67 protein-coding genes and 2 pseudogenes (2 of these 69 cut by a window edge) are annotated in these 54,400 nt (G+C 50.9%); 38 read left to right on the top strand and 31 right to left on the bottom strand.

What is annotated here, in order from left to right; translation table 11 throughout:
• Together D5E69_RS05605 and D5E69_RS05610 are read left to right on the top strand one after the other, a co-directional pair.
• Nucleotides 1–1,305: pseudogene (locus tag D5E69_RS05605) on the top strand (glycoside hydrolase family 43 protein); it begins 302 nt to the left of the window's first position.
• 48 nt (nt 1,306–1,353) lie between these two features.
• Nucleotides 1,354–1,668, top strand: a complete 315-nt coding sequence (locus tag D5E69_RS05610; protein ID WP_048005281.1) for a hypothetical protein — start codon at nt 1,354–1,356, stop codon at nt 1,666–1,668.
• A 44-nt stretch (nt 1,669–1,712) separates the two neighbouring features.
• Here the strand turns inward: D5E69_RS05610 and D5E69_RS05615 are convergent, their stop codons facing one another.
• A complete protein-coding gene (locus D5E69_RS05615) occupies nt 1,713–1,943 on the bottom strand; it encodes a DUF3953 domain-containing protein (RefSeq protein WP_048005280.1) in 231 nt (76 codons plus the stop codon).
• A 108-nt stretch (nt 1,944–2,051) separates the two neighbouring features.
• Between D5E69_RS05615 and D5E69_RS05620 the strand changes: the two genes are divergently transcribed.
• The 3 genes from D5E69_RS05620 (at nt 2,052) to D5E69_RS05630 (ending at nt 7,157) form a co-directional block, all read left to right on the top strand.
• Nucleotides 2,052–2,501, top strand: a complete 450-nt coding sequence (locus D5E69_RS05620) for an AraC family transcriptional regulator (protein WP_048005654.1) — start codon at nt 2,052–2,054, stop codon at nt 2,499–2,501.
• A gap of 243 nt (nt 2,502–2,744) precedes the next feature.
• Nucleotides 2,745–4,658 (top strand): S9 family peptidase, encoded by a 1,914-nt coding sequence (locus tag D5E69_RS05625; protein ID WP_159129387.1) that lies wholly within the window; start codon nt 2,745–2,747, stop codon nt 4,656–4,658.
• A 384-nt stretch (nt 4,659–5,042) separates the two neighbouring features.
• Nucleotides 5,043–7,157, top strand: coding sequence for an MMPL family transporter (locus tag D5E69_RS05630; RefSeq protein WP_063190813.1), 2,115 nt, complete (start codon nt 5,043–5,045; stop codon nt 7,155–7,157).
• Nucleotides 7,158–7,195: 38 nt separating this feature from the next.
• On the opposite strand, the gene D5E69_RS05635 is transcribed toward D5E69_RS05630, so the two are convergent.
• Nucleotides 7,196–7,798 carry a LysE/ArgO family amino acid transporter gene (locus D5E69_RS05635; RefSeq protein WP_048005277.1) on the bottom strand — a complete coding sequence of 201 codons (603 nt, stop codon included), beginning with the start codon at nt 7,796–7,798 and terminating at the stop codon, nt 7,196–7,198.
• Between the two features lie 100 nt (nt 7,799–7,898).
• Here D5E69_RS05635 and D5E69_RS05640 point away from each other — a divergent pair, with 100 nt between their 5' ends.
• Genes D5E69_RS05640 through D5E69_RS05670 form a run of 7 tightly spaced genes read left to right on the top strand, consistent with a single transcriptional unit; the run spans nt 7,899 to nt 13,422 of the window.
• A complete protein-coding gene (locus tag D5E69_RS05640; RefSeq protein ID WP_159129388.1) occupies nt 7,899–9,329 on the top strand; it encodes an aminotransferase-like domain-containing protein in 1,431 nt (476 codons plus the stop codon).
• The gene (locus tag D5E69_RS05645) at nt 9,326–9,997 is read left to right on the top strand and encodes a response regulator transcription factor (RefSeq protein WP_159129389.1); all 672 of its coding nucleotides are present in this window, start codon (nt 9,326–9,328) and stop codon (nt 9,995–9,997) included. Before D5E69_RS05640 ends, D5E69_RS05645 begins: the two co-directional genes overlap by 4 nt.
• A complete protein-coding gene (locus D5E69_RS05650; RefSeq protein WP_048005274.1) occupies nt 9,994–11,373 on the top strand; it encodes a sensor histidine kinase in 1,380 nt (459 codons plus the stop codon). Before D5E69_RS05645 ends, D5E69_RS05650 begins: the two co-directional genes overlap by 4 nt.
• A gap of 1 nt (nt 11,374) precedes the next feature.
• Nucleotides 11,375–12,181: a helix-turn-helix domain-containing protein gene (locus D5E69_RS05655; protein WP_159129390.1), complete on the top strand. Its 807-nt coding sequence runs from the start codon at nt 11,375–11,377 to the stop codon at nt 12,179–12,181.
• Nucleotides 12,182–12,196: 15 nt separating this feature from the next.
• On the top strand, nt 12,197–12,652 hold the full coding sequence (locus D5E69_RS05660; protein ID WP_249931566.1) for a VOC family protein: 456 nt from the start codon (nt 12,197–12,199) through the stop codon (nt 12,650–12,652).
• 33 nt (nt 12,653–12,685) lie between these two features.
• Nucleotides 12,686–13,042 carry an immunity protein CdiI family protein gene (locus D5E69_RS05665; protein ID WP_159129391.1) on the top strand — a complete coding sequence of 119 codons (357 nt, stop codon included), beginning with the start codon at nt 12,686–12,688 and terminating at the stop codon, nt 13,040–13,042.
• Complete coding sequence (locus D5E69_RS05670; RefSeq protein ID WP_159129392.1) at nt 13,042–13,422, top strand: VOC family protein; 381 nt, start codon at nt 13,042–13,044, stop codon at nt 13,420–13,422. Before D5E69_RS05665 ends, D5E69_RS05670 begins: the two co-directional genes overlap by 1 nt.
• 30 nt (nt 13,423–13,452) lie before the next feature.
• Here the strand turns inward: D5E69_RS05670 and D5E69_RS05675 are convergent, their stop codons facing one another.
• Nucleotides 13,453–14,040, bottom strand: coding sequence for a TetR/AcrR family transcriptional regulator (locus tag D5E69_RS05675; RefSeq protein WP_159129393.1), 588 nt, complete (start codon nt 14,038–14,040; stop codon nt 13,453–13,455).
• A 144-nt stretch (nt 14,041–14,184) separates the two neighbouring features.
• Between D5E69_RS05675 and D5E69_RS05680 the strand changes: the two genes are divergently transcribed.
• The 3 genes from D5E69_RS05680 to D5E69_RS05685 are packed head-to-tail and all read left to right on the top strand — an operon-like array spanning nt 14,185 to nt 16,672.
• Complete coding sequence (locus D5E69_RS05680) at nt 14,185–15,072, top strand: ABC transporter ATP-binding protein (protein WP_048005270.1); 888 nt, start codon at nt 14,185–14,187, stop codon at nt 15,070–15,072.
• Nucleotides 15,072–15,422: a hypothetical protein gene (locus tag D5E69_RS23590; protein ID WP_249931567.1), complete on the top strand. Its 351-nt coding sequence runs from the start codon at nt 15,072–15,074 to the stop codon at nt 15,420–15,422. The genes D5E69_RS05680 and D5E69_RS23590 overlap by 1 nt, the downstream gene beginning before the upstream one ends.
• Nucleotides 15,413–16,672 carry an ABC transporter permease gene (locus tag D5E69_RS05685; protein ID WP_249931568.1) on the top strand — a complete coding sequence of 420 codons (1,260 nt, stop codon included), beginning with the start codon at nt 15,413–15,415 and terminating at the stop codon, nt 16,670–16,672. Before D5E69_RS23590 ends, D5E69_RS05685 begins: the two co-directional genes overlap by 10 nt.
• Before the next feature lie 52 nt (nt 16,673–16,724).
• Here the strand turns inward: D5E69_RS05685 and D5E69_RS05690 are convergent, their stop codons facing one another.
• Entirely contained in the window at nt 16,725–17,963 is a 1,239-nt protein-coding gene (locus D5E69_RS05690; RefSeq protein ID WP_048005268.1) for an MFS transporter, read from the bottom strand.
• A 159-nt stretch (nt 17,964–18,122) separates the two neighbouring features.
• Here D5E69_RS05690 and D5E69_RS05695 point away from each other — a divergent pair, with 159 nt between their 5' ends.
• Nucleotides 18,123–19,415: a helix-turn-helix domain-containing protein gene (locus D5E69_RS05695; protein ID WP_159129394.1), complete on the top strand. Its 1,293-nt coding sequence runs from the start codon at nt 18,123–18,125 to the stop codon at nt 19,413–19,415.
• A 37-nt stretch (nt 19,416–19,452) separates the two neighbouring features.
• Here D5E69_RS05695 and D5E69_RS05700 read toward each other — a convergent pair whose 3' ends face one another.
• From D5E69_RS05700 to D5E69_RS05715, 4 genes are read right to left on the bottom strand one after another with little or no spacing between them, the layout of a single operon-like run.
• Nucleotides 19,453–19,953 (bottom strand): VanZ family protein, encoded by a 501-nt coding sequence (locus D5E69_RS05700; RefSeq protein ID WP_048005266.1) that lies wholly within the window; start codon nt 19,951–19,953, stop codon nt 19,453–19,455.
• 60 nt (nt 19,954–20,013) lie between these two features.
• On the bottom strand, nt 20,014–21,465 hold the full coding sequence (locus tag D5E69_RS05705; RefSeq protein ID WP_159129395.1) for a DUF7305 domain-containing protein: 1,452 nt from the start codon (nt 21,463–21,465) through the stop codon (nt 20,014–20,016).
• A 6-nt stretch (nt 21,466–21,471) separates the two neighbouring features.
• Nucleotides 21,472–21,894, bottom strand: coding sequence for a PilW family protein (locus D5E69_RS05710; protein ID WP_159129396.1), 423 nt, complete (start codon nt 21,892–21,894; stop codon nt 21,472–21,474).
• On the bottom strand, nt 21,891–22,325 hold the full coding sequence (locus tag D5E69_RS05715) for a type IV pilus modification PilV family protein (protein WP_148796042.1): 435 nt from the start codon (nt 22,323–22,325) through the stop codon (nt 21,891–21,893). The genes D5E69_RS05710 and D5E69_RS05715 overlap by 4 nt, the downstream gene beginning before the upstream one ends.
• A 292-nt stretch (nt 22,326–22,617) precedes the next feature.
• Between D5E69_RS05715 and D5E69_RS05720 the strand changes: the two genes are divergently transcribed.
• Nucleotides 22,618–22,890 (top strand): hypothetical protein, encoded by a 273-nt coding sequence (locus D5E69_RS05720; protein WP_187427112.1) that lies wholly within the window; start codon nt 22,618–22,620, stop codon nt 22,888–22,890.
• 32 nt (nt 22,891–22,922) lie between these two features.
• On the opposite strand, the gene D5E69_RS05725 is transcribed toward D5E69_RS05720, so the two are convergent.
• A complete protein-coding gene (locus D5E69_RS05725; protein ID WP_148796040.1) occupies nt 22,923–23,447 on the bottom strand; it encodes a histidine phosphatase family protein in 525 nt (174 codons plus the stop codon).
• Nucleotides 23,448–23,580: 133 nt separating this feature from the next.
• Here D5E69_RS05725 and D5E69_RS05730 point away from each other — a divergent pair, with 133 nt between their 5' ends.
• From D5E69_RS05730 to D5E69_RS05765, 8 genes are all read left to right on the top strand, one after another.
• Nucleotides 23,581–23,847, top strand: coding sequence for a SunI/YnzG family protein (locus D5E69_RS05730; RefSeq protein ID WP_148796038.1), 267 nt, complete (start codon nt 23,581–23,583; stop codon nt 23,845–23,847).
• Between the two features lie 126 nt (nt 23,848–23,973).
• Complete coding sequence (dnaN, locus tag D5E69_RS05735) at nt 23,974–25,092, top strand: DNA polymerase III subunit beta (protein WP_159129397.1); 1,119 nt, start codon at nt 23,974–23,976, stop codon at nt 25,090–25,092.
• A gap of 12 nt (nt 25,093–25,104) precedes the next feature.
• Nucleotides 25,105–25,572, top strand: a complete 468-nt coding sequence (locus D5E69_RS05740) for an NUDIX hydrolase (RefSeq protein WP_048005259.1) — start codon at nt 25,105–25,107, stop codon at nt 25,570–25,572.
• Nucleotides 25,573–25,584: 12 nt separating this feature from the next.
• Nucleotides 25,585–26,559, top strand: a complete 975-nt coding sequence (locus D5E69_RS05745; protein ID WP_148796032.1) for a serine hydrolase domain-containing protein — start codon at nt 25,585–25,587, stop codon at nt 26,557–26,559.
• A gap of 1 nt (nt 26,560) precedes the next feature.
• Nucleotides 26,561–27,550, top strand: a complete 990-nt coding sequence (locus tag D5E69_RS05750; RefSeq protein ID WP_048005257.1) for a serine hydrolase domain-containing protein — start codon at nt 26,561–26,563, stop codon at nt 27,548–27,550.
• Between the two features lie 24 nt (nt 27,551–27,574).
• Nucleotides 27,575–28,129 (top strand): 2'-5' RNA ligase family protein, encoded by a 555-nt coding sequence (locus D5E69_RS05755; RefSeq protein WP_048005256.1) that lies wholly within the window; start codon nt 27,575–27,577, stop codon nt 28,127–28,129.
• Nucleotides 28,130–28,148: 19 nt separating this feature from the next.
• On the top strand, nt 28,149–28,832 hold the full coding sequence (locus D5E69_RS05760; RefSeq protein WP_148796030.1) for an alpha/beta fold hydrolase: 684 nt from the start codon (nt 28,149–28,151) through the stop codon (nt 28,830–28,832).
• A 170-nt stretch (nt 28,833–29,002) separates the two neighbouring features.
• Entirely contained in the window at nt 29,003–29,983 is a 981-nt protein-coding gene (locus tag D5E69_RS05765; RefSeq protein WP_148796028.1) for a quinone oxidoreductase family protein, read from the top strand.
• A gap of 62 nt (nt 29,984–30,045) precedes the next feature.
• On the opposite strand, the gene D5E69_RS05770 is transcribed toward D5E69_RS05765, so the two are convergent.
• Together D5E69_RS05770 and D5E69_RS05775 are read right to left on the bottom strand one after the other, a co-directional pair.
• Nucleotides 30,046–30,531 (bottom strand): GNAT family N-acetyltransferase, encoded by a 486-nt coding sequence (locus tag D5E69_RS05770; protein ID WP_148796026.1) that lies wholly within the window; start codon nt 30,529–30,531, stop codon nt 30,046–30,048.
• On the bottom strand, nt 30,528–31,349 hold the full coding sequence (locus D5E69_RS05775) for a nucleotidyltransferase domain-containing protein (RefSeq protein ID WP_159129398.1): 822 nt from the start codon (nt 31,347–31,349) through the stop codon (nt 30,528–30,530). Before D5E69_RS05775 ends, D5E69_RS05770 begins: the two co-directional genes overlap by 4 nt.
• Before the next feature lie 88 nt (nt 31,350–31,437).
• Between D5E69_RS05775 and D5E69_RS05780 the strand changes: the two genes are divergently transcribed.
• Genes D5E69_RS05780 through D5E69_RS05790 form a run of 3 tightly spaced genes read left to right on the top strand, consistent with a single transcriptional unit; the run spans nt 31,438 to nt 34,080 of the window.
• The gene (locus D5E69_RS05780) at nt 31,438–31,776 is read left to right on the top strand and encodes a YunG family protein (RefSeq protein WP_048013650.1); all 339 of its coding nucleotides are present in this window, start codon (nt 31,438–31,440) and stop codon (nt 31,774–31,776) included.
• A complete protein-coding gene (locus tag D5E69_RS05785; RefSeq protein WP_159129399.1) occupies nt 31,773–32,576 on the top strand; it encodes a metallophosphoesterase in 804 nt (267 codons plus the stop codon). Before D5E69_RS05780 ends, D5E69_RS05785 begins: the two co-directional genes overlap by 4 nt.
• Before the next feature lie 19 nt (nt 32,577–32,595).
• Nucleotides 32,596–34,080 carry a HEAT repeat domain-containing protein gene (locus D5E69_RS05790; protein WP_159129400.1) on the top strand — a complete coding sequence of 495 codons (1,485 nt, stop codon included), beginning with the start codon at nt 32,596–32,598 and terminating at the stop codon, nt 34,078–34,080.
• On the opposite strand, the gene D5E69_RS05795 is transcribed toward D5E69_RS05790, so the two are convergent.
• Nucleotides 34,050–34,355, bottom strand: coding sequence for a hypothetical protein (locus D5E69_RS05795; RefSeq protein WP_048005248.1), 306 nt, complete (start codon nt 34,353–34,355; stop codon nt 34,050–34,052). The genes D5E69_RS05790 and D5E69_RS05795 overlap by 31 nt on opposite strands.
• A gap of 167 nt (nt 34,356–34,522) precedes the next feature.
• On the opposite strand from D5E69_RS05795, the gene D5E69_RS05800 reads away from it, so the two are divergent.
• Nucleotides 34,523–34,933: a YjdF family protein gene (locus D5E69_RS05800; RefSeq protein ID WP_159129401.1), complete on the top strand. Its 411-nt coding sequence runs from the start codon at nt 34,523–34,525 to the stop codon at nt 34,931–34,933.
• Nucleotides 34,934–34,995: 62 nt separating this feature from the next.
• On the opposite strand, the gene D5E69_RS05805 is transcribed toward D5E69_RS05800, so the two are convergent.
• The 4 genes from D5E69_RS05805 to D5E69_RS05820 form a co-directional block, all read right to left on the bottom strand.
• Nucleotides 34,996–35,253 (bottom strand): hypothetical protein, encoded by a 258-nt coding sequence (locus tag D5E69_RS05805; RefSeq protein ID WP_159129402.1) that lies wholly within the window; start codon nt 35,251–35,253, stop codon nt 34,996–34,998.
• Between the two features lie 39 nt (nt 35,254–35,292).
• Complete coding sequence (locus tag D5E69_RS05810) at nt 35,293–35,634, bottom strand: hypothetical protein (RefSeq protein WP_159129403.1); 342 nt, start codon at nt 35,632–35,634, stop codon at nt 35,293–35,295.
• A 101-nt stretch (nt 35,635–35,735) separates the two neighbouring features.
• Nucleotides 35,736–35,900, bottom strand: a complete 165-nt coding sequence (locus D5E69_RS05815; RefSeq protein WP_159129404.1) for a hypothetical protein — start codon at nt 35,898–35,900, stop codon at nt 35,736–35,738.
• An 86-nt stretch (nt 35,901–35,986) separates the two neighbouring features.
• Complete coding sequence (locus D5E69_RS05820; RefSeq protein WP_249931569.1) at nt 35,987–36,388, bottom strand: YybH family protein; 402 nt, start codon at nt 36,386–36,388, stop codon at nt 35,987–35,989.
• 135 nt (nt 36,389–36,523) lie between these two features.
• Between D5E69_RS05820 and D5E69_RS05825 the strand changes: the two genes are divergently transcribed.
• Nucleotides 36,524–37,432, top strand: a complete 909-nt coding sequence (locus tag D5E69_RS05825; RefSeq protein ID WP_159129405.1) for an alpha/beta fold hydrolase — start codon at nt 36,524–36,526, stop codon at nt 37,430–37,432.
• Between the two features lie 36 nt (nt 37,433–37,468).
• On the opposite strand, the gene D5E69_RS05830 is transcribed toward D5E69_RS05825, so the two are convergent.
• Together D5E69_RS05830 and D5E69_RS05835 are read right to left on the bottom strand one after the other, a co-directional pair.
• Entirely contained in the window at nt 37,469–37,978 is a 510-nt protein-coding gene (locus D5E69_RS05830) for an NUDIX hydrolase (protein ID WP_159129406.1), read from the bottom strand.
• Entirely contained in the window at nt 37,971–38,504 is a 534-nt protein-coding gene (locus D5E69_RS05835; protein ID WP_159129407.1) for a P-loop NTPase family protein, read from the bottom strand. Before D5E69_RS05835 ends, D5E69_RS05830 begins: the two co-directional genes overlap by 8 nt.
• 97 nt (nt 38,505–38,601) lie before the next feature.
• Here D5E69_RS05835 and D5E69_RS05840 point away from each other — a divergent pair, with 97 nt between their 5' ends.
• The gene (locus tag D5E69_RS05840) at nt 38,602–39,261 is read left to right on the top strand and encodes an O-methyltransferase (protein WP_079515139.1); all 660 of its coding nucleotides are present in this window, start codon (nt 38,602–38,604) and stop codon (nt 39,259–39,261) included.
• Between the two features lie 17 nt (nt 39,262–39,278).
• Here the strand turns inward: D5E69_RS05840 and D5E69_RS05845 are convergent, their stop codons facing one another.
• Nucleotides 39,279–39,836: a GNAT family N-acetyltransferase gene (locus D5E69_RS05845; RefSeq protein WP_159129408.1), complete on the bottom strand. Its 558-nt coding sequence runs from the start codon at nt 39,834–39,836 to the stop codon at nt 39,279–39,281.
• On the bottom strand, nt 39,833–40,486 hold the full coding sequence (locus D5E69_RS05850) for a DUF3885 domain-containing protein (RefSeq protein ID WP_048005239.1): 654 nt from the start codon (nt 40,484–40,486) through the stop codon (nt 39,833–39,835). Before D5E69_RS05850 ends, D5E69_RS05845 begins: the two co-directional genes overlap by 4 nt.
• A gap of 183 nt (nt 40,487–40,669) precedes the next feature.
• Between D5E69_RS05850 and D5E69_RS05855 the strand changes: the two genes are divergently transcribed.
• Nucleotides 40,670–41,506, top strand: a complete 837-nt coding sequence (locus D5E69_RS05855) for an aldo/keto reductase (protein ID WP_159129409.1) — start codon at nt 40,670–40,672, stop codon at nt 41,504–41,506.
• A 65-nt stretch (nt 41,507–41,571) separates the two neighbouring features.
• On the opposite strand, the gene D5E69_RS05860 is transcribed toward D5E69_RS05855, so the two are convergent.
• A complete protein-coding gene (locus tag D5E69_RS05860; RefSeq protein ID WP_159129410.1) occupies nt 41,572–41,979 on the bottom strand; it encodes a DUF4362 domain-containing protein in 408 nt (135 codons plus the stop codon).
• Between the two features lie 203 nt (nt 41,980–42,182).
• On the opposite strand from D5E69_RS05860, the gene D5E69_RS05865 reads away from it, so the two are divergent.
• On the top strand, nt 42,183–42,800 hold the full coding sequence (locus D5E69_RS05865) for a class I SAM-dependent methyltransferase (RefSeq protein ID WP_048015066.1): 618 nt from the start codon (nt 42,183–42,185) through the stop codon (nt 42,798–42,800).
• A 35-nt stretch (nt 42,801–42,835) separates the two neighbouring features.
• Here the strand turns inward: D5E69_RS05865 and D5E69_RS05870 are convergent, their stop codons facing one another.
• Both D5E69_RS05870 and D5E69_RS05875 read right to left on the bottom strand, forming a co-directional pair.
• A complete protein-coding gene (locus D5E69_RS05870; RefSeq protein ID WP_159129411.1) occupies nt 42,836–43,678 on the bottom strand; it encodes a CPBP family intramembrane glutamic endopeptidase in 843 nt (280 codons plus the stop codon).
• A gap of 75 nt (nt 43,679–43,753) precedes the next feature.
• Complete coding sequence (locus D5E69_RS05875; RefSeq protein WP_249931570.1) at nt 43,754–44,608, bottom strand: PhzF family phenazine biosynthesis protein; 855 nt, start codon at nt 44,606–44,608, stop codon at nt 43,754–43,756.
• 154 nt (nt 44,609–44,762) lie between these two features.
• Between D5E69_RS05875 and D5E69_RS05880 the strand changes: the two genes are divergently transcribed.
• Genes D5E69_RS05880 through D5E69_RS05895 form a run of 4 tightly spaced genes read left to right on the top strand, consistent with a single transcriptional unit; the run spans nt 44,763 to nt 47,295 of the window.
• Entirely contained in the window at nt 44,763–45,143 is a 381-nt protein-coding gene (locus D5E69_RS05880) for a VOC family protein (protein WP_159129412.1), read from the top strand.
• Nucleotides 45,144–45,203: 60 nt separating this feature from the next.
• Complete coding sequence (locus D5E69_RS05885) at nt 45,204–45,833, top strand: HAD family hydrolase (RefSeq protein WP_048005233.1); 630 nt, start codon at nt 45,204–45,206, stop codon at nt 45,831–45,833.
• Nucleotides 45,830–46,585, top strand: coding sequence for a phosphotransferase family protein (locus tag D5E69_RS05890; protein WP_249931571.1), 756 nt, complete (start codon nt 45,830–45,832; stop codon nt 46,583–46,585). The genes D5E69_RS05885 and D5E69_RS05890 overlap by 4 nt, the downstream gene beginning before the upstream one ends.
• Nucleotides 46,582–47,295 (top strand): aspartate/glutamate racemase family protein, encoded by a 714-nt coding sequence (locus D5E69_RS05895; RefSeq protein ID WP_048015069.1) that lies wholly within the window; start codon nt 46,582–46,584, stop codon nt 47,293–47,295. Before D5E69_RS05890 ends, D5E69_RS05895 begins: the two co-directional genes overlap by 4 nt.
• Nucleotides 47,296–47,336: 41 nt before the next feature.
• Here the strand turns inward: D5E69_RS05895 and D5E69_RS05900 are convergent, their stop codons facing one another.
• From D5E69_RS05900 to D5E69_RS05910, 3 genes and pseudogenes are all read right to left on the bottom strand, one after another.
• Nucleotides 47,337–48,644 (bottom strand): aldehyde dehydrogenase, encoded by a 1,308-nt coding sequence (locus D5E69_RS05900; protein ID WP_249931572.1) that lies wholly within the window; start codon nt 48,642–48,644, stop codon nt 47,337–47,339.
• Between the two features lie 435 nt (nt 48,645–49,079).
• A pseudogene (locus D5E69_RS05905) lies at nt 49,080–49,825 on the bottom strand (class I SAM-dependent methyltransferase).
• 91 nt (nt 49,826–49,916) lie between these two features.
• Entirely contained in the window at nt 49,917–50,099 is a 183-nt protein-coding gene (locus D5E69_RS05910) for a hypothetical protein (RefSeq protein WP_148795991.1), read from the bottom strand.
• A 75-nt stretch (nt 50,100–50,174) separates the two neighbouring features.
• Here D5E69_RS05910 and D5E69_RS05915 point away from each other — a divergent pair, with 75 nt between their 5' ends.
• Nucleotides 50,175–51,254, top strand: coding sequence for a serine hydrolase domain-containing protein (locus D5E69_RS05915; protein WP_159129414.1), 1,080 nt, complete (start codon nt 50,175–50,177; stop codon nt 51,252–51,254).
• Nucleotides 51,255–51,275: 21 nt separating this feature from the next.
• Here D5E69_RS05915 and D5E69_RS05920 read toward each other — a convergent pair whose 3' ends face one another.
• The 5 genes from D5E69_RS05920 to D5E69_RS05940 form a co-directional block, all read right to left on the bottom strand.
• Nucleotides 51,276–51,557 (bottom strand): RNA polymerase alpha subunit C-terminal domain-containing protein, encoded by a 282-nt coding sequence (locus tag D5E69_RS05920; protein ID WP_048005225.1) that lies wholly within the window; start codon nt 51,555–51,557, stop codon nt 51,276–51,278.
• 17 nt (nt 51,558–51,574) lie between these two features.
• Nucleotides 51,575–51,928 (bottom strand): YrdB family protein, encoded by a 354-nt coding sequence (locus tag D5E69_RS05925; protein ID WP_159129415.1) that lies wholly within the window; start codon nt 51,926–51,928, stop codon nt 51,575–51,577.
• Nucleotides 51,921–52,502 (bottom strand): TetR/AcrR family transcriptional regulator, encoded by a 582-nt coding sequence (locus D5E69_RS05930; protein ID WP_159129416.1) that lies wholly within the window; start codon nt 52,500–52,502, stop codon nt 51,921–51,923. The genes D5E69_RS05925 and D5E69_RS05930 overlap by 8 nt, the downstream gene beginning before the upstream one ends.
• 6 nt (nt 52,503–52,508) lie before the next feature.
• The gene (locus D5E69_RS05935; RefSeq protein ID WP_159129417.1) at nt 52,509–53,213 is read right to left on the bottom strand and encodes an MBL fold metallo-hydrolase; all 705 of its coding nucleotides are present in this window, start codon (nt 53,211–53,213) and stop codon (nt 52,509–52,511) included.
• Nucleotides 53,214–53,389: 176 nt separating this feature from the next.
• On the bottom strand, nt 53,390–54,400 hold the 3' portion of the coding sequence (locus D5E69_RS05940; RefSeq protein WP_159129418.1) for a PTS transporter subunit IIC. Its footprint extends 402 nt past the window's final position; the window shows 1,011 of its 1,413 coding nt (coding positions 403–1,413); its start codon lies off the right edge, out of view; its stop codon occupies nt 53,390–53,392.

The raw sequence follows: 54,400 nt of genomic DNA on the forward strand, positions 1-54,400 counted from the left end.
AGCCATAATTATGTCATCACGGCACCTGATCTCAGCGGCCCGTGGTCGGAGCCCGTCTACCTCAACAGCAGCGGCTTCGACCCATCGCTCTTCCATGATGAAGACGGGAAAACATGGCTCCTCAATGAAATCTGGGATTACCGGATGACGACGGGGAACAAGTCGGCAGGAATCGTTTTACAAGAATACGATCGTACGAGGCAAGCGCTCACAGGTCCAGTCCATAAGATCTTCGACGGCACCGAGCTTGCCAAAACGGAAGCGCCCCATCTGTATCGCCATAACGGCTATTACTATCTGATCACGGCAGAAGGAGGGACGGGAGCGGGCCACGCCATCACGGTCTGCCGTTCCCGCTCCATCACGGGCCCCTATGAAGTGGACCTGGAATACCCGATGCTCACGGCCCGGGATAAGCCGGAGTCACCCCTTCAATGCGCCGGCCACGGCAGCATCATCCAGTCACCCGAGGGCAAATGGTATATGGCCTATCTATGCACCCGACCCCTCGGTGGTAGAGGGGCGATCCTCGGTCGCGAGACGGCGATCCAGGAAGTGACATGGAGCGAAGACGGGTGGCTAAGGCTTGCAGACGGGGGAAATGGTCCGAGTCTGCAGACGGCCATTGAGACGAAAGAACCTGTCCGTCAGGTCAAGCCCACCGATTTCCACGATGATTTCCAAGGAAATCTTCACAGGGAATGGAACACCCTGCGCATTCCACAGGACCCCTCATGGTGCGACCTGACAAGCCGTGAGGGAATTCTCCGCCTATGGTCCGGCGGCTCGCCGCACTCCCTGTTTGATCATCACATCCTCGCCGTGCGCCAGAAGGATTTCTTTTACGAGGCCGAGACGAGGATTGAGTATGAGCCAGAGACGTTCAATCAGCTCGCAGGTCTTATGCTTTATCTCGATGATGAGAATTATCTCTACTGCTATCTCACCCGGGATGAATCCGGACTGGTTCTGCGGCTGCTTTCATGTGATGGAGGGGAATCGACGCTTCATCCGGTCATGATCGAGCTTGGGGATGGCGCCATTGATCTAAAGGTGGAAGGTCACGGGAGCGAGGCGAGGTTCTCCTATCGCAGTTCGTCAGAATGGCTCCCGGTAGCCGATGCCATCCCGGTTCACTTTTTATCAGGTGGGTTCACCGGAACCTATATCGGCCTCGCCGCCCACGATATGGATACCCAATCCGGTTCCCATGCCGACTTCCATCATTTCACGTACCGGGGGAAAGATGAAGAGCAGGGAATTGGAGAATCCGGAGAGTGGATGGTGAATTTCAGAGATTCGTGAAACCTTGCATGGTCCTTTTTCGTAAAGGTAGAAAAAGGGAGTGAATCCATGAACCGGTTCAGAACGATCGCGTTTTTCCTGGCGGCCCTGATCATCCTCTCCGGATGCCGCGTCGAATGGTCCAGCTCGACTGGCAAGGTGGAAGAAGAAGAGCAGGGGTTCACCCTCGACCTGTACAACAATCTTGAAAAAGGCATGACCTACCCTGAAGTCGTGGAGGTAATGGGTCAACCGGGCGTACCGGAAGGGGAGGAAGACAACGGGGAAAATGATTCAGTCTACAGATGGGAAGAGGAAGAGAAGATGGTGATCATTTCCTTCCAGCGAGGGCGGCTTATAATGAAAGAGCAGTTTGGGTTATGAAGAAATGCACCGTCAGCTGACGGTGCATTTTCTTTTGCGGCTTATCAACGCAGAAGGATCTCAAACGAGGTATAAAAAGTAAATACGCATACCGCGACAAGCAGACTGGCTAAAACCTTTTTATTATTCTTGTACTCTTCAATCCCCATGACAAGCATCGCACCGCCCATGAATAGAAGCATAAGGGGTGCATAACTGAAATCATCCGACAGCATTCCGTAAAGAGCGAATGAGATGGTAATGATGGCAAACAGAAAACGCAGGATCTTTAACAAGGAAAGGCCTCCAATTAACGTACTGTGTTCACCGTACCATACATGACGACTTTTAAAAATCCCCTTGAAAAACATTTTATACCATATTACCTTCAAGTGGAGGGGGAGATCGACATGATGATAGAAGAGGTTCCAGAGCTGAGAATCGCCTATTTCAGGAACATAGGCCCGTATGGAGGAGAAGCAAATAAGGAACTTATGGAAAAGGTGAAATCGTGGGCAAGAAAGAATGACATCCTGGAGAATTCGGTGATACTCGGAATCCCACAGGACCACCCGGATCTCACACCACCGGAAGCCTGCCGCTACGACACAGCCGTGGTGGTTGCCGCAGAGATCGAGGTGACCGGAGGTGCAATGGAGGGGATATTTACAGGGGGGAAATACGCCGTATTCACACTGGACCACACCGAAGAAGCCATAACGGAATGGTGGAAACACATGCCATCGGATATTGAAAAGAGCGGTTTATCCATAAGAAACCAGCCCATCGTCGAACGATACACCGATGAACTGATCAGGCAGCATCGGTGTGAAATGCTCGTTCCTGTTCAATAAGGTCCGGTTGTGACAGAAACTGCTAAACATTCAATTGTGAACGATAAGAAGCACCATGACCGAAAAGTGCAATGAAGCGGAGGGCGCCCGACTCCAACGGGAAAAGAGGGAAGATCGAGACCCCGGAAGCGCAGCTGAGGAGGCTCGACTCCCTCCCCGTGGAAAGCGGGCGCCCGCAGCGAAATGGAACGTCCAATAAGGAATGCAGACCCAATCCCAGACGTGAATTTCTAAACACCCAACATGGAATTTTATGTTAAACTAACACCAAACCCTGCCATCCGGCAGGCACTACTAAAACAGAGCGGCGGGATTCCATTGAACGATACAAAATCAGACTACATAAGCATAAAAGACCTTCTTTCCCTACCGACACTATCCGATGTCACCATCAACGAATGCGGCCAACGATCGGCTTTCGTCAAGCGGACAGCAGATTGGGAACGAGACGCATACATCACCCATATCGAAGTACATAAAAAAGGTGAAAAGACGGCCGAGGTCCGACCGGGCTTCCGTCCATCATGGTCGCCCTGTTCGGATCAGCTTGCCTTCATGCGTACACAGCCCAACGGAAATCAACTCTTCATACAGTCTATGAAAGAAAAGAAGCGAGTCCAACTGACGGATGTAGAAGGAGGGGTCGCTTCTTACAAATGGGATCCGACAGGCAAGGGATTCTACTACACCGCACCCACTCATACCGGGCATCACCGGCTCCATTATCTTGATCTTGAAGAGAGGGATTCACTCCTTCCTCTATTTGAAGAAGGAGTCCATGTTTTGGATTTTGATCTTTCCCTCGATGGAGGAAGGATCATTTTCCTGGCGAGTCCGGGACCGGATGCCGATGACGCTCACAAGGCGGAGATGTACTTGTTGAACAAGTTCACTGGAGTTGTGCAAAAGATTGAAGAAAGCAGGCGCCTTGGTGGACAGGTGAGCATGTCGCCGGAAGGGACACACATCTGCTATACGGTGAGTCGCGAGGAAAAGGATTACTACCGAACCCATATCCCAGACAGCACGCTCGAAATTCATGACCTGATGACGGGGGAAAGGGTGCAGCCCCTATCCGAAGCCGATTCCACTTGGATGCCGATCTGCTGGACAGAACAAGGAATCCTTGTGAAATGGCAGGACCGGACGAACGGGAGAATTGGGCTCATCCAACCGGATGGAAACCTGGAACCCTACAGTCATGAGGATGGCTACACGCTCGGAGCTTCCATATCATCAGACGGCCATCATCTGGCATGCCTGAAGGCACATCCGAATGAAACGGCGGAACTTTATGTGGATGGAGTGAAGGTGACCGATGAGAATGATCTGCTGAGTTCTAAGCGCATCAGCCGGAAAAAGGTGATCACTTGGTCCAATCACGATGGTGAAACGATTGAAGGGGTTCTATCCATACCTGAAGACATGGAACGAGATCGGGCGCATCCGCTCCTGGTCCTGGTCCATGGTGGTCCAAACTGGGCATCTTTCCCGTTTCAATCGACTTCCTTCAATGATAAGTATCCCGTCGAGTCGTTCATCGCACAGGGCTTCATCGTCCTTGAACCGAACTACAGGGGAAGCACGGGGTATGGAGATGCCTTCATGAACGCGAATGCCCGAAATCTGGGGATCGGTGATCATGAAGATATCATGTCAGGTGTCGACGCCCTGGTGGAGCAAGGAATCGTAGACCCGGACGCGGTCGGCATCATGGGGTGGAGCCAGGGAGGATTCATCACCGCGTTCTCGTCCATCTACAGCAACCGGTTCAAGGCGGCATCCGTCGGCGGAGGAATCAGCAACTGGGTGACGAACTACACGACGACCGACCTGCCCTCCAACGTCCTCAGCTATCTCGGTGACACCCCTTGGAATGACCCTGAAATCTATGCCAAGAGCTCACCGATATGGTATGTACAATCCGCACGCACACCGACGCTCATCCAGCACGGGGAAGCCGACGCAAGGGTGCCGGTTGAGAACGCCCATGAACTTTACAAAGGTCTGAAGGATCAAGGGGTGGAGGTTGAGTTCAAGCTCTTCAAAGGAATGGGCTATAGCTCTGACCATCCGAAGGTTCATAAATTGATCATGGAGCAAAACCTTGAATGGTTCACCCGTCATATTCTTGATGGAGGAAGGCAGAAACGTTGAACAGAGTAACCATTCTTTTTTTAGAAAGTGTGCTGAAGGGAGCACTGCAACCAAATGAACGGTTGTGGGTGGCAGGGAAGATTAGGAGTTGAACCCATCATTAAAAACCACTGAGTGCAATGAAGCGGAGGGCGTCCGACTCCAACGGGAAAAGAGGGAAGATCGAGACCCCGGAAGCGCAGCTGAGGAGGCTCGACTCCCTCCCCGTGGAAAGCGGGCGCCCGCAGCGGAATGGAACGGACTTCTCATTAATTCAAACTTTCTTCATGACGGGAGGAGTTTCATCAAATTCCCCTTTGACACAAGGAATTGATATTCAGTTTATATTCCCTTGATAGAATGATCCCGTAAGCTTAATCATTCTGTTCATAGGAGTTGTCATACATGAAGAAAGTATTAGCGCCCATCACCGCCTGGGTATCGACCAAGCGGGGGATGTGGATCACGATCATCACCTGGCTCGTGGTCATGATCGCCCTGAGTGCCGGACCAAAGCTCTCGGACTACAAGGTGTCGGATTTCCAGTCCCTGCCCGATGATGCCAAGTCCATCGTCGCAGACGAAAAAATAAAAGAGTACTTCCCGAACGACCAGGGAACCCCTGGGATCCTCGTCTTTCATAATGAAGATGGAAAGGTGAACACAGAGGATGCCAATGAGATCCTGGATGCGATCCGTGCTGAAAAGATCGAAGGCATCGATTCCATCGTGGACATCAGCAAGCTGCCGCCACCGGCCCTGAAAGGATTCACGTCGGAAGACGGTTCCACGATGATCGTTCCGATGAATCTCGAGAAAGACCTCGGGAATGACGAATACTCGACGATCATCGATAAAGCCTCCGAAATCGGGAACGACGTGGCGAAAGGTCAGGATGGTACAGATTTCTATATTACAGGTCCTGCCGGGATTGCCGGGGACACGGTGAAGCTCTTCGAAAGCGCAGACTTCGTCCTATTGATTGCGACCGTGCTCATCATCCTCGTGCTTCTGATTGCGATTTACCGTTCGCCGCTCCTGGCAATCATCCCGCTTCTCGCGACCGCCATTGTGTATCAGGTTGCCAACCAGGCCATTGCCCTTATGGGGTCGGCTGGTCTTGAGATCAACAACTCGACGACATCGATCATGAGCATCCTGCTCTTCGCCGCCGTTATCGACTATTCACTGTTCGTGTTCTCACGCTATCGTGAAGAGCTCAACCGCCATGAAAGCAAATATGAGTCCATGAAGCAGGCCATGAGGGCCACGGGAGAACCGGTCTTTTTCGCCGGGGGTACCGTGCTTGCCGCCATGCTCATCCTCTTCTTCGCGAATTTCCGTGATTACTCGAACTTCGCGCCGGTGTTCGGTATGGCCATGCTCGTGATCATGCTCGCATCCATCACCCTTGTCCCGGCATTGTTCACCCTGTTCGGACGGAAAGCCTTCTGGCCGAAAGTACCGAAATATGGCCAAGAGAAAGAAGTGAAGCACAAGTTCTGGGGACCGGTCGCCAAATTCGTGGTGAAGAAACCGCTGGTTGCCGGTGGGGCTGTCGCGGTGTTCATGATCATCACGGCCGCCAACGTCCTGAATCTTGATTTTGAATTCAATATGGTCAAATCCTTCCCGGATGATCTGCCATCCCGCGTTGGATATGAAATCGTCGAAGAACAGTTTGATAAAGGGGAACTCGCTCCTGCTACGTTCTTGGTGGAGAGCAAAAAAGAGCTCTCTGATGAATCCGTGAAGGCCCTTCAGGAAAAACTGGATTCCTATAAAGAAGTGGCATCGGTCAGGCTGACAGGGGTGACGGATGATCGTGACGCTGCATCGTACAGCATCGCGTTGAATACCGACCCTTACTCAGTGGAAGCGATGGATTTCATGAAAGAAATCCGCGACAATGGCGATCGCCTCCTGAAGGATGCATCGATCTCAGGTGATTCCCATGTAGCGGGTGTGACGGCGAAGCTCGTCGACGAACGCGACGTGAACAACCGGGATATTTTAACCATTGTTGTCCTGGAGAGCGTCCTGATTCTTGCCCTTCTTTTCTTCCTGACCCGTTCATGGAAGATGCCGCTCTACATGATGGCGACGATCCTGATTTCATACGCATCGGCACTGGGTGCGGGACTTTTCCTCATCGACGTGTTCTTCGGATATGATGCCATCAGCACGAGGGTGCCGGTCTATGCCTTCATCTTCCTCGTCGCCCTCGGGATCGATTACAACATCATCCTTGTCTCGCGCTTCATGGAAGAACGCAGGGTGCACGGGGTGAAGAAAGGACTCGAGATCGCCATACGCAATACAGGAGGCGTCATCTCGTCGGCCGGGGTCATCCTTGCGGCAACGTTCGCAGCCCTCATGACGATGCCGATCGCCGACCTGTTCATCTTCGGATTCATGGTATCGATCGGGATCCTGATCGACACCTTCCTGGTCCGCGGCATGCTGCTTCCGGCCCTCATCCTCTTCTTTGAGAAGGATAAGAAGGAAGCAACGGAATAACGTGAAGAACCACAGGCTTATGAGGCCTGTGGTTTCTTTTAAACCAAACCGGAGAGAAGATAAAGGGCCATGGCCCAGATGAAAAGGGCAGAGCATTTGTTGAATACCGTCATCACTCTTCCAGCCGGATCAACATGCTTCATGGTAGATCCTGCGAAGATAAGTGCGAGGAACCATAGCCATGAAACACCGATACAGGCACAGGTGAATAGGAGTAGATCCATTCCGGTATATGCCAATGCGCTCGTCCCGATGACCCCGACCGTGTCAAGGATGGCGTGGGGGTTGAGGAGCGAGACGGAAAGGGCAAAGACCATCTGCTGTTTGAGCGGCATGGCACCATGAGTCGAAGCACTTGCTCCTTCGGTCTGCCAGAGGGTCCACCCCATATAGACCAAGAATAGGACTCCGCCGATGATCAATCCTGTCCGAAGCCAATCAAACGTAAAGACGATGACGGATAAGCCGGTGACTGATAACAGAATGAGTAGGGTATCGCACAGGGAAGCAGTGACTGCTGCTGGTAGTGCCTTCGGAAGGGAGGGTTGTGCTGCCCCTTGAGAAAAGACAAACACATTTTGCACACCTAAAGGAAGGATAAGACCGAATGCCAGTAGGATACCATGTAGAAGGGCGTCCATTGCACCATCTCCTTTCTTCTTTCATCATACTGTGTTACAACTAAAAGAAAACAACCAATTGGATGGTTTTTCACCCATCCAATTTTCAAAGGAGAACAGGATGGACTGGAAACCCAATCGTCACGCCGTGATCAGCATTCATCGGCAGATCACCGATCGGATTAAAGCCTTGATAGAAAGAGGGGATTGGAGCACCGATATGCGAATTCCCCCTCAAAGGAAGCTTGCAGAAGAATTCGATGTGAACCGAAGTACCATCCAGACAGCCTTGGATGAGTTGAAAGCAGACGGATATCTTGAAGGGAGGGTCGGTTCCGGCATCTATGTTACCGGGAATGCATGGAACCTTCTGATGGACCAAGCGCGTCCGAACTGGCAGCGTCACATTGAAACCGGCGTCCACAAGCCCAATTACCACACCATTCAATTGATCAATGACTATGAGCAAAAAGACGATATCATCAGACTCGGCACAGGAGAACTGTCACCGGACCTCCTACCTGCCAGGGAACTGGAAGAATCCCTTCGTTCCATTACCCTTGATGCACGGGCCATCGGATATTCATCGCCACAAGGCAGCATAAAGCTCCGGGAAGCCCTATCCGCCCGACTTGAGAAACGGGGTATCACGGTATCCTCTGATAATATCTTGATCGTTTCAGGAGCCCTGCAGGCCCTCCAACTCATCGCCGTCGGTTTGTTGGAGGAAGGGGCGACGGTGTTCCAGGAGGGTCCCTCCTATCTCAACTCTGTCCATCCGTTCCAATCAGCGGGCATGCGGATGCAAGCCGTGAACAGAGACGGAACGCTATCTTCCACGATCCGTAGCCTAAAGGGGCAATCCCTTTTTTATTGCGTCCCGACCCTGAATAATCCTACGGGTTACAGTTGGACAGTAGAGGAGAAAAAATCATTCTACACCCTCTGTCGTGACGCCCGGATTCCAATCATTGAAGACGACGTGTATCATGAACTTCAGTTCGGGGAAGGCAGTCCACCGTTGAAGGCCATGGATGAAGCAGGCCATGTCCTCTACCTGGGCAGTGTGTCGAAGACTTTAAGCCCCGGTCTTCGAATCGGATGGATCGTGGCCCCGACGCCTGTCATCAAGAGACTCGCTGATATCAAGATGCAGACCGATTATGGCTCAAGTGCGTTTTCACAAGAAATCGTCGCTCACTGGATGATGTCCGGAAGGTATGATCGGCATGTGGAGAGGCTTCGTACGCGTCTGCAGGAGAGGGCGGAACGAATGGAAAAGATCTTATTGCGGCAGTATCAGGATATTGCTACGTGGAATCATCCATCTGGAGGTTTCTATATCTGGATCAGATTCCATGCGCCCATTGTGAATAAAGCCTTGTTTCTGAAGGCGCTGCAGCGGAAAATCCTCTTGAATCCAGGATATATCTATGACCCAGGCGATGCTCATCACATCCGCTTGTCGTTTGCGTATGCATCGCTGGATGAGATGGAAATCGGCTTACATCAATTGCGTGAAATCATAAAAGAAAGGAGGGATGCGCCATGAAGATCCTCGTCGTAGATGATGATCTCCATATCCAGCGTCTCGTGTCCATCCATCTCACCAAAGAAGGCTACCACGTGCTGAAGGCATCGGATGCCGATGAAGCCCTGCACCTGTTGGAGGAAGAAAGGGTGGATCTCGCCATCGTCGACGTGATGATGCCCGGGATGAATGGGTTCGATTTGACGAAGATCCTGACGGAGGACCTGTCCACCCCCGTCATCCTCCTGACCGCAAAAGGACAGCTTGAGGATAAGGAAAAAGGATTTCTTTCCGGGACGGAGGATTACATCGTGAAGCCCTTCGAACCGAAGGAGCTCCTCTTCCGCGTCCAGGTGATCCTGAGGCGCTACGAGCGCAGTATGCGGGATGAAATCGTGATGGGGAACACGTCCATCAACCGCAAGACCTTCGAGGTGGTCATCAATCAGGAAACGCTGATCCTGCCCCTGAAGGAATTCGAAATCCTCTATACCCTGATGGGACGGGCCAATAAGGTGACGTCCCGGGGGCTCTTGATCGAAGAGATCTGGGGCCTTGAGGAAGAAGGGACCGAGCTTCGACTCAACACCCATATGAACCGGATCCGGGACCGCCTGAAAAAGCACGGCGCGAGCATCGAGATCCAGACGGTCCGCGGTGTCGGCTACCGGTTGGAGGGAGCGCAATGAAGACCTTGTACAAGCAGTTCATCGCCGCCACTCTCCTGATCCTGGTCGTCAGCACCGTCCTCGGCTTTTTCCTCGCCAACTTCTTCTATATGAACTATACGAAGAAGAAAACCGATCAGCAGCAGGAGGACCGGGCGCGGGAGATCGTGAAGGTCCTCGACTCCATGCACCACTCCGGGGAGAGTTTCGACCGTTATCTTGATTCGATCTCGAAGCTCGGCTATCAGATTTATGTGACAGACGGACAAGGTGACGAGCGTTTCTACGGCCTGCCTTTTAAAAATGATGAGTTCCCGGAAGAAGCAGAACGGGTCCTGACCGATGGGGACGTCTACCACGGCATCAGCAATTTCTCGACCATGAACTTCATGTTCGGACATTTCTCCAATGAGCTGCAGAATACGGTAGGAGTGCCGTTCGAGTACGAGGGGAAACCATACGGCCTCTTCATCCGGTCCGATACGAAGCTTCTGGCATCGGACTTTCATACGGTCCTTGCCGGGTTCATCGCCGTCATCGCCATACTCAACATTGTCGGCATGATGATGCTTGCCAAGCAGCTCACCCGTCCGATTTCGAAGCTGACGGAAGCGACGAGGCAGGTGTCACAGGAGAACTTCAGCTACCCCATCGATATCCACCGGAAGGACGAGATCGGGGAGCTGTCCGAGAGCTTCCACCGCATGCAGGATCAGCTTCTTCATAATGATCGGGCCAGGAAGTCGTTCATCAGCTCCGTCTCCCATGACTTCCAGTCGCCCCTCATGAACATACAGGGCTATGCGGGTCTGTTGAAGACCGCAGAAGGGGAGGAAGAACGGATTGAATATGCCGAGGTGATCGAGAGGGAGACGAAGCGGCTGTCGAATCTGACCAAGCAGCTCCTGCTCCTCACCTCCCTGGACCAGGAAGCCTACCCTCTCAAGGTCACGGATTTCCGTCTGGATGAACAGCTGAAAGCCGTCATCCGGAAGTACCGCTGGCGGATGGATGAGGAAGGGATCGAGCTCTCCTACAAACTTCCGGCCGTTGCCATCAGGGCGGACGAAGAGCTCCTGGAGAACGTATGGGAAAATCTCCTCACCAACGCCATCAAATACAACCGTGAAGACGGGACGATCGGAATCACCCTCGAGCAGGACGGGGAGACCCGGGTCATCATCAGCGACACGGGAATCGGCATCTCAGGAGACGAAGTGTCACAGGTGTTCGATAAATTTTACCGCGTCGATGATTCGCGGACAAAAGAGGGGACGGGTCTCGGCCTTTCCATCGTGCGGCAGATCATCTCCCTTCATGGAGGAGAAGTGGCCATCGAAAGCGAATTGGGTAAAGGAACGCGCTTCATCATCACCCTGCCTTCAAAGGAGAATTAACATGGTGCCATTCCGCCCCATTGTCATGACGAGCCCCGATACGGATTACCGGGAATATCGACCACACCCCGCCCTCACATCGTTCATCGTCTGCTACTGGCAGTCGGTGCCGAAAGAGGTGGGCGATGGTCGGACGTTAACAAGCATCATCGTCCCCGACGGGTGCACGGATATCATTTACGACAGGGATTCATTGACGGGCCGGTACGAATGGTCCTACTGCGGGATGTTCGATGACTATTTCCATGCCACCAGTCCGGGACGGGCCGGGTCTGTCACATGGGGTATCCGGTTCTACCCGGGGGCCTACCATCGCATCATCCGGGATCAGGCATCAAGCTTCACAGGAACCACGGTGCTCCTCGATGATCTGTCACCGGATCTTCTGAGGGAACTGACGGGTCTCGCCGAATGGGGCCTGAGTGTGGCATCCCTTGACTCTTTTTTTCTAAAGAAAGGTGGTACTCATTCAGCGTCCAACAGGTCCATCCAGGCGAACGCCGCAGTTTATTCGATCCTGGAGGGTAAAGGGATCCGGTCGGTTAAGGAAATTGCGGCTGAACAGTTCCTTTCAACCAGGACCCTCTCCAGGCTTTTCTCAGACTACGTCGGGCTCACGCCGAAGAAGTTCAGCGCCGTCATCCGGTTCCAGTCCCTTGTCTCGGATTATGTGAGAAGTGGAGGAAGAAATGTCGGGGAAGCTTCCGCCTCCTTTTATGACCAGTCCCATCTTTACCATGACATCCTGAAGAAGACGGGGAAGACCCCGTCCCAGCTCAAACTGTCCGATTTTTACAATCATTCCTGAAGGGGATCCTGTACGATGGAGAGGAAAGGGGAAATGAATATGATTCCACAGCGAATATCACTCGTTACACTGGGGGCGGAGGATCTGCCGAAGCTCCGTGCCTTCTATCAATCACTGGAATGGGAGGAAGCAGACTTCAGTTCGGATACATACGGCGTCTTCAAAACGGCCGGGGTCATGCTCACCCTGTTCCCTCATGAGGAGCTGGAGAAGGATGCCGGCGTCCCACTTGCCAAACCGACGGAAGGCTACAAGCCTGTCACCCTCGCCATCAACGTGGAAGAAAAAGAAGAAGTCGACCGTATCATCGACACCGTCCGGTCGAAGGGGGGCACCATCCTCCGCGAACCGAGCGACGCCTTCTGGGGAGGGCGCACCTCCTATTTTGCCGACACGGAGAAGAATCTGTGGGAAGTGGCGTGGAATCCTTCTTCGACGTTCGATGAGCGAGGTGCGATGCTGACTTTTTAAAAGTCGGCATTTTTTTGATGAAAGGAATGAAGGATGTTGAACTGTGAATGTGGAACCGGTACACCCGCAACAATCCGGATCGAGGGCGATGTCGGTGCCGACCCCGTCTGGTGCCATTCGTGCGGAAGCAACCTCGAGTTAGAAGGGATGGGCCTCTCCGATCTTTTATCAATGGAGCTTGATGAGTGGGGTCAAACATACGGGGAATGGATCGATTGGGACCATGATAAACTCCGGGCCGGTGGAATCGAAATGGAGGAAGCCTTCAACCAAAAGGGCAGCGGACTCGCATCCAAGGTGGAAAAAGAGCTTGTGGGAAGATTCGATGTCACCTTCATGCCCTCCACCAGTGCCCGGTTTTATGCCTCCATGGAAAGGCGGGGGTTCTGATGGAATTGACCCATACAAGGATTTTGGTCGACCGCTATAAAGAGTGCTCCCTATTTTACCGGGACGTGCTCGGTTTCAAGGTTGCATGGGGAGATGAGGAATCGAACGATGCGGACTTTGAGTTCGATGGAGTGAAGCTCGGGGTTTTCGACCGCAGGCAGATGGCGGCAGCGATCGGCGATGTGTACTGGAGAGATGATTCCCGGACAGACCGCGTGGCCTTGATCTTCAAGGTGGCGGATGTTGCCCGTTCTTATGAGGAATGGAAGGAAAGAGTCGATTTCATAACGGAGCCTGTGGAACAGCAGGAGTGGGGCATCAAGGTCGCTCATTTCCGCGATCCGGACGGGACGCTGCTTGAAATCTATGAAAACCTATAAAAAGGAGGGTGGCATGCCACTCTCCTTTTTCTATTCCTGTTTCCCCTTCATGATGCCATAAAAGAAAATTTTGTTGATATCCTCCGTCAGGGGAAGCGCCTTTGTATAGTTTTCCTCATTCTCCATATAGGTTCTGAGCATCTCCAGGTAAAATCGGATCGCGTCCTCTGAAAGGGAATCATCCACGTATCCCTGATCTTTTCCTTCCTGGATCAGCTGACTGAAGTAAGGAACGACTTTTTCTTCGTAAAGGTTCTCGAATAGATTTCCTTCTGTTGAATACTGTTTCATCAGGTACTGATAAAATTCCTCATGGATCTGTTGTGCGACCTCTTTTTTACTGAACATGATCATGCGGATCTTATCAGGAAAGGGGAGGTCACTGTGCACGAGCTCCTCGAACTGGGAAGAAGCGCTCTCGATGTAAAAGACGAACACGTCATATGTCAACTGATGCTTGCTTTCAAAGTAGTTGTAGATTGTCACTTGGGAAACGCCGGCTTCCTTGGCGATTTCAGCGATTGATACCTTCTGGATGCCATTCTTCATGAAAAGGGTCAGGGCGGCAAGAAGGATCGCCTGTTTCTTCTGTTCGCGACGGCGTTGGAATCCATCCATTTCATTCACCTCCCCATTAGTGTACTTAATTTTATGAAATATAACAAATGAATAAGTTCAAAACTTGTTGTGGAATCCATTATATTTGTATATTATGAAATAAAGTAGTTTAAAAAGTTCATAACTTTCGAGGGGTGTATTAGAATGGAAATCGTACACACAGAAGCGCTCAGAAAGACGTTTGGTTCGTTTCAAGCACTGAATGACGTCCAGCTCTCCATCAACCAAGGGGAAATCTACGGGTTCATCGGTCCGAATGGAGCCGGAAAATCCACAACGATCCGAATATTGCTCGGGATCCTCCGGTCAACGGGAGGGAAAGCCTCCATCTTCGGAAAGGATGTGTGGAGAGATGCGGTCGAGATTCATAAGCGCCTTTCTTATGTACCGGGTGATGTGACGCTCTGGCCAAACCTGACCGGGGGAGAAGTCATCGACCTCTTCCTGAAGATGAAAGGTGGAGCAGATCCCGCGCGACTGAAGAAGCTTATGGAGCGTTTTGACTTCGATCCGAGGAAGAAGTGCAGGACCTATTCGAAGGGGAACCGTCAGAAGGTCGCGCTGATTGTGGCCTTCGCGTCCGATTCGGAGCTGTTCATATTCGACGAACCGACGTCGGGATTGGATCCCCTCATGGAAAGGGTGTTCCAGGAGTATGTGCTCGAAGCGAAGGAGCGGGGGCACAGCGTCCTGTTATCAAGCCACATCTTATCGGAGGTCGAGCGATTATGCGACCGGGTCGGGATCATCCGGAAGGGGACGATGGTTGAGCAGGGAAGCCTTGATGAGCTGCGACATCTGACGCGGACGACACTTTATGTTGAAACAAAAGAGGCCTTGGATGATCTTGGGCAGAGGAGTGGGGTCCATGACCTGAAGGTTTCCGGTGCAGGCATGACGTTCCAGGCGGACCGGGATGAGCTTGGTTCCATCATGAAGGCCATCAGTGAAAAGGGGCTGGTGAAGATCGAGAGCTCACCGCCGACCCTCGAAGACCTGTTCATGCGTCATTATGAAGGAGATGAAGGGTGATGGAGGGACGATTTCATCAAACGGGGACCCTGATCAGCCTGATGCTCAGACGAAATCGGCTCTATCTTTCCGCATGGGTCGTCTCCTTAACGGTTCTTACCATCGTGACCGCTTTGTCGTACGCAGGGATGTACGGGAATGACCAGGAAAGGCAGTCCATGGCGGAAACGATGAAGAATCCCGCCATGACTGCCATGGTAGGGAAGGGATACGGACTGTCGGACTACACCGATGGGGCGATGCTCAGTCACCAGATGCTGTTGTTTACCATGATCGCTGCAGCCATCATGAGCATCCTGCTTGCTTCGCGTCACACGCGGGGGAGGAAGAGGATGGACGGATGGAGATGATCCGTGCGCTTCCCGTGGGAAGGGCGGCGAATCTGTCGGCCGTGCTGGTGCTCCTCCTCATGGCGAATGGGGGTCTGGCCGTTTTCTTGACAGGCGGGCTGGTGTCCCTTGGGATTGACAGTATAAGCCTTGGCGGTTCCCTCCTCTATGGGATCGCCGTCGGGAGTGCCGGCATGATCTTCGGAACCGTGACCCTGGTAGCGGGACAGCTATTCGGCAGCACGGTGGGGACGCTTGGCTGGAGCTTTGCCTTCCTCGGTCTTTCCTATCTACTGAGGGCCATCGGGGACGTGGGCGATCTGTTCCTCACCTGGTGTTCACCCCTCGGCTGGCTCCTTGAAACCCGGGTCTTCGTGCAGAATATATGGTGGCCGCTCCTCCCTGCGGCGGGCTGGATCGTGCTTGTGGCCTGGTTGGGCTTCAGGTTGAATGCTTCCAGGGACATCGGAAGCGGTCTGATACCGGCGAAAGCAGGGAGGGAGCGAGGATCAAGGTGGCTTACCGGTCCATTCGGACTCATGCTCAGGATCCAGCGGACGTCGTTGATCTCATGGGCCATCGGGATGCTGCTTCTGGGCGTCTCCTATGGTTCCGTCTTCGGTGACCTTGAAGCATTCCTGTCGGGGAATGAAGAGCTTGCCGCCATGCTGCCCGATGCATCCGGCCACAGCCTGACCGAACAATTCATGACCCTCATGATGATCGTCATCGCTGTCCTCGGCACGATCCCACCCCTCCTATTCCTTCATAAAGTAAGGAGCGAGGAGAAAAAAGGCACCCTTGAGCACCTTCTAGCAGGTCCGGTGTCTAGAATGCGTGTCCTTTGGCAGTATGTCCTGATCTCGATCCTATGGGGTGGCCTCGTGATCCTGCTCGCCATCGTGGGCTTATGGGCATCGGCATCGATGGTGATGGAAGAGCCCATCCCACTTGCGAATATGATCGCCTCGGGGATGGTGTATCTGCCGGCTCAGTGGTGCATGCTGGCTGTGAGCACGTTTTTCATAGGGGTAAGGCCACGGCTCCTCATCTTCACCTGGGGTTATCTTGTTTATTCATTCCTGGTTGTGTACCTCGGTGGGATGCTCGACCTTCCGGAGATGGTGAATCGATTGACTCCGTTCGGCTATATTCCTCGTCTGCCGGTGGAGTCATTCGAGGCAGGTCCGTTCCTGCTTATCTGTGCCTTCGCCATTCTATTCATGGTGGTCGGTGCATGGGGGTACAGAAAGAGGGATCTCCAAGGGTGATACAAAAAGGCATGGACCGTCGACCGGTTCATGCCTTTTCGATTTGGGACAGTTAGGCTGTTGAGCTCTCCAGGGATTCTTCGATATCGATATTCCGTGTATCCTTCATGAGCATCGTCACGCACCCGATGGCCGCGATCCATAGCCCGCAGAACAGGAAGACCCATGACACGCCGACAAGATCCGTGAGCCAGCCCATCAATAGGGAGGACACCGGGATCAAGAGGACGGAGGCACTGGTCAGGATCCCGTTCACCCGTCCGCGGAGATTCTCAGGGACGATGACCGCCATGATCGTCTGCAGCATGATATTGGCCGTGGTGACGAAGAACATGGCCGATCCATAGAGGATGAAGGCGATAGACATGGTGTGGATCAGGGCCATGGAAGCAAGAAGGGTCCCTGAGAAGATAAAGCCTGCCGCCATGAGGAGAGAGGGCCGGACCTTCTTCTGGATGTACCCGATGATGATCCCGGCAATGACGCCGCCGACAAGTCCTGCCGAATTCAGGAAACCGAAATCCTTCGCATTTCCCCCGTACTGACTGCTCGTCAGCACGACGAGGAGGGGACCGAATGAAGCGATGTTGATGATGACACAAAGGAGGGCAATCCTCTTCAGGACCGGGTGGTCTTTGATCGCCTCGATTCCCTGGCGCATCTGGGTGCGCATGGACGGCCGCTCTTCTTCCGGTGCTTCTTTATCGAAGGGCTTCAGCACCCGGATGAATGTCAATGCCAAAGCAGAGAACAGGAAGGCGACCGAGTTGATGAGGATACTGCCGGCCAGGGAGAACAAGGTGATCAAGAACCCCGAGGACGCATTGCCGGCCAGGGAAGACAGCTGACTGGTGGAGGATTTCATTCCATACAAGGATGCCACCTTATCCTTGCTCACGATATTGGGGACCACCTTGTTCTCTGCTGGATTCGTGATACTGTAGGCAAGGTAAAGAAGGAAGACGACGGCATAGATGATGAAGACAAGGGTGAGACCATCCACATAAAGGGAAGATAAAAACAGAATACCCAAAAGGATGCTTGCCGAAAGAAGGGAAAGCCGCAATAGTTTCACAGGATCAAAACGGTCGACCAGGACACCTGCAAGGGGGCTCGCCACCACCATGGCAATCGTACTTAAAGCGGCAATGACGGACGCCCCGAAGGCTGAGCCCGTTTCTGAATAGATGAACCACATCATGGCGAGATTGAACACCGTGCTGCCATAGGTGGATGTGACGTCGCTGATGAGCATGAGAACGATGTTCCGTTTGGTAGGGGAAGCCTTCAATGGAAATACCTCCAGATTATGGTTTTTAAGTTTGATAAAATCGTACCACTATTTTCTGAGGAATGGAACTGAAAATTTGAATTTAATTAAAATTTTTATGAGTGAGAGAGATTGTGAGTGTGATATAATGAGTATCATTAAAGTTGGAGGTGTCGCGTGATGGGGCAGATTGGAAAGAGGATTCGCCAGATCCGGAAGCAAAAAGGGAAAACACTGGCTGATGTGGCCGGCGATAAACTTTCGGTGAGCATGTTGAGCCTGATTGAAAATGGGAAGTCCAACCCCACCATGGGCAACCTCCGGCATATTGCCCGGATGCTTGAAGTGGGCGTCAGTGAATTGATCGGGGAAAGTGAAGGGGAAACGAAGGAGCTTTGGAGACAGGTAGAGGAGTATTTATCGGAAAAAGGATTTACCGATCCTGACCGGGTGTACGGCCTGATCCATCCCCATCTCGATGAAATTGCGCACACGTACCACGGTGCGGAGGTCTTTAAGATGTATGCCTATCTATTGGCCCTGAAGGGGGATCAGGCAGGCGCCACTCAATATATTGAAAAAGCCGAAGGTGTCTTTCTTAACCTGGGGCACAGGCAAAAAGCGACCGAGACCCGTCGGGATCTTTCCATGTTCCATTTCCTGAACGGTCAGTACGAAGAAGCACTGGAGACAATCCTGGAACTCAAACGGTTGATGGAGAATGAGCCTGAGATGATCGATAACCCCTCCTTAAAGATTAAGGTGTTTTACAACATCGGTGGGATTCACCTGGCACTCGGTAATCGCGAGGCAGGAAGGGACTTTCTATATGAAGCAGCACAGGAGAGTGCCCGGACGAGGGATATGACACGGGACCATGAAATCCTTTCAAACGGTGGGTATCTTGCCTTGATTCAAGGGGACATGGAGAGGTACCGCTACTATGAGGATCGTCTGGCGCTGCTCATCCAGATGACGGATGCAGAAGAAGTCCGGTTTGCCTATTACTTTTTAAAGATGTTACACGCCTATCTAATAGAAGGAAATCCAGAAGAAATCATTGGCCTTCATGCCCTTTATGAGGAGAAACCCGTTAAAGACAAGGCAATGAAGCTTGTGATGGACAGTTATATGCATCTTTATCTGGGCATCGCTTTCTTTCATCTCGGTGAGCATGGCAAGGCACTGGGGTATCTTTCTCAAGTACACGTACAGAATCCCATGGCCCGGCATCCTTATGACGTGGCCACCAAAGCAGAATCGTATGCCTACACTGCCCTGATCCACCTTCGGAAAAGGGAATCAGAAGAAGCCAGGAAAGAAGCGATTGCTGGGAGAGAGGCCGTACTTCCACTTGTTGACCATCCGTCAAAGGACTTTGTCCTTTCCGTATATGAAGAAGTCATGAATCAAACCGGTGCCATGAAGGAGCCACAAGGTTCCCTTCATGCAAAATGGAAAGAGCAGCTATAAGAAAAAGGAACGGGAGTCACGCTTCCCGTTCCTTTTCTTATGCCGCTTTCCCACGCTTAGGATTCTCCTTGGATACGAATAACAGTTTCTGCACCCAATCCCACGTAAAGATCCAATAGCCGATCAGGCTGCCGCTGACGTTCAGGATGATGTCATCCACATCGAAGCTACCCGTTTTGGTGATGAGCTGGGTCGATTCTACACCCAAGATCATGATGGTCATGGTGAGGATCAACGCTTTGACACTGCGCATCCTACGGAAAAGGAGTGGCAGGTAAAGACCCATTGGAAGGAAGGCAATGAGATTCCCTCCCAGGTTCGTGATCGGGATGTTGAGGGGAAGAGACCCCGTGAAGAGAGCCTGCACATAGCTCCAGATCGTACGGAACGGTATGAAATTCGAGCTGAAGCGGATGTACTGGGCGTACGTGATCTCACTTGCCCCGAATGTCCTTTGATCAAGGAAAAGCAGGTTCACACAGACGGCGATGTAGACAATAAAGCTTAGGATGATAATCGATTTGATGATGCGTTTCATGGTAGGTACCTCCGAATAGATTCTCGCCTATTATACCAATTATTAGTAGTATTGGGAGGTTTATTTCTCCCGGACCGGGTCGGAGGTGATGAGTCCAACAGGAATTTCGGTACTTCCGCCTGGTGCAAACGGGACTTCATTGAGATTGATTGATTCATAGATGACGTCTGCCCCTCCAGCTCCTTCAAACGACCTGGAAACGATCATGCCTTTGACCGTACCACCTCCAAGTACTTGAAATGTCGAATTCGGAGCGTAGATGAGGGTGGAATACGCACGCGCACCACCGGTGATGGTCACATTCTTTCCTCCTGTGAAAATGTGACCCTGAAATCCGCCGCTTCCGTTCATTTCGATATCTGCATTTTCTGCATAGAGGGAACCGAAGATCTTCTGATTGCCTCCCAGTTTGACGTTGGATGATGCGGTGGATTTAGCAAGGTAGATGTTCAGGCGCTTGATGTCACCATCATTATTCACCGTGCTCCCGGATCCCATGCTGATCTCATTCTTGACGTAGATCGTGAGTTTGCCTGTCCCTTTCAGGATGATGTGTCCGTTTTGGACATTGAGGTGATCCACCACGATGGCTTTGTCCGTATTTCCGACATTGATATAAAGGGTATAATTGGAGCCCATTTTGATTTCCTTGAAGGCGGTATTGCTGTTGAGCTTGAGTTCATAATCAGCTGCAAGATAGTTATCCACCTGCAGGACCCCGTTATTGATCACATTGTATTTATTGTATTCATTTCCCACTGTCACATTTGGGTGAAGCGGGTAGCTTGGGTAAGAAGGAAAAGGAGGTAGCTGAAACTGTGCCTGTTCCTTGAATGGTTGAGGTTGCGGGACCTTCATATAATCAGGTTTGTAGATGGCTATATTCTCCGATCCCTTTGGTACATAGATATTCCCATCGATCCCGGCACCGCCGTCGAATCGAATCGTGCTTGCGGCCTTGGAATTCGTCCCCATATTTCCTTTGATGTGGGCTCCACCGGAAAGGGAAATGGTTGTATCGGTGTAAACGGCCAGGTCTTTGTTGAGGGGAAGCCCGCCCTTCATCTCCCAGCTGATCGTAAACGTCTTCTCCAGCTGCTTGGTTCGTTTTCCGATGGTCCCGATTGAGGTGATCTTGTACCGACGCGGGTTTTCACCCGATACTTTGGCGATGGTCACTTTGGCTGAAGGCTTCTCTCCGAATGAAGAGGCAAAATCAGTGAGAGTCGTCGTTTTCACGATTTGGGACTCCAGGTTGGTGTAGAATCCGGCTGCGGTCGTTTGAAGTGGGTAAAGCTTACGTGCCGCATCCTCAGCAGCTTTCATTTGCTTGGTGATGCCGGCTTCGGCGATGTAATAGGCGGATTGATTGTCCCGTTCGGATGAAGTGGTCTTCGTATTATTGATGACGATGCTCATCACACCCATCCCCAGCACCGTCAGGACGGTCATGAGAAGGAGGACCATCATGAGGGACATGCCCCGTTCATTTGTGAGGTATTTTTTAAACATGACTGGTCACTTCCTTATGTACAGTGTCGTGGATAATGAGGATGCTTTTTTGTTTTCGTTTGACTTGCTCTTAAGGGTGAGGGTGATATTCCCGTCTTGTTGGACAGCGGAGAAGGAGGCGATATTCTCTCCAATTGTTTTGGACCCTTTTTGCAGGGTACTTCCTTTAAGCTCGATCTTGCCTGTATCCGTCTGGATGGTGTTGTTGGTAACGGAGATCGAAGTGGCGGAACGGATTTCTTTCGTCAGGAGGTTCATGGCAAGCCTGATATCTGCTTCGTGGGAAACCTGTTCCGTTTGATTGACGAACTGCTTTTGTCCAAAGATCTGGACGTTGGCGATCAGGACCATGACGATGGCGAGGACGACCATGGCCCCCAGCAGTTCAATCAGGGTGACACCGCGTTCATTATGGATCAGCTTCTTCATGGTGTTTTCCCCCAGCGGTTGATCGTTTCCATCTGAGCGAGGAGCTTGCTCTTCCCGGAATTCGGGTACACCTTGACCAGGACGCTGGATAGTCCATCCACCGGTGCTTTGATAGAGATTTCGATATAGGCATCTGACGTTTCTTTTTTATAGTAGTAGCGCTCTGTGTCTTTTCTTAGGTAGGTGACGTTTTTCAATGAGCCGATCGAGGTTTCATTCAGCGTGGTCATCTGCTGGTGGAGCTCTTCCATCGTCGTCTGGGCGACGTAGGTGGCATCCAGCATATCCTCCGACACTTTTGTCGAGGTCATGGAGTTGCCGAACAGGGGCACGAATACCGCCAAGATGACGCTTAAGATGACCAGTGACGCAAGAATTTCAACAAGGGTGACACCGCGGTCGTTCCGCGCGTACTGAAGGATCCATTTCATGGTTTGACCATCCTTTGTTTCCGTATTTTTCTATTCATATAGTACCATAGACCGTGAGTCTTTTGGGTTATTTTTAACGGATGAGGACGGTTCCGGTGCGCCATTTACTTTTAGATGGACCTTACATAGGATTTGAGCCCGCGAATCGAAACATGATAGACTGATAGGGATAAAGGACGTGAGAAAATATGTCAGGTACTGAAGCAGCGAAGCCTTTCCTTCTTACCTGCCTGTAGGGGACAGACCTTGAGGCCCCGTGCAGGCGGGTTCCATTCAAGGGAGGTCTTCATCTATGAAGAATCGAAAACGTGCCAAAACACGGCACCAACGTCGTCGCGTCATCCAACAAAAATTGTTTGTCGTCCGCAATGTGTGGGGGAGGGATGGGGAAGAACATATTCCGCATCCGTTCATCGTGCATCCGGGGAAACTGGCAAAGGGAAAACTGCACTGCTCATGCAGGATGTGCAAATACGATAAGCACTATCAGATTCCAAAACCCACCGTTGTGTCGAAGCTTGCGGTCATGCAACAGGAAGTGGACGAATATTTGTCAGAAGAATAAAGAAAGGGACCTCCGAATTGAGGTCCCTCTCTTTATGCGAAATGATAGGTTCTGTATCCACCGGTGTCGGAGGAGAGGTTGAGGATATTCCGGTCCTCCGGCATCCCTTTGAAGTAGGCACCGATGCAGCCGGTCGTACAGCGATGCCCGGCAATGAGGATGTTTTCTTCACTTCTATGCGTCGCTTGGAGCTCGTTCATGAAGTGAAACACACGGCGGACCAGGGCGTTCGGGTCTTCAATGCCCTTATATACTTCTGGATCGGGAAGCGGGCCGATGCGCTTCAGTTCCTCCAGCCGCACCCCGTCTGCTTCCCCGAGATCGATCACATTCAGGCGTTCATCTATCACGGGTGATCTGCCCGATACGATTTCTGCCGTTTGGCGTGCCCGTTCCTGAGGGGAGGAAAATACGTGGTCGAACCAAATTCCATTTAGGGCGTCCCGCAACGAATGAGCCTGCCCGATACCGTAGTCATTCAGGGGCAGGCCCCGTCTGCCCTGCATCCTGCGTTCTTTATTCCAATCGGTTTGGCCGTGGCGGATGACGTAGATCATCTGTAACTCCCTTTCGAATTGACTGAATTTTTTCTTGATAGTATAGCATGTTTAAGAATTCTTGGGAACGTTCTCCAATTCGGAACGTATATACAACTAGCAATTATATTTTTCTGCATAAGGAGTGACCATCATGGAACCAAAAGTTTCAATCAAACACCATAATCTGCGCATCAAATGGCAGTTCAGTACAATCGACATCCCCGTCTCCGACATCACAGACGTAACGCTGGATGACACGTATGCTGGGGAAGAAAAACGGGCCATCAGACTCGGATTCCCATACGGCCACACCGACCGGGTGGTAATCAAGACCAGGAGCGAAACCTATCTGCTTTATACAAGCAATGGTGGCATGAAAGATAAGATTGAAACACTCATGAAACAGGCCGCTGTATAAAAAATACATGTAGATTCTAGTAATATTTATCCATATTCCCCTTCATTTTCTGGTAAACTAGTTCGGGTAGGGAAATGTTTGCGCGTAATTGTAAGAATAATAGAAAAGTTCCGAGGGGGAATTGTGGTGAAGATCACGATTATGAGTGAGGTGTTCCACCAGGCGTTGGGAGATGTGGTGAGGGCGGTTTCGACGAGAACGCCGATGCCGGTGCTGACGGGTGTGCATCTTGTAGCGACGGAGGAAGGGCTCACGCTTGTCGGCAGCGATTCCGACCTGATTATCACGAGGGAGCTGCCTGCTGAAGCGGGGAGGCTCGACGTTGAGAAGCCGGGAGCGATTGTCCTTCCTGCCAGGTATTTGGCTGAGATCGTCAAGAAGCTCTCGGGTCCGATCCACCTCCAGTTGATTGACGATACGACGGCCGATATCCGGTGCGGGGAGATCAAGACGAAGTTGAAGGGCTTCCCTTCCGATGACTATCCGAAGCTTCCCGTCATGGAAGGGAGCGAAACGCTTCAGCTTGATGCCTCCCAGTGGATGGAAATGCTGAAGCAGACCGTATTTGCCGTTTCGAAAAGTGAAGCAAAACCGGTCCTGACCGGAGTACATATTTCCATGGGGGAGGGGCGGCTGAAATCGGTTGCCACCGATTCACACCGCCTCGCCTATCGTGAAACAATGATTGATCAACAAATCGAACGGGCATGCATCGTCCCGTATCAGGCGATCGGGGAGCTCATCAAGCTGTGGGACGGCAAGACAGAGGCAGTGGAGGTGGCCATGAACGAGCATCATATCCACTGCCGCCTAGGTGAAACCAGCCTCTATTCCCGCTTGATTGATGGGAAGTATCCCAACGTATCTGGTCTCATTCCGGAAGGCGGTGAGACGCTCGTGAAGATGGAGACGAAGCAGCTGTTGAAAGGTGTCGACCGCGCGTGCCTCTTTGCCGGGGAATGGAAGAACCATAATGTATACATCACCATTCACGACGGAAGGATGAAGCTTTCATCTGCCGCCACACAGCTTGGGAATATCGAAGAATCACAGAAGATCATCGAGATCGAAGGCGCGGAGGAAATGAAGATGACCCTCGACGGGAAGTACTTGATGGAAGCGCTGAGATCAGTGAAGGAAGAGACCGTGACCCTGCAATTCGGGGGCATCATGAAGCCTGTGGTGATTCGCCCTGAAGGCAATGCCGCCCATCTTCAGCTCATTTCACCGGTCAGGGCCTACTAGGATGGAGACAACATGAATATCGTACCGAATACGATCGCAGTCGTCAGCGTCACCCTCACCCAGGGCGATCAGGTGTTTCTGATCCAAGAAAATAAGCCCGGGATCAGTGGCAAGTGGAATTTTCCCGGAGGTCGGATCGAAGCAGGGGAAGATATTGCCGACGCTGCCTGGAGGGAAGTGAAAGAAGAGACGGGCTACTCCGTCCAGCTCACTTCGACGACAGGCGTCTATCCGTTCATCAGTGAAAAAGGCAGCCGTATCGTCCTGTTCCATTTCACCGGGGTGGTGACCGGGGGAAGCTTCCGCCCGGCAGAAGGGGAGATCCAGGACGGGAAATGGATGACCCTTGCAGAGCTAGAAGCGATGGACGACGCAGATCTCAGAGAACCCGCTACCCTGCGGAACATCATCGACCACATGAAGAATGACGACCTTTACCCTGTGGATCTCTATGCAGGACTGAGGCCGGAAGTGAGCTGAGGAGGAAGCGGGATGAATGATCCATTTCATGGGCTGAGATCCCATATGAAAACTATGAAGGAAAGAATGAAAGCATCAGGTGCAGCCCTTGTGGTCATGAAGGATAACCGGGTCGTCGAGGAATGGTACGACGGTTTCCATCATGGCCGGACAGGGGCGAGGAGCATCGATGCTTCTTCGCGTTTCAACGTCTACTCCGTCCGCGTGACCTATATCGCCCTGGCCGCCGCCATCTGCATCGAGGAAGGATCTATCCATCTCCACGATCCCCTGAAGGACTACCTTCCCGGAATCCCGGGTGAGGCAACCGTTCAACATCTGCTTACGAGGAGCACGGGATTGAAGTGGACGGAAGGAAGGGCAGAAGTGGTGGCTCCGCCGGGCACCGTACTGGAAGGGAAGCGGCCGGACCTCGTGGCCGCCATCATACAGAAAGCAACGGGTCAAACCATCCGGGAAATCCTTCATGAACGGCTCATCGACCCCATGGGATGGACCCATACAGGGTGGATGGGAGCGGCCGCAGAGAATCTCGTCTGTGACGTGTCTTCCCTCGGATACCCAACGATCCGGTTGGGCGCCGACGACGGGACGGACCGCAATCTATTTGTGAATGCGAGGGAACTCGCCGAATGGGGGAACCTCCATTTAAACCATGGCACTCTGAGCGGGAAGCGGATCATTCCGGAAGAAATGATCCGGCAGGTGATCAGCCCCGTCCACCGGTCCGGGCAACCGTCCTTCGGCTATTTTTGGTGGCAGAAAGAAGGACAGGGCAGTCACCCACAAAACGAACTGGGCGCAACGCTGCCAGACGGCTCCTTCCAGATCTTCGGTGCCTCCGGCTGCGCCTGTCTCGTCATCCCGGAGTACCGGGCCGTTGCGGTTCGATTGTTTAATAGTTTGTATGAGGGATATGACTATCTGGCGGATATCCAAGGGTTCGGGGATGAAGTGATGAGAGGGTTGAGAAAGGGAGAGTGCTGATATGATTACGCTGACCAACAAAATTACGAACCTTATGAAAACCTATTACGTACCTGGAATGGGTCTCACCATATTGGACAACCAAACCATTTCCACTCTCTCGCTCGGCCTGGCCCAAAGGGACAAAGAGAGCATAACGGAAGACACCCTTTTCCACGCCTGCTCGATTTCCAAATTCGCGACCTCCATGCTGGTACTGAAGCTATGCCACCAAGGATTGCTCTCACTGGATCATCCCGTTCAAGACTACCTGAGGTCCTGGTCGCTCAAGAGTGGTGATGGCCCCGTTACCCTTCGCCACCTCCTCAGTCATCAGGGGGGAATTGAGGATCCTGAAGGTAGCTTCGGCATTCATCCAGGCCGCCCTGATATGGCACAGATCCTTAATGGAGAAACGCCTGCATGCCCCGCACGCATTGAGGCAGTCAAGCCGCCAAACCAGGAGTTCATCTATTCAGATGCCGGCTATTGCATCGTCCAACAGGTGGTGGAAGACGTACTGGATATCCCGTTTGAAACGGCGATCGAAGAGCACCTGTTCCGTCCACTGGGAATGAAGCGAAGCATGTACGAGCCGACTTTTCCCATGACCTCTGGACACGAGCCCGATGGCTCCGTCATGAAGGACCGGATACCCCATTATCCGTATGCCGCGGCATCGGGTCTATGGAGCACGCCTTCCGACTTGATGAAACTCGTGAAGGAGCTCTTCCGTTCTTTAAACGGAGAGGGGATCTTATTTTCCAAAGAGTATGCGATGGACATGATTTCTCCGCAAGGCGCCGCATCCTGGGCAGGACTTGGCGTGTTCGTGGATGGAGAAGGAAACTCCAAGGAGATTTCTTCCCTCGGTTGGGGAGAAGGGTTTCAGTCCATGATGGTCGCCGAGCCATTGGAGGGAAAAGCATGGATCATCATGACAAACGGCAATACGGGCATCCATCAGATGAATGGGCTGATTGGTGATGTGTACCGACTACTCACAACATAGCGCTTGGAAAAGGAGGGAAAGACAGTGAAGAAGGAATACTTTATCGGCATCGTGCCCCCAGAAGAGTACCTGGAAAGGGTTCAACAGTTTCAGAACAGGTGGATGGGAAACGTAGGGGTGGAGCCCCACATCACCCTGAAAGCCCAAGGGGGACTATCGCCTGACCGGAAGTGGCTGGATGAAGTGAAGGGGGTGGTTTCACGCTTCCGCCCGTTTTCCTTAAGTCTCGGGGAACCGGCTTATTTCGGAGGGATCATCCTATATCTTACTGTCCATTCCCCTGCTCTCTTTGATCTTCATCGCGAGATTGTCCAGGCTGTGTCCCCTTCACCGGAAGAGATCCGGCAGTACTTTGAACTGGAGGCATTCGTACCGCATCTGACACTGGGAAAAGAGCTGTATCCCTCATCGATCCGGGAAGGGGTAGGAAAAACGGATCTTGGCGTCATGGAACACCAGGCTAGAAGTGAGCTCGTCCCGTATCCTCGTTTTGATGTCACCTCCATTCGGGTGTACGAATTGAATACGGATAAAAAGCAATACGAACCGCTCATCGACCTGCCATTACGCACAGTCTGATAAAAAAAGGAGAACAATCATGGAAAAACTCTATCTGATTCACGGCTTCATGGGAACGGGGCAAGCTCATTTCTCCCACCAGATCGAAGCGTTCAAAGACGACTATGACGTCATTGCACTGGATCTTCCCGGGCACGGGAATTCAACCGTAGAGCTTCAAGGAGATTACATAGAAGGCGCCATCCGCTTTGTTGAACAACAGATTGAACAGCACGGAAAAGGCTATGTGGTCGGTTTGTCACTCGGGGCAACCCTGGCCATCCATCTCGCCCTCCGCACACCGGAACTGATGAAGGGGATCGTCATCACCGGCTATTCACCATTCATCCCTGATGAGCTGAAAGGCATCATGGAAGAGCAGCACCGCCATTTCCTCAGCATTGAAGATCACGAGCCGGAAGTGGCCGCACATTTCAACAACCTGCACGGCGAAAAGTGGAAGAAGATCCGGAGGGTCGTCCTCGACCGGATGACCTACGACTATCCTTCCGTGAGCGCAGCCGACCTTGCCGCTCTGTCGGTCCCGGCCCTCATCCTGAACGGAAGCATCGACCCCCACGAAGTCGATGCCGTCGCATTCATGAAGAAGGCAAACCCGGCCATCGAGACGGGGCTCATCCCGGGTGGCAGCCATATTGCCAATATGGACTGTCCTAAAGTATACAATGAAATTTTGCGTGCATTTTTAGAGAAGAAACGGTAAAGGGGAAGGGGGATTCCAGGTAGTTGGAATCCCTTTTCTTCTTAAATTGTTATGCATAGAACAGATATTGATAAGCCCTCCTTATGACCACTCATCCAAAAAACCATCTTTGCTTATCAGGAAAAATCTTCTATTCTTAAACTAGAATCATAGCCGGAGGAGTGGAAAGTATGAGAGCAGTTGTGGTGAAGGAATATGGAGATGTGACGGGAATGTACCTAGAAGAGGTGGACAGGCCGGTTCCAGGTGCGGGGGAGGTACTCGTACGGGTGGTGAAGACGAGCGTCAATTTTGCCGACATCAAAGCGCGCCGCGGAGGGAAGGGAAACAAGGTTCCATTTATTCCGGGGCTTGATGCTGCGGGCATCGTGGAAGAGATCGGAGAAGGATGCAGGAGCGTATCCGTCGGTCAGCGGGTCATCTGTTTCCCGGATAACGGCTCGTATGCGGAATATGTCATCGTCCGCGAGGTTTTGGTGTTTCCAATACCTGATGAGATGAACATGACCGTTGCAGCCGCAAGCCCCGTCGTCTCCTTTCTGAGCCATCGCCTGCTGACGGATGTGGCCCGTATGGTGAAGGGGGAATCCGTCCTGATCCATGCAGCGGCAGGTGGGGTCGGAACCACTGCGGCACGCCTGGCGAAGCAGCTCGGTGCGGGTCTCGTGATCGGAACGGTAGGAAGCGAGGAAAAAGCAGGAATCGCCCGTGAAGCAGGAGTGGACGAGGTCATCCTCTACAAGGAAGAAGACTTTGCCCAACGGGTGAACGAGCTCACGAATGGAAACGGAGTCGATATCGTCCTGGATTCCATATCAGGTGAGGTCACGGAGCGAAGCCTCACCTGTCTCGCCCCCTACGGAAGGCTCGTTCACTTCGGCAACGCTGGAGGACCTCCCGGCATGATCCGGTCGGTCGATCTTCACTCAAGCTGCCGCTCCATACTGGGATTCAGCCTCGGTACCACCCGGAAAAAAAGACCGGAAACCCTGCAAGAAACGGCCGCTGCCGTGATCCCTATGCTTTCATCAGGCCGATTGACCGTGGATGTAGGTCATGAGTTCAGTTTGAGCGACATTCAAGAAGCGCACGTGCTCATGGAGAACAGGGGGAGTAAAGGGAAGATTGTCATTCTTGTTGGAGAGGAGTAATGACAATCATCTGTGGGATAGATAAACCACTTGCCTCATCATGAATCATTCCAAGTATTCCCTCAAATGGTCACATCCCCCCGGTTTTCAACCATTGTAATGAACTCGGCGCTGCGGGTGCGGAAGTCATCTGCTTTCCGGAACCCAAGCTTTTCATACACAGCAATGGCGCGTTTATTGAACGTCGCCACGGACAGTCTGATCGGCAAGGACGTATCCCTCCGGATCGCATTTAAAATGAAGGCAGTGAAGGTAGCGCCCGTTCCTTTCCCGGTGAATGTCGGATTCATGCCGAGTCCGAAATCGACATGATCGTCCGGATAGACACCAAACTCATGGCCGATGGGGACCTGGGCGGAAGAACCGGTACAGAAGAATCCGTATATTTGCCCCGACTCATCCAGGACCAGGCGATATTCACCGCCTGAAAGCTCCGCCACGGCTTCTTCCGACCTTTCATTTTCATAAAAGTCATAGGGTGGTTCATATTTCCACGCGAGGATTTCCTCCGCTGCTTCCCTGTTCAATTCTGTGATCGTCCAGTTCATTGATCTTGCTCCTCTCTATGTACAACAAGCCAGCGTTCGGCTTCTGTCACCATCCAATCCCCAAATTCGTTCAGGAATCGGATGACCTCTTCTGGATCACGCACCGGATTGATTGTATATTCCACAGCTTGCCTCATTTCCATTTCCTTCTCAGGGTAATGCGATGAGAATAGCTGATACGCAGGATACAGGTCGCGGGTGTAGGTTCTTTCTTCCTCAATCACAAAGGCCATTCCGCACCGGATGATCAGCTTCATGATCCACGTGCAGCAGTCCATCACATCGTCCGGGTCTTCATTTCCCTTCAGATCATTTACCGCAAGGACAATCTGGTCGGAAATGGATGCGATATGGTCACGGGCAAGCTCCGCATCTGGACGGAAGTCAGGGAGAACAGGCTGGAGGTTCTCGCCATAAAGGTGCACGCCATACACCTTGATCATAAACGAAATCAGGTGGAAGCGCCGGGGCTCGAAGAGTTCATTCAGCGTGCATACGGCAAACTCGACCCCGTTGATCAGCGGGTGTGAACCGGTGTCCAATGCTTGCAGGCGGGATTTGGTTACATCCGTCCACGGTTGATGGGTGACCACCAGCAGGTCGATGTCCGAAATCCCTTTCACCCCGAGCCCCCTCGGCAGTGATCCCCTCAGATACACGCTGTGAATCATATCCCCAAACCCGTCAGCGATTCGTTCCGTCAGTTCTTCCACCACAGGCCTGAAAGTGGGATGCACCCGTTCCAGACTCGACTCATTCACGAATACGCCGTTTTCATCCACCCGGCAGACCGAGCCAATCGATTGAAGTTTAATCAAAGATGTTTCCTCCTTTTTGTAATAAAATCTGTATTTGGAAAATGCTTCTGCTATTATTTTAATAGAAAAGAAGAGGAGGCGGGGGGAATTGGAGATAAAAACCATAGAAAATGCTTTGCGGATAGCGTGGTCCATCAAGTCCAGCTCGAAGTGGGTCGAGGAGAATCCGGCGAGAGGGCAGTGCGGGGTGACGGCTCTCGTCATCCATGATCATCTGGGAGGTGAAATCGCCAAAACCCCGATCGAAGGAAGTTGGCATTTTTACAATATGATAGACGGCGTCCGTCAAGATTTCACGGTTTCACAGTTTGATTGCATCCCCGACTACGAGGACCGACGATCCTCAAGAGACGAAGCATATGCCGATACAAATGAAGAGCAGTACATCTATCTTAATAAAGCGTTCCAACTGGAAATCAGCCGGTGAAGAAATGGATTGTAGTAAGTGGAATCGTCCTTCTTCTGGGATTGTTTTGCTACTTTCAAAATAATGCCCTTGTCACCACGAAGCTTGAAATAGAGTCTTCAAAAATCCCGAAATCATTCAATGGCTATCGGATCGTCCAGCTTTCCGATCTTCATGGAAAGTCATTCGGACCCAATCAGGACAGGTTGATACAAAAGGTGAAGGAATCTGAGCCTGATTTGATAGTATTCACAGGAGATCTTGTCGACGCAAAGCGATATGATCCAGGTCCCGGACTCACCCTCCTAAAGGAACTCTCCACCCTTGCACCGGTATACATCATTTCAGGAAATCACGAATGGTGGTCAGGCCGGTGGGAGGAACTGAGGGAGGAAGTGGGAGAAACAGGCGCCGTCCTCCTCGAGGATGATGCGGTCACCATCACGGAGAATGGGGAAGAAATCCGGCTCCTCTTTGTGGATGACCCTGCCGGTGGAGATGTGCCAGCTGCCCTTCAGTCAGTTGGAAAGGAAAAAGGGTTCAACATCCTTCTTTCTCATAGACCGGAGCTCTTCAATCTCTATAAAGAATACGGAATGGATCTTGTACTGAGCGGTCATGCCCACGGCGGCCAGGTCCGTCTGCCGTTCATCGGAGGAATGGTGGCTCCTGACCAAGGGATGTTTCCTGAATATACGGAGGGCCTCTATAAGGATGGAGACACAAGTATGGTCGTCAATCGAGGACTCGGCAACAGCATCATTCCACTCCGGATTTTCAATCGCCCCGAGGTAGTCGAGATCACGCTTTTGGCAAAATAAACGAAAGGGAGGGAATGGGATGAAGAATACACAGCATGAAAGAGACCTCTCGCAGGTCCCTGATCAATTCCAACAGCTGCTCACACGGAAAAAAGAAAAAGCAGCAAGAGAGCTCCACACCTATGTGAGCACATTAGTCAGCACGGACCTCATCAGGCTCGATGTCCTTTTCCGGGAACGCACGTCCATGGATTGGTCCCGGGACTGGTCCCGGAAAGATCCGCTGACCCTTTTGCCGCGAAGCGTAAGTGAAGATATGAAGAAGACCATTCTTAGCCTCGCTACCTTTCATCCAAACGGCTATTTTCGCGAACGGGCACTGAGAGCACATGAAGAATTGGATTCCATTCTCTCATTACCATTTTTACTCTTGCGCTGCATGGATTGGGTAAAGGAAGTCAGGGAAGTCGCGAACCATCTCGTCCGGTCAAAGATCAGACCGGAGCATGCCACTTCGTTCGTCGACCATTTGCCGATCCTGTTTAAATGGAGAGAATCAGAGCGGGCAGATAAGGGGTTGCTTGAGGTGATCTTCTCCATGCTCACGGAAGAAGGAGCCGCCCTTATTAAAGGGACGTCATCCAACCATCCGAGAATCCGCCATTTCAGCTACAGATCGATCCTTCAAGGGGGCCGGGCTACACAGTGCCAGCTCATAGAGTGGATGAAGAGGGAGTCAGAGCCGCATTCCAGGCTTCTGCTTTACCGTTCATTCACGCAAAACGTGACGGAGGATGCCTTCAAGGCTGCCTATCCCGTCTTGAAACACGACCGCTTTCCTCAAATCAGGGCGGATGTCTTAAGGCGCTATCATTCCATGCATCCAGAAGATGAGAATGAAGTCAGGAATGCCCTATTTGACCGGAGCGGTATGATCCGTTCCGTCGCCCGCTACCTTATGAAGGAAAACGGAGTCGCCGATCTTGCCGCTATTTACCGGGAGGCCATCCAGGCAGGAACCTCTCTTAGGGGAGCCATCCTGGGTCTGGGTGAAACAGGAGATGCGGGTGATGCAGAGAGGATCCTTCCTTTTCTGGAAAGAAGTGAGCCGGAAATCGTCAAGGCCTCGATCCGTTCACTTGGTTTCATCGGAGGCGGATGTTATCAGGAGGAGCTGATCGACCTGTTGGATCATGAGCATAGAGGGGTGGCAAAGGAAGCGAGAAGAGCGCTGCAATACACCGGGTATGATGCGTTCGAAGATAGGATTTACGGGGTGTATGCCGGGGCTTCCACTATTCATACGGCTTTGCAGTGTGCCGTTCTACTGGGGACCCTTCCAAAATGGAAGGGGATCCGCTACAGTATCGAAATGAGCGCATCAACTGAGCCGGCCATCCGGGAACTCGGTCGCCACCAGGTGGACAGATGGCTCAGGACCTTTAACAAAACCTTCACTGTCCCGACCTCTGACAAAAAGCATCGCATCAAGGAAGCCTTGCAAAGGCACGGTGATGCGTTACCCCCGGATGTTCAGCGTGAACTTGCTTTTTGTCTTAAATAGGATCGTCTTCCGCTGAAATAGGACATGATCCCGAAAAGTGTCACGACAGCAGAACTCCCGCCCATTACATAAACAGCTCCGAAGTCAGGTGGAAGGCCGGTCGCGAGCCACACTTCATAGGCGAAAAACGGGATCAGGAAAAGGCACGGGAGGCCAAATAAGAGCAGAACAAGATGCTTCCCGACTTCATGCCACGGTTTTGCTTCCACCCATGCAAACCCCCTGAAGAGCAACAAAACCGTGATGAATGACAGACAAGCTAGAATCATAGCCATAGGAGTCTCTCCTTTCAGGATGACATCCATTATACAAAAATAGTATAATGGAAATGAAATGTAAAAACACGATCCGGTTGGTAGTCCGGATGCACGCTTGGCGTGTCAGTAACCTTCCCCTCCTCGGGATGTCCATCATTTCAGTAAACAAAGAGGAGGGAATCGTTATGACCTTAACGATTTACCATGATGGTCAGTACTGGGTCGGCATAGTCGAAGTAGTGGAGAGAGGCAAGCTTAAGGCCTTCCGCCATGTATTCGGCACCGAACCGAAAGAGGAAGACATCCTGTTATTCATTCATGGAAGATTATCCAGGCTGCTGGACGAATCATCACAGCCCGGAGTTGGAGTGGCAGCTAAGAAGCGTGGACCTATCAATCCGAAACGCATGCAGCGCCTTGCCGCCAAAGAAATGAAAAAAGGAATTTCGACCAAAGCCCAGGAAGCCATGAAAGAAGCGCTTGAACACAAAAAAGTACAAGCGAAGATTGAGAATCGTATCGAACGGGATAGGATTCAACAGCTGAAATACGAGAAAAAGAAACAAAAAGCAAAAGCACGTCATCGCGGGAAGTAGAGCCGGAACCCCATGGATAGATCCGTGGGGTTTCTTTTTTTCTCTCCTGATGGGCGTCTCAACTACGCAATCAAGTAGGTAATTCCTTCAATCAGGTACGCTGTCAAACCGATCGCCGTCACCATCAAGGTGGAACTCCTGACCAACCTGATTGAAAGAGAATTTCCCATCAACGCATTTGTTGTCCGATGAAAAAGCAACATGATCATACCGAACAGGATCGAACCCACCCAACTGACGAAACCAAATGCAGTCGTAAACGATTGCCAGTCACGAAGAAAGAGATAAATCAGCATCAAATGAAGGATGCCAAGTGCCAAAGATAAAACGGTAACAAGTCTTTTTCCCATTGTTTCCAGTCATTCCTCCCTTGTGGTATACACATGGTCCTCGACCAAAATAGCCTCCTCTACGGGAACCCCCGCCACTGATTGGATCGCACTCCCCGTGGAAGCGAAAGTAGCTTCCCCGTCCTTTAATTGATACGTCGGGTTATCTTCTTCCTCACTACCGTCCAAGGAAAATGAGACTTCACCAAGTTTCTCATCGGCCCGAGCCTCGCCAAAGTCTTGATCAAGGAGGTAGTTGTGTCCGTTCCAACGGACAATATCGGCCCATTCCACTTTCGTTTGTACCTCTGAAGGGGACATGCTGCATCCCCCAGCCACCAGCATAACGGATAAAAGAAGAAGGAATCGCATTCAATCACTCCTTTTGGAAAAAAAATGATAAATCTACTGTACCACAAATCCTTCCTGTAAAGATAAAAAAGAAGACCTGTATCACACAGATCTTCCTCCATTTAATTCGCTTCAGCTTGACGATTCTTTTTCCCTGTCTGGAACCCGATGAGTCCCCAGGCAATAATCGCGAATAATAGTTTACTATCATAATGTTTTGTGAAGATCCCGACAATGTACCAGCTAAGTACACCGGCTATCAGCACACCCAGTAATCCTTTTGACATCTGTATTCTCCTAACTGTTTGGGAATTACTATTATTCTACCATAAAGTTCTTTGATATCCATAAACAGGTTGAAGAAGCGGTCTGGCTATTCAGGTTCACCACTCAAATGCTCATGAATGAGAAGCCAACGCTCCTCTTCTTTGACAAACGCATTCGTCGCTCTCCCGTGCCCCGTCACAAATGCCCCATCCACATAGCCTTCGTACGTGAATCGATAGACGCAAAGTGCCTCCTGCTCTCCTCGTTGTAGCCAGTTCACATCATTCGCCCCGTACACTTCATTCTTCACGACCGACCAAGCGTGTTCAAAGTAAGTCTGTATTTCTTCCATAGAAGAGCAGGTCCGGTTAGAAAAATAATAAACGGCATTGGGGTGGAGAAGTTTCTCGACCTCGCTGAAGCGATGGGTGTTCGTCGCGTCGATGTAACGGTCTAAGGTTTCTTCTGCCGGATGTACGTAATCGTTCTCCATTTCAGCTTGCTTCATGTTCGTTTCCTCCTTATGGGTTCAGTACGAAAAGCAAAATCTTTAGTGCAACTAATTTACCATAATAACCCTTAATTTACATCATTTATTATGTGGTGTGCTAGAATAAAAGAAATGAAATTCTAGGAGGATGCTATGATAGGAGAACTGATTGAAATCAGAGGGAAGAAGCTGTATGTGGAGACATTTGGAGAGAAAGAGCTTCCGGCTGTTTTATATCTTCACGGTGGACCTGGGGAAGGCAGCCATGACTTTTATTATCACCAAGCGAAGCGTCTGGGTGAACATGTTCGCCTTATCATCATCGATCAGCGGGGCGTATGCAGGTCTGAAGGAATCGAGGAGGGGGAAGCGTTCGGACTCCGTGACCTTGTGGAGGATTGTGAGGCACTGCGGGATTACTTCGGCATCGAACGGTGGTCGGTGATCGGCCATTCATTCGGGGGATTCCTCGCGCTCCTGTATGCGTCAGCCTATCCCGGGTCCATTGAGAAAATCATCTTTGAGGGGCCGACGTTCGATTTTGAGCTCACATCCCGGAGCCTGATCCGGAAAACGTCCTGCCTGCTGGAAAAGTACGGACAACGCGATCTCGCCGAACAGGGGAGGGAGCTTGCTGAAGCCGATGTATCCATCAGGGAACTGACGGAAGGATATATGGAGCTGAGTGATCACCTCGGGGAACACCGCATGGAAATCTATCGTTACAATCACGACAATCCCACCGATTACGAATCCTATCACTCTGAAGAAGAATGGGATGAATTTTATGACCGCTCTGAATTCCACTATGATCTCCTGCGTGAAGAAGGGGAAGTGTTCCGATCCCTCCTGCCCCTGCTGAGTACCGTGCCGAATCCCATGCTCCTTGCTCTAGGGAAATTCGACGCGACCACCTGCGAGAAGCAGATCAAAGCGTTCCAGCATGACGCTCCGAACGGTAGTGTCACCATCTTTGAGCATAGCGGTCATACGCCTCATTATGAGGAGCCGGATGCCTTCAAGGAGGAAGTGCTGCGCTTTATTAACGAAGAAACGGCTTAGAGAGAAGACCTTGCGCCCATTGATGCAGGGTCTTTTCTATGCCTGGACAAGTGGGATGACTCCGGAAGCAGGAATCTCTTCATACGAGTAGGTGCGAACAGACCCATTTTCCATGGTGAACCGGTGGTGGAATCCGCTCTTCTCTTTCAACATCCTTGAAAAGTAATGAGGAATCATGCTGCCGACACCGTGATTCCGGTCCATGAGAAGCCAATCAATCGTTTTCCAGTCGAGCAGCCCTTCAAGGGTCCTGATCGGGGTGGAGTAGGGAACGTCACTTGCAATCACGGCCGTGAAGAGATGCATTCCGCCCGTTATGCCATCATCCGTATTCCAGGAAACGGTCCCTTTATCCTGAATATGTTCCGGGGCAATGTGAAGGCCTGTTTCTTCAGCTATTTCGCGAAGGATGCATGCCGCCGGGGTTTCCCCGTCATTCATTTTGCCGCCGACTCCGTTCCATAGACCGAGTACCGGGGGTTTATCGCGATTGAGCATGAGGATTTCATCGTTTCGCTGGATGAAGCATAGCGTGTACTTATACATGGCGTTTCTCCTTTCGTAAGTCCCAGTCGATGGGCTGTTGATTGTCGTGAAGGACGAGAAGCGGGTACCCTCTTTCTTTGAAGAGCTTGAGGATATACGGTTTTGTTTCCTTTTCAAACAGGGCGTTCCATTTGAACATGTTCTTGAAGATCGTGAAGTCCGGCGTGTAGTGAGCGGATTCACGGCCCGTTTTCTGACGGAGGAAGCGGAAGGTGATCTGCTTCATCCTCTTATAGTAGGGGGTGTCGAGGAAGAGGATCACGTCTGCATTCCGGAAGCTTTCTTCTACCCAGGCAGTGCTGTGGACGCCTTCGATGATCCAGCTCTCCGCTTTCACAAGGTCGGCGAGGACGGCGTTGCGCTCTTCATCTGTGCGTCTTCGGTCTCCGCCCTGCCTCCGTTCCCACACCACATTGTCGAGTTCGTGAAAGGGGATACTGGTGGCGGTAGAGAGGGCGCGGGCCAATGTGGTTTTCCCGCTTCCGACGGAGCCGATGATATGGATTCGTTTTGGGATGGTTGGCATGGGGGCTCCGTCCTTTCAGTTGAGTCTACGATTTCCTGTATGGAACATTTTAGCATATAATGAAGGTGTGAAAATACTAGATTAGGAGACGGTGCATATGGGTTCTGAGTTGTGGAATGAAGTGGATCAGTATTTTGCCAGAAAGCTATTAGGTGATGATGAATTGGAACGGGTGCTTCAGGCGAACAGGGAAGCCGGCCTTCCCGAGATCGATGTGTCTCCCCTGCAAGGGAAGTTCCTCACCCTGATGGCCCAGATGAAGGGGGCAAAGCGGGTGCTTGAAATCGGTACCCTCGGCGGCTATAGTACGATCTGTCTAGCAAAGGGTGTCGGTGTGGACGGCAGGGTGACGACCCTTGAAGTGGACCAGGCCCATGCCTTGATTGCGGAAGGGAACATCCGGCGTGCGGGATTCCATGAGCAGGTGGAAGTCCTGGTCGGGAGTGCACTTGATACGCTGCCTAAGCTGAAGGAAGCGGGGCACGTCTTTGATCTTGTGTTCATCGACGCCGATAAAGAGAACAATCCGCGCTATCTGGAATGGGCCCTTGCCCTCACGACATCAGGATCCGTGATCATTGCCGATAACGTCGTACGGAATGGAGAGGTCGTAGATGCGGCTTCTACGGACGAGCGCGTCATCGGGATCCGGGAGTATATGGACCTTGCCCAGCGTGATCCCCGTATCGATTCCACTGCGATTCAGACGGTCGGCTCAAAAGGCTATGACGGCCTCGTAATCAGCGTGGTCAAGTAAACATCCCTGAAGGGCGGTCACAACCCGCCCTTTTTCCAATCCTTCTTCAGAAGGGAATAGATATAATGATCGTAGTAATTTCCCTGGAAGAAATGCTTCTCCCTGAAGATTCCCTCCCTTTCAAACCTCAAGCGTTCCAATAGCCGGCAGGATGCCTCATTTCCGATCGCGACAAACGCCTGGATCCGGTTTAGCCCCATATTACGGAAGCCGCTATTGATGGCGGCGTTCAAAGCTTCTTTCATATATCCTTTTCCCCACTCCCCGTGCCAGAGATCAAAGCCGATTTCAGCCACATGATTCACGACATCCCATTGGTCGAAGCCGCACGTTCCGATCGGGGTGGCGGTTTCTTTCTTTCGGATGATCCAACGGTTCCGTCCATAGTCTTCCGGATACTCATGCCAGTCGATCCACTCTTTTGCCTGATCGATCGAGGTGAAGGGCTCTTCATCATAGAGGTACCGGCAGACGAGGGGATCCTTGTAGAGTGCGAGAATGAATCTGGCATCGTCAGCTGTGGTGTTTACGAGTGTCAGCCGTTTGGTTTCAATGGTGGGGAATGCTTGTTTCATCCTGTTTCCTCTTTCATGAAAACCTCATTAATCTGCTCCCGATCATACTCTAGGATCCAAGGGGATGCCGAATGATAAAGTGGAAGGAGGGTATCTTTTTCAGCTGAAATAATATCGCAGCCGCGGTCGTCATAGAGATGGTAGATGAGGTGCTTGGTGATGTTGACGATGTAAATGTCGATCCCTATGTTCCAACGATTCTTCAGAATCCGTGTCGGATGATTAAAATCTTCATGACAGATTGCCATCAGGAGCGGCCGATAGCGGATGTCGCCTGCTTTGCATTGCAGGGAGAAGCGATGAGTCACCGTCTCATCCTCCTCATCAAACCTTCTGTCTAACCGTTCAACCCGCAGCTTCTTGCGTACGTCTTTATCCTTGATGTATTTGAGAAAGATGTTGGTCTTCGGTAGTGAAGAATCGGATAGACCAAGGAGATCTGTCACGAGGATCACATCATCGTCCTGCTCAAACACCGCCTTGAATAAGCTTGTCGTCCTTTCGCCCATCTGCTCAAGGTTGTCTTTGTCGAGGTGCTCACTTCCGGGCTTGGCGATTTCAAACCGCAGCCCCGTCGGCCATGAATAAAAGAGCGGTGGTTCGAGGGTGAGCCCAGGAAAGTGTTCGTGTAGATAGTTGTGTGTATTCATGATAAGGCTCCTTTCGTATCAACTATTCTACCATAGTGGAACATTTTGGATATGTTTTTGTCATAGTTTCAGCGGGTAAAGGTTACCTGTCAGTGCCTATCGCACATGAAAGTGCCTACTTCTATCTTTTGGGAAGATGGTACATACTGAAGTAGAAACGATTTTTGAAGGAGGAGTTCATTCATGGGTGCAAAATCCATTACACTAAATAACGGCGTACAAATGCCGGAAATCGGCTACGGCGTGTTCCGTGTCGAAGAAGGAAAAGACCTGGAGAAAGCAGTGGAAACCGCGATCCGCATCGGATACCGCAGCATTGATACGGCTGCGATCTATCAAAACGAGAAGAGCGTAGGGAAAGGTGTCCAAAACGCCATTGACGCCGGTCTCGTGACGAGGGAAGAGCTGTTCATCACATCCAAAGTGTGGAATGACGGTCTTTCATACGATGAAACGATCCAGGCATACGAAGATACATTGGAGAGACTCGGTCTTGAGTATCTTGACCTGTACCTCATCCACTGGCCAGGCCAAAACAAATACATGGAGCCTTGGAAAGCCCTTGAAGCCCTTTATAAAGAAGGTCGCATCAAATCAATCGGTGTGAGCAACTTCCAAGTATCCCATCTCGAGCATCTTCTTGAAACAGCAGAGGTGAAACCGGTCATCAACCAGATCGAATTCCATCCGAAACTTGTACAGGAAGACGTACGTGCATTCTGTGAAAAACATGATATCCAGGTGGAAGCATGGTCCCCGCTCATGAACGCCGAGCTATTGAACCATGAAACGGTGAACGAAATCGCCGAATCCCTTGGCAAATCAGCGGCACAGGTCATCCTTCGCTGGGATCTTCAACACGGCGTCGTGACCATTCCGAAATCCATGACAGAATCACGCATCAAGGAAAACATCGACATCTACGACTTCGAACTGACCGAAGAACAAGTCAAAACCCTGGACGCCCTCGATGAGCACAAACGCATCGGGCCGGATCCGGACCAGTTTGATTTTAAATAAACCTAACAACAAAGAACCGGATGCGATTGGGCATCCGGTTTTTTGCATGGATGGGAACCAGGATCTTAGCGTTCTTCCCACTGTTCTTTTGATAGTTCAAGAAGCGGGTGCTCCGTTTCCTTAGAGCACCCCTTCAAATAAAACCCTATTTCATCATTCGGTGTTTCCCTTTGCTCCAATTCAGTGCAGGTGTCCGTTGTAACCCCTATATCTTCACCGCCAAATTTATCATGGGAGTCATCATAGGAAAATCCGAATTTACTTCCGTCATACTCCACATCATGAAAAATCGGATCTCCTTCCTTGGTATATCCTGTTATCCTCAGTGTAGCTTCATTCTTATCCTGCACATTCTTCACAAACTCTATGAAGGGTCCCGGATTTTCTACCCCGTTCTGGACTACGACATCACCACGTTTGATTGCTTCATCGGAGTTGTAGGCTCCGTTTGAGCAGGCCGTGGTTAGAAACAAGCAGACCACCAACAAACCCCTTCATTTTTTCATCCTCCCATTTCTATCACCATTTTTAGAAATATATGTTAAAATCAGTATAACAAATCGAAAGGCGTGATCCACATGAAATTCCAAACACTTGCAACCAACCTGATAGAGGCACGTCACGGGTAAAAACCAACACCATGCCCGTGATGAATCAACACTTACGGAGGGCATATATGTTAAATAGTACTGGGTTTGATCTATGGGCGGACCAATACGATGAAACGGTAAAAAAGAGTGAGGAAAGCAACCAGTACCCGTTTGCGGGGTACAGGGAAATTTTGAATGTGATTTATAAGGAAGCGATGGGGAAGGACAATGCTGAAATCCTCGACATCGGCTTTGGGACCGCGGTTCTCACAAGCAGGCTTTACGATCATGGTCACACGATCACCGGAATCGACTTTTCCAGGGAAATGATGGCGAAAGCCCGTGAGAAGATGCCGGCTGCGGAATTGATACAAGCGGACTTGCAGGAAGGGCTCCCTTCTGTCATCAAGCAGTCATCCTATGACGTCATCATCAGCACCTACACGCTCCACCACCTTACGGATAAAAAGAAGACAGCGCTGATCAAGGAGTTGATGGGTCTGTTAAAGACCGGGGGCAAACTCCTGATCGGAGACATTTCGTTTCAAACGAGGGAAGACCTTGAGGCGTGTCGGAAGGACAATCGGGGACGTTGGGATGATGACGAGTTTTATTTTATAAGGAACGAATTAGAGTCGCATGTCAATGGTTTGACCTATCAGCAAATTTCACATTGCGGGGGCGTGTACAAGATTCAGCGATAAGAACGGAAGGCTGCCCGATTGGACAGCCTTCTTTTTTATATCGTGGATGGGAAGATGGTACCAGTCCTTCGAATCTTTGATGTCAAAAGCCAGCTCATCCATGTGATAAGAAAGAGATTCAGTACAAGAACTATGATACTCCCTTCCAGTTTAGCAATACCGCCAGACTGAAGCGGGCTGCCACTGACAGTCCAGTTCCAGAGGGAAGGATAATCTTCAGCAAGTGATACGGTACCCGTGACCAGGCCTCCTACCGCATTCCATATGAAGTGAGCAATGATAGGAGCAAGAAGATTTCCCGTATAAAGAAGTAGAAGGGAAACAAATATGCTCATGGTCACAATATTGATGACAGGGATGATTCCAGCTTCAAAAGCGCCCCCGTGCATACCGGTGAACAGTAGGGTAGTGATGGCAATGGCGACTGGGGTATTCCCGTTTTTCCTGATGAGCTGGAAGAGGTACCCCCTGACGAACCATTCCTGCATGATGACGTTCACTAACACTGCAAGGAGCCAAACGGAGAATAGTGGGATAGACTTCATGGACCCAGTTCGGAGGTTGTCCCCAATTCCCCATGCTAACAGGGCCACACCAATCCAGATTATCCCCAGGGACAAGCCCAGTCCGACGTCTCTGGCCGGAGAGCGGAAGAGATTAATGCGTAGCTTCTTTTTTTCCACCAATACAAGCATGACCATGCTCGCTAACAATGTGGCAAACAATGGTGTGAGTTCCCACCAAAGCCTCAATGTAGCATCGTATTCGCGTATGTAGGGTGGTTCTTCTACACCAGGTATGGAGCAAATCAATATGCCAACTACCCATAAACTGAAGAACAAAAGGGTTTTTAAAAAGGTGAAGAAAAATCGTCTCAAGTGAATTCACTCCTGTATTTATTATGTCACAATAATAGTATACGCTTTGAAACCAAGAGTGAAAAAAAAATTTCCTTATATTCTAATTATACCCTCTGAAATGATTGCACCAGTCCCTCCAACAAGCACCCGGGGCTTCGCAGGATCAGTCAGCCGCGTTGTAATGACCGATGGCCGTTGGAGGCTTTCACCCTGTAAACACCGGAACTCTTCGTCAAACTCCGTCAACACCCCATAGTAATAAAGATAGTATGTCATCGCGCCACTCGCCGTCCCGGTGGCGGATTCTTCGTCAATTCCGTAAAGGGGGCTGAAATTCCGGCTGCAGGCAAGGGCGTCCGTTGTATCCAGTGTGAACGCGTGAATGCCTTCCAAGCCATGCTTTTTTTGATAAGCTGCCAAAGCCTTCATGTCCGGTTTGATGGCGTCGAGTGCGTGCCTGCTTGTGATCGGAACCATGAGATCCATCAGGCCGGTGCTCACGGCACGAGGCGGCAGGGATCCTCCTATGTAGGACGCTTCGATTCCAAGGAGCCCAGCCAGTTCCACCACATCTTCACAGAGATCCCCGAGCCTTGGTGGTGCCTGTTCCATCATGATGCGGCCGTTCGTTAAATGGACGGTGATGTCGCCCGCTCCGGTTTTCATGATGTACGAGCGGCCGTCTGCCACCAATTCCTTATCCAAAAGGACGGTGAACACAGCGATGGTGGCGTGCCCGCATAGGTCCACTTCAGCATTCGGCGTGAAGAACCGCACGTGGAATGAAGAATCACTCATCCTTTCCACAAAAGCGGTCTCCGAATTTCCGAGTTCACGGGCAAATAGCTGCATGAAAGACTCGTCCATGGCGTCCACCAGGACGACCCCGGCAGGATTCCCGCCGAACGGAACATCGGTAAAGGCATCCACAATAAAAAACTTCATCATTTTCCTCCTCAGACATTTTTCCTTATTGTATCAAATTTTTGAAACCTTCCTGTCCCGTCAGCGTAAATATAGGTGGAAACATGCAGTTCAAGGCAGGAAAACAGGCCTTCATGGCGAATGAAGAAACATACCCATTTACCAGGAGGATCAAAACATGATCAATCAAATCGGTCAAATCATGCTTTATGTGAACAATCAGGATCAGGCGAAGGCATTCTGGAGTGAGAAAGCAGGCTTCCACATCAAGTCGGAAGAGGATAACGGTCATATGCGCTGGGTGGAGATTGCACCGACAGCCGAGGCCGAGACGACGATGATCCTTCATGATAAGGAGCTCATCGCCAAGATGTCACCGGAGCTCAACCTCGGAACGCCTTCGATCATGTTTTTCAGCGACCGATTTGACGAATTGTATGAGAAGCTTTCCTCAGGTGGCGTAACCGTCGGGGAAATCGTCCAGATGGGTCCGCAGCGTGTGTTCAATTTCGCTGATGATGAAGACAATTATTTTGCCGTTATGGATCATAAACAATAGAGAAGATGACAGGTTTTCAGACATGAGCTGAGGGCCTGTTTTTATGAAGGAGGAACGAGTATGGAGCGCGTCATATTCCTGGATGCAGGGGGCGTTTTATTCGATACAGTCAAAAAAGGGGATGACCGGGTTCATCACATTCTTGCAGAACGGGGATTCGAGCGGCAGGATGTGCAGGCGGCGATCGGGAAGGCGAAAATGCTGGAGCTTCCGTTCATCACGAACTGGGAAGAAGAGGAGCGCTATTTCAAACGCTACTACGAGGTCATTGCTGAAGAAATGGGGGCGGGCGAGCTCGCACCTGAACTCTTTTACTTCTGCCACTATGCCCGCCACTGCGAGATGTTCATGGAAGTGAAGGCGGTGCTTGAGAAGCTGAAAGCAAAGCATTATCGACTCGCGGTCATCTCAAACGCCGTGCCTAGCATGGACTGGGTATTCGACCAGCTCGGATTGCGGAAATATTTCGAGCGGATCATCCTTTCTGCCACTGTGAATAAGGTCAAGCCGAGCGAAGCGATCTACCGCTACGCATTGGAGGAAATGAACGTCCGTCCCGAAGATGCCGTCTTCGTCGATGACCTTATCGAGAATATTCAGGGGGCCGAGCGGATCGGCATGAAGGCCCTGCATCTTCGGCGGAAGAAGCAGGATCTATGGGAGCTCCTGAAGGAAGAAGGGTTGATATGAAGGGACCCATCGCCACGGGTAAAACGGCGGAGATCTATCTGAATGATGCAGGATATGCGGTCAAGGTGTACAAGGAAGGCTTCCCTGGGGACGAAGCCCTGAAGGAAGCCGAAAAGCAGCGTTACATCCATTCCCTCGGCATCCCTGTGCCCGAGATCCTTGAACTCACGACCTTCAATGGAAGACAGGCCCTGGTCATGGAATACATAGAGGGGGACACCCTCGGGGATCTCGCCATGAAGAACCGAACCCTTCTGGAGGACTATCTTGCCGTGTCAGTGGAGATCCAGATGATGATCCATGAGAAAGAAGCGCCGGGACTTGAACCCATGAGAGATAAACTGACCAGGCAGATCGATGACGTCCCATCATTACCTTCAGAAGAGAAGATGGGCCTGTTGAAACAGGTAGATCAATTGTCGGGAACCAAGCTATGTCACGGTGACTTACATCTTTTTAACCTAGTGAAAACAAGGGACGGGATCCGGGTCCTTGATTGGGTCGATGCTAGTTCGGGGGACATCCGCGCAGATGTGTTTCGCACCTATCTCTTGTATGTCGGTGTCGATCAGGAACTCGCCGGGCAGTACCTTGCACTATACTGCGAGAAGAGCGGGGTGGACCGAGATGAGGTGCTTCAGTGGCAAGCGGTGATTGCAGGGGCTAGGCTGTCGGAGAACGTTCCGGGTGAGGATGCGGAGCGGCTTCGGAAGATTGTACGGCAAGGAGTAAATGGGAGGAGAGACGAATGAAAACAATCGGCTTACTTGGCGGAATGAGCTGGGAGTCCTCCAGTGAATATTACCGCCTCATCAACCAAGGCATCAATCGAAAGCTCGGTGGCCACCATTCGGCGAAAAGCATCATGGTGTCGGTGGATTTTGAAGAGGTCAAGCAATATCAGCATCATGGTGAGTGGGACAAGGCAACAGGGCTAATGATCGAGGGAGCACAGCAGATTGAACGCGGTGGCGCTGATTTCCTCCTGATCTGCACGAATACGATGCACAAAATGGCCGATGACGTTCAGAAATCAATCAATATTCCGCTCATCCATATCGCCGATGCCACTGCCCAAACCATCAAGGATGCAGGGCTGACGAAAATCGGTCTTCTTGGCACGGCGTTTACGATGGAAGAAGAATTCTACAAAGGCCGCCTTTCATCCCGCCACGGCCTTGAAGTCGTTGTGCCAGACCAAGAGGATCGCCAGCTTGTGCACGACATTATATATCGGGAACTTTGCCTCGGGAAAATAGTAGCGGCATCCAAAAGGGTCTATCAGCAGGTCATCGAGAAGTTGATCGATAAGGGATGCCAAGGGGTGATCCTTGGCTGTACGGAGATTTCCCTATTGATCAAACAGGGGGATGTGGCTGTACCATTATTCGATACAACGGCATTACACGCTGAAGCAGCCGTCACGTATGCCTTGGTAGATGAAGCGAAGAAAATCGGGTGAAACACATAAAAACCCTCTGCACCTGCAGAGGGTTCTTATCATTATTTCGTTGAACGTTTCAACACGCTCTTGAAGTGAGTGAACGTATCGAAGCTTGCTTTCCCGTGATAGGCGCCCATTCCGCTATCGCCTACGCCTCCGAATGGAAGGTAGTGGGACGTCATGTGGTTGATCGTATCATTGATGGATCCACCACCGAAGGAAATCGTGCTCAGGATCTCATCCTGTACGGCTTCGTCATCAGAGAATAGATAAAGAGCAAGTGGTTTCGGACGTTTCACGATCGGTTCGATGATTTCGTCCAGGCTGTCATACGTCATGACAGGCAGGATCGGTCCGAAGATTTCATCCTGCATCACGGAGTCATCCCATGAGATGTTATCAAGGATGGTCGGCTCGATGATCAGATTGTCACGGTCATGTTTTCCGCCGGTCACGATGCTTCCGTTATCGAGGAAGCCGACAAGGCGGTCGAAGTGGCGCTCGCTCACTACATGCCCGAAGTTCGGGTTCTCGACGATGTTTTCACCATAAGAAGCCGTGATGACTTCTTTGAATTTGCTCATGAGTTCATCTTTTACGCTGCTGTGGACAAGAAGATAATCCGGTGCCACACAGGTTTGGCCGGCATTGGCAAATTTACCGCGTGCAATGCGCTGAGCTGCTTCATCAAGGTTGGCATCTTCGTGAACGATCGTCGGACTTTTACCGCCCAGTTCAAGTGTAGTCGGAGTCAGGTGCTTCGCTGCCGCTTCAGCCACGATTTTACCGACGCCGGTGCTGCCTGTGAAGAAGATGTAATCAAAGTCTTCTTTCAATAGGGCCGTGCTGGTTTCAACTTCGCCTTCCACAACATGAAGATACTCTTCAGGGAAGTTGTCGTTGATCAATGTAGAGAGAAGGGCAGATGTTTTCGGTGTAAGCTCGGAAGGCTTCAATACGGCCGTATTCCCACCGGCAATGGCGCCAACAAGCGGTGTCACAGCAAGCTGGAATGGATAGTTCCAAGGTGCGATGACAAGTGCAGAACCATAAGGCTCAGGCTGGATGAAGCTTTTTGCTCCTTCGTGGGAAGCAGGTGTCGGCACTTCTTTTGTTGCTGCCCACTCTTCAAGATTCTCCACCATGAAGTCGATCTCACCGATCACGAGGCCGACCTCGGCACGTTTTGCTTCAAGCTCGGATTTATTCAGATCCTGTTTCACAGCATCCAGGATATCCTGCTCGTGCTTCTGAACAAGTGATTTCAATGTATTTAATGTGTTAATACGGAAAGCAACACTTTTGGTTTCTCCCGTACGGAAATACGTACGTTGTTTTGATAAAAGATCTTGGTAGTTTTCCAACATGAACACTCCTTTGATTTGGCTACTCTATTGCTTTTCCCGTTTGGGACAAAAATAATCATGGGAACTATTTCTCGATTTTCCAATTGATTGTGCGCAATTAGTTGATATGTCAATTGATGACTAGGACTACTATAATACAGCCGTTTTTTGTTTGCAAGGGATGTGCTTGATTTGAAAATTTCTCATCGGGACTGTGGAAAAACGTGAAACAAAAAAGACTTACAGATTTCGCTGTAAGCCTGCCGAGGGTTCATTAGTCAATGTGGTGAGCTCTTTGAAAATTCCTCACACCGGTTGATCCATAACACTTGATATCGTTTCGTTCGAAGAATTGATCCCGGTACAAGTCCAGACACATACAGGTGCATATTAATCACATCATGATCATATAAACAGGGATAATTCTTATCCGGATTAATTCCATGTGAAATGTATTCACATCTTCCTCGCCTTCACAATAAACGTGGAAGGCACCCATTCCGCCTTCTGACTGGCGTACCAACGTTCCGGGTTGTCAGACGGAATGTCGGAAATCACTACGTCGTCAATTACGTGTTCAATCGTAAATCCACATTGTATGAGCGTATTGATGTAGGTGGTCAGCTTCCGGTGGTGAATCACGACACTTTTATTCCACCCCTCATTGTACTCAGGTCCTTCCGTTACATACGATTTGGTCATGACGAACTCGCCGTCCCGGTACTGGAGGCGGTCGTGCATGGGATTCTCCCAGCTGAAGATGAACGTGCCGCCCGGCTTCAGGTACGAGTGGACATGGCTCAATGTTTTCTTCAGATCATACGTCCAGCCCAGGGCGTATATGGAATAGACCACGTCGAAGTAGTTTGACGGAAGCCCGGGATTCTCCTCCATGGGGGATTCGAACAACTTCACTGTTGCATTCTGTTCCCGAAGTACTCCAGTCGCCGCTTCGATCTGCTTCGTGGTCAAGTCGAGGCCCCACAGCTCACCGGCCCCTGATTCCCCATATACGCCAGGGAATGTCCACTACCGCACCCGATATCGAGTACGGTTTTTCCGTTTACATCTCCAAACAGGTGTAGCTCATCTTCACTCGGGGCATTCGGCCCGAACTCCGGGAGGGCCGTCCGTCCGAAAAAGCGCTCGGCCGATTGCTCCCAGCTTGTCTTATTCATCGTCAAAATATCTACAGATTTCATCTCAACACATCCTTCCCCGTACTACTTCTACAAACTGGTGAACATTTCCTGTAAATAAAAAAACTGAACCTCCCTATAGGAAATTCAGTCGTCAATTCATGAAGCTGCCGATCAAGATGAATAAAGCCCCGAGAACAAACGCTCCGATGATGAAGATACCAATCCACCGTATGGGTTTAGGGAGGCTTCCATTCCCTGGGTCTGTACTTATTGGTGATCCTTCGATTTTACTCATGTGATCGGTTACATCGTTGAAGGGTTCTTTATCTGGCATGTTCATCACTCCTTGGGGGTATCGTACCACACACTATTATTTATGGTAAAATTCATATAAAAAAGGTGTGAGCGCATGAAGAATGAATATGACCTAGTGATGGATTTCTTGGAGAAGCATCAACTTTTCAACGGGGTCATTATGATCGCAGACAAAGGTGTCCCGGTGTATGAGCGGAGTGTGGGAAAACGTAATGAAGCATCCCCTCTTACCAGCCAGTCTGTATTTGAAATCGCCTCGTTGACCAAACCATTCACCGGAGCGTGCATCATGATGCTTGTAGAGGAGGGGGGATTATCACTTTCAGATGAATTGGCTACCTTTTTCCCGCGCTTATCCTTTCCAGGCGTGACAGTAGGACATCTTCTACATCACACATCGGGTTTGCCGGATTATATGGAGTGGTTTGAAGACAAGTGGGACAGGACGAATATGGTCACGAACGCGGACGTAGTGAAGTGCCTTGAAACTTTACCAGCTGAATTCCTCCCCGGTGAACGGTGGGAGTACTGCAATTCAGGGTATGTCCTACTCGCTGAAATCATAGCATTGAAGTCCGGGATGACGTATGAGGAGTTTGTGAATCGTAGGATTTTCGAGCCTCTGGGCATGAGTAGAAGTTCCCTTTCCTCTGTATTTGTGGACGGGCCACCGAAAGACTACGCAACGGGTTATGTAGTGGATGGGGAAGGGCGCATCGAACTGCCGGCCAATCTTGCTGACCATGAATATGTCGTGATGTTTGACCGTGTAAAGGGGGACGGGGGCATCAAGTCCACGGCAGAAGATCTCATGAAGTGGGAGCAGGGTCTCTTTTCTGGAGTCTTGCTATCGGAGAAGAGCGTCCAGCAAATCCTACAGCCAGCCGTTTTAAAAGATGGTAGATATACAGATTATTGCCCAGCCCTACATGAAGAACACTATGGGGGATATGGAGCCGGCTGGAAGCTTGAAGACCATCCTGAATACGGAAAAATAGCCATGCATGATGGCTATTGGGCGGGGTACTGTCATGGGTTAGTGAAATATTTGCATCTTGATAAGACGCTTCTCCTCTTGAGCAACCACGACTTCATCGGTGAAGGATACGTAAAGATCCCCCACCTGCTCACGCTGGCTATGGAGAAGGTAATATGGGGGAAAATGCAGATTTGACGCCATTCAGGGAACTCCTGTCTACGCCCTGAAAGCAAGCCCATTCCGTTCCAGTTCATCCCTCAACACAGGAAGCGAGGAAGGACCAATCCCGTGCAAGGAAAGGATTTCTTTTTCCGTGTATCTGCAGAGGTCCTCTGCCTTCGCAATTCCTTCACTGGCCAAAGCCCTGCGTGCCGGAGCCGAAAGCTTGGACTGAAAGCCTTCAGAAGGCTTTTTTTCTTTCTCACAGGTCGGGCATGTGGGGCAATCACTGCTCTTGTAATAAACATGTCCTTGTTCGCAGACTCGTTTGGATGTCATGTTAGAGGCATCTCCTTTCAAGTGTGAATCAGGTTTTCTTGTTTCCAATATACAATGAGCACACGGTTGAGGACCACACCTACTAGATAAATAATGGCCGTCACAGGCATCAACCCCAATAGAAGGGTCCCTGGAAGCCCGAATATCAAGGCTTCGAGCATAAGCCTACCATTTTTGGGGAGTGGGAATGGGGCGCGCGGAGAACCGAACATTCCCCACGCGATTGCGAATAACAGGAGAAGGGTGATCCCGCTGAGCCACCCCATCCAGCCATCTCCCATATGGAACCCCCAATACCCGATTGCCGTCAAACCCATCAGCTCCAGCGTGAAGCGAAGGGCAGCATTCAACCTTCTAAGCCATCTACTCATTGGAGTCCTTGAACCAGCGGATTCCTGCAAGAAAAGCGTTGATGCTTTTGGTGAGGCTCTCATCTTTTTCAAGGGGAAGTCCGAATTCTCCGTGCTGCTCCAATGAAGCAAAGCCATGGAGAATGCTCCGCAGTCCCCGAACGGCATGAAGGGTACCATGTTCACCCAAACCATAGCCCTCCATGACTTGAGTGATGATCCTGATGCTTTGACCCTGGATGTCCTGCAGCTCTTCATCGGCTCCGACCGCTACCATGAGCATGGCTTCATACAGTCCCGGATGGTCCCGGACGAATTGTACATAGGCCATACCGAAGGCGAGGACAGCGGCATCCATTGAACGGCCGACTGAAGCGTCCGTCAATCGTCGGTTCAACTGGGAATAGCCGCGTTTGGCCATTTCAATCTTCAGGGCAGGGAGTCCGCCTTTTACATGATTATAGAGGGAAGGGGGCCGGACATGTAATGATTTTGCCAAGGTGGCAAGGGTAACCTCACTCATCCCTTCACGGTCAGCAAGCTCGATTGCTGCTTTCACGATGATATTAAGATCCATTCCGATTCGTGGTGACATACTGATTCAACCTTTCTTTTTTGCCTTTAAGATGGCTTTATTCATGATCGATTCAGGTGACGGGATCATCCCTCCGTGACCTGCGGCGAGGAGAGTGGGCTTCAGATCAACCAGCTTTTGAGCGCTTTTCACTGCCACCTCTTTATTCCAAGTTGCAAGCGCAGGGAACGGGAAGAGCACATTGAGCTGCCCGGAAACGGCCGTCCCTCCGCGCGTTTGAAAAGCATCTCCAACAATCAGGCTACCGTCCCTCTGGTCGAAGAATGCCATTGACCCCGGTGTGTGCCCCGGTGCTGAAATGGCTCGTAGGGAACCGACCACATCATCCTCTTCAAGAAGGACATCCGCACGGGTCTGGATGTTCTTTGGCACGCCGCCGCGGATAGGCGTCTGGGGCTCGTGATCATCCAGGGAAACATCCCCGCGAAGAAGGCGTTCATCCCGTTTTGAAATATAGACTTCAGCATGAGGCAGTGATTCCTTCAGTTTATCCAACGCACCGATATGATCGTCATGGGCATGGGTCAAGACGATGCGGGTGATGGGTTTGCCGATTTTCTCGGCAGAAGCCAGGATTGCTTCTGCACTATAAGGTAGTGCGGCATCGATAAGGGTCAGGTCATCCTGTTCTTCAACAAGATAGCAATTCACAGGAAACAACCGTGGCAGAAAAGATAACTGATGGATCTGATTTATACGGGTTAGACGCATGATGGCGTTCTCCTTTAAGAAAATGAATTTTAAAACTAATGATAATAACAATATAACTAATGGTATTAGTTTTGTCTAGTGATGAGGAGGGAATTATTTGAAACTGTTATTGATTCGCCATATATTTTGACGCAAAAAAACAGCCCCTATCAATCTAGATAGAGGCTGCTTTCATATCAGGCAGCAGAGACAGAATCGTCTTTCTTCCCTGCCTTTGCATTTTCTTTACGCATTTGTCTGAAGTACCAGAAGAACATAAGGAGATAGGCAACAAAACCGATGACTGCAAATAGAATGAGTTTGATATCCATCGACTCGACGGCTTTCCCCATAAGGATTCCGAGCATTTTCTCAATTGGGTCAGAATCAACCGAAGAGAATAGAGCGCTTTCAGATAAGCCGGATGGGAAATTGTTCATGGCCTTGGATGTATTGGTGACGAATTCTGCAATGAGCGTTGCTCCCCAAAGGAATAGTGGGATCAGGATCGTTCCAATCAGTGTCATACGGATGACGCGCCCTTTTGTAACAATTAAGAGAGCTGGAGCAAGAACAGTCAAGATTATTCCGCCAAGTGGGAGAACGGTGTTACCTGGTAAGAAGATGGCGATGATCAGAAGGATCGGTGCAAGAATATTTGCTACCGCCCAAAGTTCTGCTCTCGTAGCAAGGATCGGCCAATCAATTCCGATGAAAAGTTTTCTTCCGCGAAGTTTTTTACTCATCATCTTCGTGATTCCATCCGATAACGGTTCAATGGCAGGGCCGAACCAGCCGCCAACAAGACCGAACAATTCCAGCGCTACCCCTCCTGTAAAGGCAAGGGTAAAGATCTCACCAGCAGATTGTTGTCCAAGCAAACCGATGAACACCCCAAGATAAGCACCGATTGCAAATTTACTTCCCCAGAATCCGATTTTCTTATTCAACACTTCGGCATTGAAGTCGAATTTATCGATGAAAGGCAGACACACGTCAATCAGTTTATTGAACACCATGACAATCGGTGCAATAAGAAGGGATGGGTGGGCAGTGGTCGTAATATTGGTATGGTCATAACCCAGCAGTTCATTGATTGTCGGTTTCATCACATCGGCATTGATCAGCATCAGAGCATAAATGACCATGACGAAGAGCGAGGTCAGCACAAGATTATCTCCGGAGTAATACATCGTAAGAAGACCGAT

This window comes from Rossellomorea marisflavi (assembly GCF_009806575.1).
GTDB classification, from domain to species: domain Bacteria; phylum Bacillota; class Bacilli; order Bacillales; family Bacillaceae_B; genus Rossellomorea; species Rossellomorea marisflavi_A.

Coding starts and splice junctions, on each gene's coding strand:
- D5E69_RS05610 (WP_048005281.1), top strand. CDS start 1,354: ATGAACCGGTTCAGAACGATCGCGTTTTTCCTGGCGGCCCTGATCATC.
- D5E69_RS05625 (WP_159129387.1), top strand. CDS start 2,745: ATGGAATTTTATGTTAAACTAACACCAAACCCTGCCATCCGGCAGGCA.
- D5E69_RS05630 (WP_063190813.1), top strand. CDS start 5,043: ATGAAGAAAGTATTAGCGCCCATCACCGCCTGGGTATCGACCAAGCGG.
- D5E69_RS05635 (WP_048005277.1), bottom strand. CDS start 7,798: ATGGACGCCCTTCTACATGGTATCCTACTGGCATTCGGTCTTATCCTT.
- D5E69_RS05640 (WP_159129388.1), top strand. CDS start 7,899: ATGGACTGGAAACCCAATCGTCACGCCGTGATCAGCATTCATCGGCAG.
- D5E69_RS05645 (WP_159129389.1), top strand. CDS start 9,326: ATGAAGATCCTCGTCGTAGATGATGATCTCCATATCCAGCGTCTCGTG.
- D5E69_RS05650 (WP_048005274.1), top strand. CDS start 9,994: ATGAAGACCTTGTACAAGCAGTTCATCGCCGCCACTCTCCTGATCCTG.
- D5E69_RS05655 (WP_159129390.1), top strand. CDS start 11,375: ATGGTGCCATTCCGCCCCATTGTCATGACGAGCCCCGATACGGATTAC.
- D5E69_RS05660 (WP_249931566.1), top strand. CDS start 12,197: ATGGAGAGGAAAGGGGAAATGAATATGATTCCACAGCGAATATCACTC.
- D5E69_RS05665 (WP_159129391.1), top strand. CDS start 12,686: ATGTTGAACTGTGAATGTGGAACCGGTACACCCGCAACAATCCGGATC.
- D5E69_RS05670 (WP_159129392.1), top strand. CDS start 13,042: ATGGAATTGACCCATACAAGGATTTTGGTCGACCGCTATAAAGAGTGC.
- D5E69_RS05675 (WP_159129393.1), bottom strand. CDS start 14,040: ATGGATGGATTCCAACGCCGTCGCGAACAGAAGAAACAGGCGATCCTT.
- D5E69_RS05680 (WP_048005270.1), top strand. CDS start 14,185: ATGGAAATCGTACACACAGAAGCGCTCAGAAAGACGTTTGGTTCGTTT.
- D5E69_RS23590 (WP_249931567.1), top strand. CDS start 15,072: ATGGAGGGACGATTTCATCAAACGGGGACCCTGATCAGCCTGATGCTC.
- D5E69_RS05685 (WP_249931568.1), top strand. CDS start 15,413: ATGGAGATGATCCGTGCGCTTCCCGTGGGAAGGGCGGCGAATCTGTCG.
- D5E69_RS05695 (WP_159129394.1), top strand. CDS start 18,123: ATGGGGCAGATTGGAAAGAGGATTCGCCAGATCCGGAAGCAAAAAGGG.
- D5E69_RS05700 (WP_048005266.1), bottom strand. CDS start 19,953: ATGAAACGCATCATCAAATCGATTATCATCCTAAGCTTTATTGTCTAC.
- D5E69_RS05705 (WP_159129395.1), bottom strand. CDS start 21,465: ATGTTTAAAAAATACCTCACAAATGAACGGGGCATGTCCCTCATGATG.
- D5E69_RS05710 (WP_159129396.1), bottom strand. CDS start 21,894: ATGAAGAAGCTGATCCATAATGAACGCGGTGTCACCCTGATTGAACTG.
- D5E69_RS05715 (WP_148796042.1), bottom strand. CDS start 22,325: ATGAAATGGATCCTTCAGTACGCGCGGAACGACCGCGGTGTCACCCTT.
- D5E69_RS05720 (WP_187427112.1), top strand. CDS start 22,618: ATGAAGAATCGAAAACGTGCCAAAACACGGCACCAACGTCGTCGCGTC.
- D5E69_RS05725 (WP_148796040.1), bottom strand. CDS start 23,447: ATGATCTACGTCATCCGCCACGGCCAAACCGATTGGAATAAAGAACGC.
- D5E69_RS05730 (WP_148796038.1), top strand. CDS start 23,581: ATGGAACCAAAAGTTTCAATCAAACACCATAATCTGCGCATCAAATGG.
- D5E69_RS05740 (WP_048005259.1), top strand. CDS start 25,105: ATGAATATCGTACCGAATACGATCGCAGTCGTCAGCGTCACCCTCACC.
- D5E69_RS05745 (WP_148796032.1), top strand. CDS start 25,585: ATGAATGATCCATTTCATGGGCTGAGATCCCATATGAAAACTATGAAG.
- D5E69_RS05750 (WP_048005257.1), top strand. CDS start 26,561: ATGATTACGCTGACCAACAAAATTACGAACCTTATGAAAACCTATTAC.
- D5E69_RS05760 (WP_148796030.1), top strand. CDS start 28,149: ATGGAAAAACTCTATCTGATTCACGGCTTCATGGGAACGGGGCAAGCT.
- D5E69_RS05765 (WP_148796028.1), top strand. CDS start 29,003: ATGAGAGCAGTTGTGGTGAAGGAATATGGAGATGTGACGGGAATGTAC.
- D5E69_RS05770 (WP_148796026.1), bottom strand. CDS start 30,531: ATGAACTGGACGATCACAGAATTGAACAGGGAAGCAGCGGAGGAAATC.
- D5E69_RS05790 (WP_159129400.1), top strand. CDS start 32,596: ATGAAGAATACACAGCATGAAAGAGACCTCTCGCAGGTCCCTGATCAA.
- D5E69_RS05795 (WP_048005248.1), bottom strand. CDS start 34,355: ATGGCTATGATTCTAGCTTGTCTGTCATTCATCACGGTTTTGTTGCTC.
- D5E69_RS05800 (WP_159129401.1), top strand. CDS start 34,523: ATGACCTTAACGATTTACCATGATGGTCAGTACTGGGTCGGCATAGTC.
- D5E69_RS05810 (WP_159129403.1), bottom strand. CDS start 35,634: ATGCGATTCCTTCTTCTTTTATCCGTTATGCTGGTGGCTGGGGGATGC.
- D5E69_RS05815 (WP_159129404.1), bottom strand. CDS start 35,900: ATGTCAAAAGGATTACTGGGTGTGCTGATAGCCGGTGTACTTAGCTGG.
- D5E69_RS05820 (WP_249931569.1), bottom strand. CDS start 36,388: ATGAAGCAAGCTGAAATGGAGAACGATTACGTACATCCGGCAGAAGAA.
- D5E69_RS05825 (WP_159129405.1), top strand. CDS start 36,524: ATGATAGGAGAACTGATTGAAATCAGAGGGAAGAAGCTGTATGTGGAG.
- D5E69_RS05830 (WP_159129406.1), bottom strand. CDS start 37,978: ATGTATAAGTACACGCTATGCTTCATCCAGCGAAACGATGAAATCCTC.
- D5E69_RS05835 (WP_159129407.1), bottom strand. CDS start 38,504: ATGCCAACCATCCCAAAACGAATCCATATCATCGGCTCCGTCGGAAGC.
- D5E69_RS05840 (WP_079515139.1), top strand. CDS start 38,602: ATGGGTTCTGAGTTGTGGAATGAAGTGGATCAGTATTTTGCCAGAAAG.
- D5E69_RS05845 (WP_159129408.1), bottom strand. CDS start 39,836: ATGAAACAAGCATTCCCCACCATTGAAACCAAACGGCTGACACTCGTA.
- D5E69_RS05850 (WP_048005239.1), bottom strand. CDS start 40,486: ATGAATACACACAACTATCTACACGAACACTTTCCTGGGCTCACCCTC.
- D5E69_RS05855 (WP_159129409.1), top strand. CDS start 40,670: ATGGGTGCAAAATCCATTACACTAAATAACGGCGTACAAATGCCGGAA.
- D5E69_RS05865 (WP_048015066.1), top strand. CDS start 42,183: ATGTTAAATAGTACTGGGTTTGATCTATGGGCGGACCAATACGATGAA.
- D5E69_RS05875 (WP_249931570.1), bottom strand. CDS start 44,608: ATGATGAAGTTTTTTATTGTGGATGCCTTTACCGATGTTCCGTTCGGC.
- D5E69_RS05880 (WP_159129412.1), top strand. CDS start 44,763: ATGATCAATCAAATCGGTCAAATCATGCTTTATGTGAACAATCAGGAT.
- D5E69_RS05885 (WP_048005233.1), top strand. CDS start 45,204: ATGGAGCGCGTCATATTCCTGGATGCAGGGGGCGTTTTATTCGATACA.
- D5E69_RS05890 (WP_249931571.1), top strand. CDS start 45,830: ATGAAGGGACCCATCGCCACGGGTAAAACGGCGGAGATCTATCTGAAT.
- D5E69_RS05895 (WP_048015069.1), top strand. CDS start 46,582: ATGAAAACAATCGGCTTACTTGGCGGAATGAGCTGGGAGTCCTCCAGT.
- D5E69_RS05900 (WP_249931572.1), bottom strand. CDS start 48,644: ATGTTGGAAAACTACCAAGATCTTTTATCAAAACAACGTACGTATTTC.
- D5E69_RS05910 (WP_148795991.1), bottom strand. CDS start 50,099: ATGCCAGATAAAGAACCCTTCAACGATGTAACCGATCACATGAGTAAA.
- D5E69_RS05915 (WP_159129414.1), top strand. CDS start 50,175: ATGAAGAATGAATATGACCTAGTGATGGATTTCTTGGAGAAGCATCAA.
- D5E69_RS05920 (WP_048005225.1), bottom strand. CDS start 51,557: ATGACATCCAAACGAGTCTGCGAACAAGGACATGTTTATTACAAGAGC.
- D5E69_RS05925 (WP_159129415.1), bottom strand. CDS start 51,928: ATGAGTAGATGGCTTAGAAGGTTGAATGCTGCCCTTCGCTTCACGCTG.
- D5E69_RS05930 (WP_159129416.1), bottom strand. CDS start 52,502: ATGTCACCACGAATCGGAATGGATCTTAATATCATCGTGAAAGCAGCA.
- D5E69_RS05935 (WP_159129417.1), bottom strand. CDS start 53,213: ATGCGTCTAACCCGTATAAATCAGATCCATCAGTTATCTTTTCTGCCA.